This window comes from Halomonas caseinilytica (assembly GCF_001662285.1).
Classification (GTDB): domain Bacteria; phylum Pseudomonadota; class Gammaproteobacteria; order Pseudomonadales; family Halomonadaceae; genus Halomonas; species Halomonas caseinilytica.
In genome coordinates this window covers 281,324-322,969 of record NZ_BDEO01000011.1, presented here as the reverse complement: position 1 = coordinate 322,969, position 41,646 = coordinate 281,324, and the positions used below count along the sequence as shown (strand labels likewise).

The 41,646-nt window shown below is 63.3% G+C and carries 50 protein-coding genes and 1 tRNA gene; 34 read left to right on the top strand and 17 right to left on the bottom strand.

All coding sequences use genetic code 11. The features are described 5' to 3' along the window. Nucleotides 1-157: 157 nt before the first annotated feature. The 28 genes from HSDC_RS13705 (at nucleotide 158) to HSDC_RS13570 (ending at nucleotide 22,909) form a co-directional block, all read left to right on the top strand. Entirely contained in the window at nucleotides 158-436 is a 279-nt protein-coding gene (locus HSDC_RS13705; protein ID WP_064700492.1) for an Rz1-like lysis system protein LysC, read from the top strand. Beyond that, a complete protein-coding gene (locus tag HSDC_RS13700; RefSeq protein ID WP_064700491.1) occupies nucleotides 433-753 on the top strand; it encodes an HNH endonuclease in 321 nt (106 codons plus the stop codon). Before HSDC_RS13705 ends, HSDC_RS13700 begins: the two co-directional genes overlap by 4 nt. Before the next feature lie 136 nt (nucleotides 754-889). Beyond that, nucleotides 890-1,402, top strand: a complete 513-nt coding sequence (locus tag HSDC_RS13695; RefSeq protein WP_064700490.1) for a phage terminase small subunit P27 family — start codon at nucleotides 890-892, stop codon at nucleotides 1,400-1,402. Then, nucleotides 1,365-3,083, top strand: coding sequence for a terminase large subunit (locus tag HSDC_RS13690; RefSeq protein WP_082920049.1), 1,719 nt, complete (start codon nucleotides 1,365-1,367; stop codon nucleotides 3,081-3,083). The genes HSDC_RS13695 and HSDC_RS13690 overlap by 38 nt, the downstream gene beginning before the upstream one ends. A gap of 10 nt (nucleotides 3,084-3,093) precedes the next feature. Further along, a complete protein-coding gene (locus HSDC_RS13685) occupies nucleotides 3,094-4,353 on the top strand; it encodes a phage portal protein (protein ID WP_064700489.1) in 1,260 nt (419 codons plus the stop codon). Continuing rightward, nucleotides 4,340-5,059 carry a head maturation protease, ClpP-related gene (locus HSDC_RS13680; RefSeq protein WP_064700488.1) on the top strand — a complete coding sequence of 240 codons (720 nt, stop codon included), beginning with the start codon at nucleotides 4,340-4,342 and terminating at the stop codon, nucleotides 5,057-5,059. The genes HSDC_RS13685 and HSDC_RS13680 overlap by 14 nt, the downstream gene beginning before the upstream one ends. Nucleotides 5,060-5,128: 69 nt before the next feature. Next, nucleotides 5,129-6,379, top strand: coding sequence for a phage major capsid protein (locus tag HSDC_RS13675; RefSeq protein WP_064700487.1), 1,251 nt, complete (start codon nucleotides 5,129-5,131; stop codon nucleotides 6,377-6,379). A 69-nt stretch (nucleotides 6,380-6,448) separates the two neighbouring features. Next, entirely contained in the window at nucleotides 6,449-6,691 is a 243-nt protein-coding gene (locus HSDC_RS16760; protein ID WP_064700486.1) for a hypothetical protein, read from the top strand. 7 nt (nucleotides 6,692-6,698) lie between these two features. Beyond that, on the top strand, nucleotides 6,699-7,235 hold the full coding sequence (locus HSDC_RS13665) for a head-tail connector protein (protein ID WP_064700485.1): 537 nt from the start codon (nucleotides 6,699-6,701) through the stop codon (nucleotides 7,233-7,235). Continuing rightward, nucleotides 7,232-7,441 carry a hypothetical protein gene (locus HSDC_RS13660; RefSeq protein ID WP_064700484.1) on the top strand — a complete coding sequence of 70 codons (210 nt, stop codon included), beginning with the start codon at nucleotides 7,232-7,234 and terminating at the stop codon, nucleotides 7,439-7,441. Before HSDC_RS13665 ends, HSDC_RS13660 begins: the two co-directional genes overlap by 4 nt. 1 nt (nucleotide 7,442) lies before the next feature. Next, nucleotides 7,443-7,775, top strand: a complete 333-nt coding sequence (locus tag HSDC_RS13655) for a phage head closure protein (RefSeq protein WP_064700483.1) — start codon at nucleotides 7,443-7,445, stop codon at nucleotides 7,773-7,775. Then, the gene (locus tag HSDC_RS13650) at nucleotides 7,768-8,007 is read left to right on the top strand and encodes a hypothetical protein (protein WP_082920047.1); all 240 of its coding nucleotides are present in this window, start codon (nucleotides 7,768-7,770) and stop codon (nucleotides 8,005-8,007) included. Before HSDC_RS13655 ends, HSDC_RS13650 begins: the two co-directional genes overlap by 8 nt. Beyond that, a complete protein-coding gene (locus HSDC_RS13645; RefSeq protein ID WP_064700482.1) occupies nucleotides 8,000-8,467 on the top strand; it encodes an HK97-gp10 family putative phage morphogenesis protein in 468 nt (155 codons plus the stop codon). Before HSDC_RS13650 ends, HSDC_RS13645 begins: the two co-directional genes overlap by 8 nt. Before the next feature lie 12 nt (nucleotides 8,468-8,479). Then, nucleotides 8,480-8,839 (top strand): DUF3168 domain-containing protein, encoded by a 360-nt coding sequence (locus tag HSDC_RS13640; RefSeq protein WP_064700481.1) that lies wholly within the window; start codon nucleotides 8,480-8,482, stop codon nucleotides 8,837-8,839. 31 nt (nucleotides 8,840-8,870) lie between these two features. Further along, nucleotides 8,871-9,356 carry a phage tail tube protein gene (locus tag HSDC_RS13635; RefSeq protein WP_064700480.1) on the top strand — a complete coding sequence of 162 codons (486 nt, stop codon included), beginning with the start codon at nucleotides 8,871-8,873 and terminating at the stop codon, nucleotides 9,354-9,356. 5 nt (nucleotides 9,357-9,361) lie between these two features. After that, a complete protein-coding gene (locus tag HSDC_RS13630; RefSeq protein WP_064700516.1) occupies nucleotides 9,362-9,754 on the top strand; it encodes a phage tail assembly chaperone family protein, TAC in 393 nt (130 codons plus the stop codon). Next, complete coding sequence (locus tag HSDC_RS13625) at nucleotides 9,754-10,017, top strand: phage tail assembly protein T (protein ID WP_064700479.1); 264 nt, start codon at nucleotides 9,754-9,756, stop codon at nucleotides 10,015-10,017. The genes HSDC_RS13630 and HSDC_RS13625 overlap by 1 nt, the downstream gene beginning before the upstream one ends. 60 nt (nucleotides 10,018-10,077) lie before the next feature. Next, entirely contained in the window at nucleotides 10,078-10,689 is a 612-nt protein-coding gene (locus HSDC_RS13620; RefSeq protein WP_064700478.1) for a hypothetical protein, read from the top strand. A gap of 60 nt (nucleotides 10,690-10,749) precedes the next feature. Then, nucleotides 10,750-13,317, top strand: coding sequence for a coiled-coil domain-containing protein (locus tag HSDC_RS13615; protein ID WP_064700477.1), 2,568 nt, complete (start codon nucleotides 10,750-10,752; stop codon nucleotides 13,315-13,317). Continuing rightward, nucleotides 13,314-13,901 (top strand): hypothetical protein, encoded by a 588-nt coding sequence (locus HSDC_RS13610; RefSeq protein ID WP_137055317.1) that lies wholly within the window; start codon nucleotides 13,314-13,316, stop codon nucleotides 13,899-13,901. Before HSDC_RS13615 ends, HSDC_RS13610 begins: the two co-directional genes overlap by 4 nt. Next, nucleotides 13,901-14,497 (top strand): hypothetical protein, encoded by a 597-nt coding sequence (locus HSDC_RS13605; protein WP_064700475.1) that lies wholly within the window; start codon nucleotides 13,901-13,903, stop codon nucleotides 14,495-14,497. Before HSDC_RS13610 ends, HSDC_RS13605 begins: the two co-directional genes overlap by 1 nt. Beyond that, nucleotides 14,494-14,907 (top strand): DUF6950 family protein, encoded by a 414-nt coding sequence (locus tag HSDC_RS13600; protein ID WP_211612796.1) that lies wholly within the window; start codon nucleotides 14,494-14,496, stop codon nucleotides 14,905-14,907. The genes HSDC_RS13605 and HSDC_RS13600 overlap by 4 nt, the downstream gene beginning before the upstream one ends. After that, nucleotides 14,900-20,530 (top strand): phage tail tip protein J-related protein, encoded by a 5,631-nt coding sequence (locus HSDC_RS13595; RefSeq protein ID WP_064700473.1) that lies wholly within the window; start codon nucleotides 14,900-14,902, stop codon nucleotides 20,528-20,530. The genes HSDC_RS13600 and HSDC_RS13595 overlap by 8 nt, the downstream gene beginning before the upstream one ends. A gap of 2 nt (nucleotides 20,531-20,532) precedes the next feature. Beyond that, the gene (locus tag HSDC_RS13590) at nucleotides 20,533-20,916 is read left to right on the top strand and encodes a hypothetical protein (protein WP_064700472.1); all 384 of its coding nucleotides are present in this window, start codon (nucleotides 20,533-20,535) and stop codon (nucleotides 20,914-20,916) included. After that, nucleotides 20,909-21,253: a hypothetical protein gene (locus tag HSDC_RS13585; RefSeq protein WP_064700471.1), complete on the top strand. Its 345-nt coding sequence runs from the start codon at nucleotides 20,909-20,911 to the stop codon at nucleotides 21,251-21,253. The genes HSDC_RS13590 and HSDC_RS13585 overlap by 8 nt, the downstream gene beginning before the upstream one ends. Nucleotides 21,254-21,319: 66 nt before the next feature. Beyond that, nucleotides 21,320-22,075, top strand: a complete 756-nt coding sequence (locus HSDC_RS13580) for a hypothetical protein (protein WP_064700470.1) — start codon at nucleotides 21,320-21,322, stop codon at nucleotides 22,073-22,075. Beyond that, entirely contained in the window at nucleotides 22,075-22,653 is a 579-nt protein-coding gene (locus tag HSDC_RS13575) for a hypothetical protein (RefSeq protein WP_064700469.1), read from the top strand. Before HSDC_RS13580 ends, HSDC_RS13575 begins: the two co-directional genes overlap by 1 nt. A 10-nt stretch (nucleotides 22,654-22,663) precedes the next feature. Then, nucleotides 22,664-22,909 (top strand): hypothetical protein, encoded by a 246-nt coding sequence (locus HSDC_RS13570; protein ID WP_064700468.1) that lies wholly within the window; start codon nucleotides 22,664-22,666, stop codon nucleotides 22,907-22,909. A 251-nt stretch (nucleotides 22,910-23,160) separates the two neighbouring features. On the opposite strand, the gene HSDC_RS13565 is transcribed toward HSDC_RS13570, so the two are convergent. From HSDC_RS13565 to HSDC_RS13545, 6 genes are all read right to left on the bottom strand, one after another. Then, nucleotides 23,161-23,733 (bottom strand): AAA family ATPase, encoded by a 573-nt coding sequence (locus HSDC_RS13565; RefSeq protein WP_064700467.1) that lies wholly within the window; start codon nucleotides 23,731-23,733, stop codon nucleotides 23,161-23,163. A 174-nt stretch (nucleotides 23,734-23,907) separates the two neighbouring features. Next, entirely contained in the window at nucleotides 23,908-24,186 is a 279-nt protein-coding gene (locus tag HSDC_RS16755) for a hypothetical protein (RefSeq protein WP_137055315.1), read from the bottom strand. Between the two features lie 272 nt (nucleotides 24,187-24,458). Further along, nucleotides 24,459-24,821, bottom strand: coding sequence for a hypothetical protein (locus HSDC_RS16750; protein WP_137055313.1), 363 nt, complete (start codon nucleotides 24,819-24,821; stop codon nucleotides 24,459-24,461). Between the two features lie 119 nt (nucleotides 24,822-24,940). After that, on the bottom strand, nucleotides 24,941-25,363 hold the full coding sequence (locus tag HSDC_RS13555; protein ID WP_244534463.1) for a DUF7282 domain-containing protein: 423 nt from the start codon (nucleotides 25,361-25,363) through the stop codon (nucleotides 24,941-24,943). A 108-nt stretch (nucleotides 25,364-25,471) separates the two neighbouring features. Continuing rightward, a complete protein-coding gene (locus HSDC_RS13550) occupies nucleotides 25,472-26,218 on the bottom strand; it encodes an anti-sigma factor (protein WP_064700464.1) in 747 nt (248 codons plus the stop codon). Continuing rightward, on the bottom strand, nucleotides 26,215-26,817 hold the full coding sequence (locus HSDC_RS13545) for a sigma-70 family RNA polymerase sigma factor (RefSeq protein ID WP_064700463.1): 603 nt from the start codon (nucleotides 26,815-26,817) through the stop codon (nucleotides 26,215-26,217). The genes HSDC_RS13550 and HSDC_RS13545 overlap by 4 nt, the downstream gene beginning before the upstream one ends. A gap of 230 nt (nucleotides 26,818-27,047) precedes the next feature. Between HSDC_RS13545 and HSDC_RS16745 the strand changes: the two genes are divergently transcribed. Beyond that, nucleotides 27,048-27,290 carry a hypothetical protein gene (locus HSDC_RS16745; RefSeq protein WP_137055311.1) on the top strand — a complete coding sequence of 81 codons (243 nt, stop codon included), beginning with the start codon at nucleotides 27,048-27,050 and terminating at the stop codon, nucleotides 27,288-27,290. Nucleotides 27,291-27,596: 306 nt separating this feature from the next. Here HSDC_RS16745 and HSDC_RS17100 read toward each other — a convergent pair whose 3' ends face one another. The 7 genes from HSDC_RS17100 to bioB all read right to left on the bottom strand — a co-directional run bounded on the left by HSDC_RS17100 (nucleotide 27,597) and on the right by bioB (nucleotide 32,823). Further along, a complete protein-coding gene (locus HSDC_RS17100) occupies nucleotides 27,597-27,899 on the bottom strand; it encodes a DUF1654 domain-containing protein (RefSeq protein WP_170862779.1) in 303 nt (100 codons plus the stop codon). Nucleotides 27,900-28,185: 286 nt separating this feature from the next. Further along, a tRNA-Leu gene (locus tag HSDC_RS13535) sits at nucleotides 28,186-28,270 on the bottom strand. Between the two features lie 45 nt (nucleotides 28,271-28,315). Further along, nucleotides 28,316-29,029 (bottom strand): dethiobiotin synthase, encoded by a 714-nt coding sequence (gene bioD, locus HSDC_RS13530; RefSeq protein WP_064700461.1) that lies wholly within the window; start codon nucleotides 29,027-29,029, stop codon nucleotides 28,316-28,318. A 1-nt stretch (nucleotide 29,030) separates the two neighbouring features. Further along, a complete protein-coding gene (locus HSDC_RS13525; protein WP_064700460.1) occupies nucleotides 29,031-29,840 on the bottom strand; it encodes a malonyl-ACP O-methyltransferase in 810 nt (269 codons plus the stop codon). Beyond that, the gene (locus tag HSDC_RS13520; protein WP_064700459.1) at nucleotides 29,837-30,565 is read right to left on the bottom strand and encodes an alpha/beta fold hydrolase; all 729 of its coding nucleotides are present in this window, start codon (nucleotides 30,563-30,565) and stop codon (nucleotides 29,837-29,839) included. Before HSDC_RS13520 ends, HSDC_RS13525 begins: the two co-directional genes overlap by 4 nt. Continuing rightward, entirely contained in the window at nucleotides 30,562-31,719 is a 1,158-nt protein-coding gene (bioF, locus tag HSDC_RS13515; RefSeq protein ID WP_064700458.1) for an 8-amino-7-oxononanoate synthase, read from the bottom strand. The genes HSDC_RS13520 and bioF overlap by 4 nt, the downstream gene beginning before the upstream one ends. Nucleotides 31,720-31,725: 6 nt before the next feature. Next, nucleotides 31,726-32,823, bottom strand: a complete 1,098-nt coding sequence (gene bioB, locus HSDC_RS13510) for a biotin synthase BioB (RefSeq protein ID WP_064700457.1) — start codon at nucleotides 32,821-32,823, stop codon at nucleotides 31,726-31,728. Between the two features lie 71 nt (nucleotides 32,824-32,894). Here bioB and HSDC_RS13505 point away from each other — a divergent pair, with 71 nt between their 5' ends. The 5 genes from HSDC_RS13505 to HSDC_RS13485 all read left to right on the top strand — a co-directional run bounded on the left by HSDC_RS13505 (nucleotide 32,895) and on the right by HSDC_RS13485 (nucleotide 37,386). Further along, on the top strand, nucleotides 32,895-33,593 hold the full coding sequence (locus HSDC_RS13505) for a ComF family protein (protein ID WP_064700456.1): 699 nt from the start codon (nucleotides 32,895-32,897) through the stop codon (nucleotides 33,591-33,593). Between the two features lie 63 nt (nucleotides 33,594-33,656). After that, a complete protein-coding gene (locus tag HSDC_RS13500) occupies nucleotides 33,657-34,643 on the top strand; it encodes a serine/threonine protein kinase (protein ID WP_064700455.1) in 987 nt (328 codons plus the stop codon). 188 nt (nucleotides 34,644-34,831) lie between these two features. Next, on the top strand, nucleotides 34,832-35,389 hold the full coding sequence (gene folE, locus HSDC_RS13495; RefSeq protein WP_064700454.1) for a GTP cyclohydrolase I FolE: 558 nt from the start codon (nucleotides 34,832-34,834) through the stop codon (nucleotides 35,387-35,389). A gap of 8 nt (nucleotides 35,390-35,397) precedes the next feature. Then, nucleotides 35,398-35,808: a dihydroneopterin triphosphate 2'-epimerase gene (gene folX / locus HSDC_RS13490; RefSeq protein WP_064700453.1), complete on the top strand. Its 411-nt coding sequence runs from the start codon at nucleotides 35,398-35,400 to the stop codon at nucleotides 35,806-35,808. A 105-nt stretch (nucleotides 35,809-35,913) separates the two neighbouring features. Further along, the gene (locus HSDC_RS13485) at nucleotides 35,914-37,386 is read left to right on the top strand and encodes an NAD-dependent succinate-semialdehyde dehydrogenase (protein ID WP_064700452.1); all 1,473 of its coding nucleotides are present in this window, start codon (nucleotides 35,914-35,916) and stop codon (nucleotides 37,384-37,386) included. Nucleotides 37,387-37,604: 218 nt separating this feature from the next. On the opposite strand, the gene purH is transcribed toward HSDC_RS13485, so the two are convergent. From purH to prmA, 4 genes are all read right to left on the bottom strand, one after another. After that, complete coding sequence (purH, locus tag HSDC_RS13480) at nucleotides 37,605-39,185, bottom strand: bifunctional phosphoribosylaminoimidazolecarboxamide formyltransferase/IMP cyclohydrolase (protein WP_064700451.1); 1,581 nt, start codon at nucleotides 39,183-39,185, stop codon at nucleotides 37,605-37,607. Between the two features lie 63 nt (nucleotides 39,186-39,248). Continuing rightward, nucleotides 39,249-39,581 carry a DNA-binding transcriptional regulator Fis gene (fis, locus tag HSDC_RS13475; RefSeq protein WP_064700450.1) on the bottom strand — a complete coding sequence of 111 codons (333 nt, stop codon included), beginning with the start codon at nucleotides 39,579-39,581 and terminating at the stop codon, nucleotides 39,249-39,251. Next, entirely contained in the window at nucleotides 39,578-40,636 is a 1,059-nt protein-coding gene (gene dusB / locus HSDC_RS13470) for a tRNA dihydrouridine synthase DusB (protein ID WP_073292157.1), read from the bottom strand. The genes fis and dusB overlap by 4 nt, the downstream gene beginning before the upstream one ends. Nucleotides 40,637-40,703: 67 nt before the next feature. After that, nucleotides 40,704-41,618: a 50S ribosomal protein L11 methyltransferase gene (prmA, locus tag HSDC_RS13465; protein WP_064700449.1), complete on the bottom strand. Its 915-nt coding sequence runs from the start codon at nucleotides 41,616-41,618 to the stop codon at nucleotides 40,704-40,706. Nucleotides 41,619-41,646 lie beyond the last annotated feature (28 nt).

Sequence of the window (41,646 nt, the reverse complement as noted above, 5' to 3'; positions counted from 1 at the left end):
TGACAAGCAGAAGACGGCATAGGAGATGGCTTAGCGTCTGGTGGGCAAGGAAATGTGTATGAGAGAGCTGCCCTGCGAGATCGCGATGAACGGCTGCAGCGCGAGGGAGAGCTCGTCGACCTCATGCGGCAGGCAGCCCGAGACCTGGAGCGTACCGATGCCGAGACTGCTGATTGGGCTGATCAGTTCGTGCCTTCTGCTGCTCGTGAGTGGCTGCGCCGGCTCCCAGCCGAAGACGGTGAAGGTTCCGGTGATAGTGGCGCCGGAGGTGCCGCCACACCTGGTGGAACCACTGCCGGCCCCGAGTCGAGCGGAGATGACGCACAACCGGGATCTGCTGCAGCTGCTCGCTGACTATGAGTCGCTCCGCCGCCGCGCCAATGCAGATCGCGCTGCCGTGGTGGAGATACTGAGCAACGACGTCGGGGTGGAATGATGAGCGTCACTGAACGACGTGGCAGCGCCGCGAGCCGTGGTTATGGCCACAAGTGGCGCCAGGCGCGGGATGGCTGGTTGCGCAAGCATCCGCTGTGCGCGATGTGCCAGCGACGCGATCAGGTGACGCCGGCTACGGTCGTCGACCATATCGTTCCCCATCGTGGAGACATGGCGCTGTTCTGGGATCGGGACAACTGGCAGTCACTGTGCAAGCCATGCCATGACATCGACAAGGCGCGGCTCGAGGCTGGCGGCTCGCTCCCGGGCTGCGATTCGTCCGGCGTCCCCCTCGACCCCGGCCACCACTGGCGGTGAGGGAGGGGGCATCCAAAAGTTCGCAGCCGGGCGCCGCCGAGACCGCCCGGCCCACTCTCTTTTTTTAAGCGGGAAAAATGGGAGGGGGGTATCCCTGAGATGGGTACCGGTCCCCACCAGTTGAAGGAGGTTCGCCATGGCAGGCAATCGGAACTCCGGGCGTAAGCCGCTGCCGGCGAACGTCCATATGATTCGCGGCAACCCGAGCAAGAAGTCGGCTCATGAACTGGAAGGCTCGGGCCAGCAGCAGCTGCCGGCTGAGATTCCGCCGTGCCCGGCATTCCTGCACAAGGATGCCAAGGCAGAGTGGAAGCGGATCACGAAGGATCTGCAGACCCTGGGGCTGATCAGCAAGCTGGACCGAGGCGAGCTGGCGGTCTACTGCCAGGCCTGGTCGGACTGGAAGCGAGCCCGAGAGAAGATCGCCGAAATGGAAGACGCGGGGTTCGTTGAGATGACGCCCAGCGGCTACAAGCAGATGTCGGTCTGGATGCAGATCGCGAACCGCGCCGAGGAGCGCATGAGGAAGGCCGGTGGCTCGTTCGGTCTGAACCCGTCGGCCCGGTCCAGCCTGGGCGCCGGTACGGTGCAACAAGGAGAGCTGTTCCCCAATGAGCAAGCGGAGACCGCCCGAAAGTACGGACTGTGACCGCGTCACGGCCTACGCGAGAGCGGTTGTCGATCGCGAGCTGATCGCTGGGCCCCAGGTTCGTAATGCGTGCGCACGTCACCTGCGTGATTTGGAGGACGGCCCCACTCGCGGGCTCTACTGGGACATCGAGGCTGCCGATCATGCGATCGGCTTTTTCGAGGAAGTGCTTCGCCTCAATGGCGGCCAGTACGAAGGGTTGCCCTTCGAGGTGCTGCCCTGGCAGGCCTTCATCATCGGCAGCCTGTTTGGCTGGAAAGGGGAGGATGGATTCCGCCGTTTCCGCGTGGCGTATATCGAGACGGCCAAGGGCTCCGGCAAGTCGCCGCTCGCTGGCGGTGTCGGGCTCTACGGGCTGGTTGCCGATGGCGAGCGGCGAGCTGAGGTCTACGCTGCGGCGACGAAGAAGGACCAGGCGCAGATCCTGTTCCGCGACGCGGTGGCCATGGTCGATCAGTCGCCGTTGCTGGCCCACAACATCGCCAAGAGTGGCGCCCCCGGGAAGGAATACAACCTCGCGTTTCACAAGACGGCGAGCTTCTTCCGCACCGTCTCGGCGGATGATGGTCAGTCCGGCCCTCGGCCCCACATTGCGCTGCTCGATGAGATCCACGAGCACAAGACCGCGATGGTCGTGGAGATGATGCGTGCTGGCACCAAGAGCCGCGAACAAGCACTGATCTTCATGATCACCAATTCCGGTACCGATCGCCTGACGGTCTGCTGGGACTACCACGACTATGCCGACAAGGTCGCCTCTGGCGTGCTCGAGGACGATTCCTTCTTCGGCTTTGTCTGTGGCCTGGACGAGACCGACGATCCGTTCGATGACGAGGAATGCTGGTACAAGGCCAATCCCTCGCTGGCCTACGGCATCCCGGGGCTGAAGTACTTGCGTGAGCAGGTGACCCAGGCGCGTGGCATGCCCTCGAAGGAGGCCACTGTGCGGCGACTCAATTTCTGCCAGTGGGTGCAGGCCGACAACCCGGCCATCAGTCGCGATGCCTGGCTGGCCACGCAGGACGATGGATTCGACATGGATCGGCTGCTCGGCCGCCGTTGCGTGGCAGGGCTCGACCTCTCCAGCACCCAGGACCTGACATCGCTCGTGCTGATGTTCGAGCCCGTTGAGGATGACCCGGTCTGGCGGATGGTGCCCTGGTTCTGGCTGCCCGAGGAAGGGCTGGCCAGAAAGGCCGAGACCGACCGCGTTCCGTACCTGGTGTGGCAGAAGGATGGCCACCTCGACACGTCGCCCGGGCGAGCGATCAACAAGCGCCACGTCCTGCATCGGCTAGTCGACATCACCGAGCGCTATGACCTACTCGGCATTGGGTTCGATCGCTGGCGGATCGAGGATCTGCAGGCGCTCATCGAGGACGAGGGCGTGAGCCTGCCGCCTCTGACCCCGGTGGGCCAGGGCTTCAAGGACATGTCGCCGGCCGTCGACGAGTTCGAGCGCCGGCTGGTCAATGCCGAACTGCGCCACCAGGGCCACCCGGTGCTGACCTGGTGTGCGGCCAACGCGGTGTATGCCGAGGACCCGGCGGGTAACCGCAAGATCGACAAGCGCAAGAGTACCGGTCGCGTCGACGGTGTCGTCGCGGCGGTGATGGCCACTTCCCTGACGTTGGGCGAACTGGCCGAGCCGGAACCAGAACCTGATTTCATCGAGCTGTGACGGGAGCGCCATGCGCAATCTACTCAATCGCCTGACGGGCCTGGGTGCCGGGTCCGGGGCCGAGACCCGTGAAGAGCCGACGGTGACCCCGGACCCCAGCATCAGCAACGAGACCGTCAGCAGCGGTGACGTCGATGGCATGATGGAGCTGTTTCAGACGGCCCCGAGCTACGCCGGCCCGCCCGTGACCGCCGAGACAGCGATGCGTGTCACCGCCGTCTATGCCTGTGTGCGGATGCTCTGCGGGGCCGTGGCCACCATGCCGGTGCACATCTACCGTCGTACCGAGACGGGGCGTGAGCGTGTCGATCACCGGCTGTGGTGGGTGCTGAATCAGGAAGCCTCTTCGATGTTTACGGCGGCGGCACTGTGGGAGTACCTGCTGGCGTCGATGATGCTGCGAGGCGATGGCCTGGCGCGTATTCGCCGCAACCGGGCCGGCCAGGTCACGGCGCTGGAGCCCTTGCCGCGCCAGAAGACCATCATCGAGAAGGTCGACGGCCGGCTACGCTACTACGCCTACCTCGATGAAGAGGGCTATGTCGGCCTCGATCAGGACGACGTGCTGCATCTCCCCAATGTCGGTTTCGATGGCGTGAGCAGTCCCTCGGTGATTGGGCAGGCCGCCAAACAAGGCATCGGCCTGGCGATGGCTGCCGAGGAATACAGCGCCCGTTTCTTCAGCAATGGGGCCCGGCCGGATCATGTCATCACTATGGATGGCACGCCGACCCAGGAGCAGCTCGATCGCATTCGCAACAGCTGGCTCAAGCGGCACAGCGGAGCCGCCAACGCCCACCTGCCGGGCATGTTGGTGGGTGGGGCCAAGGTGCATCAGATCACCATGAATGCCGAAGATGCTCAGCTGATGGAGGCCCGGCAGTTCCAGGTGACTGACATCGCCCGTGCCTTCGGCCTCCCGGGCTGGATGATCAATGCCAACGAGAAGTCCACCAGCTGGGGGAGTGGCCTCGAGCAGATGGGGCTCGGCTTCATCATCTACACCTTGCAGCCGCACCTGACGCGCTGTGCCCAGGAGATCAACCGCAAGCTGTTGCGCAATCGCCAGTTGTTCGCCGAGTTCAACGTCAACGCCCTGCTGCGAGGCGACGCCAAGACGCGCGCCGAGTATTACAAGTCCGCGCTCGGCGGCACTCAGGCGCCCGGATACATGACGCCCAACGAGGTCCGGGCCAAGGAGAACCTGCCGCCGGTCAAAGGTGGCGATCAACTGTATTCCCCCGAGGTGACGTCCAATGCCGATGCCTAAGCTGCTGCAACTGTTCCTGGATAACCAGGCGCGGCCCAAGGATTTCCGTGCTGAAACCAACGACCGGCGAGGCGAGGTCTATCTCTACGACGCCATCGGTGACTGGTTTGGTATCAGCGCCGAAGCCTTCAACCGGGAGGTTCGGGCGATGGAGGGGGAGATCGACGAGATTCACCTCTATATCAATTCCCCGGGTGGCGATGTCTTCGAGGCCCGCGCGATGGCCACCGCGTTGTCGCAACTCAAGGTCAAAACGGTCTCGCACATCGAGGGCCTAGCGGCCAGCGCCGCGACCTTCCTGCCCATGGTGACCGACGAGGTCGAGATGACCGATGGCGGCTTCTTCATGATCCACGAGGCGTGGACGCTGACCATGGGAAACAAGCGTGACCACCAGCAGCAGGTCGACCTGCTGACCAAGGTGGATGACTCCATCCTCGAGGCCTATGCCAAGCGCACCGGTGCCGAGCGCGACCAGCTCGTCGCCTGGATGGAGGCCGAAACCTGGTTCACTGCAGAAGAGGCGAAAGAGCATGGCTTCATCACCAGCATCCTCGAGACCCAGCGGAAGCAAAGCAACGCTGCCCGCTGGAACCTGGGTGCCTACCACAACACCCCAAGGGCCCTCACTGAAGGCCCGTCCCCGGAACAGCTTTACGACCGAGCGCAAGCCGAACGACGGCTCGCGCTGATCGAAAGGCAATAGCGGGCTCCCGCTTGCCAACTTCCAGGCCGCCCTCGAGGCGGCCTTTTTGTCACTGAAGGAGACAGCATCATGCCTCAGAGCATTCAAGACCTGCGGGAGCAGCGCACCAAGGCCGCCAAGAGCGCCCGCGAGCTGCTCGACCAACACCCCGGCGACAAGTGGGGCGAAGAGCAGGACACGCAGTACAACAACCTGATCGGCGAGATCGACAACCTCGACGCCCAGATCGATCGCCAGCAGAAGCTGCTCGATCGTGAAGCCGAGGAAAAGCACCGCGTTGAAGACCGCGCTGGGCGCGACGGGATTTCCACCGATGAAGCAACCGCGCTCAAGCAAAAGGAGAGCGAGATCTTCCGTGCCTGGATGCAGGGCGGGGTCGAGGGTCTCAACGCTGAGCAGCGCGAACACGTCCAGGCCATGCGCCAGAAGATGCTGGAAAACGCCATGAGCACCGGCACTGGCAGCGAGGGCGGTTACCTGGCGCCGGACCAGTTCAGCGGCGAACTGCTCAAGGCGCTGAAGGAATTCGGCGGCATGCGCGAGGCTTCTCGGGTCATCCAGACCGCGAGTGGTGTGGCGATCAACTGGCCGACCACCGATGCGACCAGCGAAGAAGGCGAGATCGTCGGCGAGAACGCCCAGGTCACGACCGGTGAGACCAGTTTCGGAACCCTGCCGCACGGCACCTACAAGTTCTCGTCCAAGTCCATCGCGCTGCCCTTCGAGCTGCTGCAGGACAGCGAGATCGATCTCGAGGCTTATGTGCGCGAGTTGCTGCAGGAACGTCTGGGCCGGATCACCAACCGGATGTTCACCACCGGCTCGGGTACCGGCCAGCCTCACGGTATCGTCACCAGCTCTGCATCCGGCAAGATCGCCCCGACCGGGCGGGTCGACAGTGCCACCTACGATGACCTGGTGGACCTGGAGCACAGTGTCGATCCCGCCTATCGGCGCAGTGGCAACGTGGGGTACATGTTCCACGACATGACCCTGCGTGAGCTGAAGAAGCTCAAGGACGGCGACGGTCGCCCGCTGTGGGTGCCGGGGGTGGCGGTGAGCGAGCCCGATACGCTCAACGGGTATCGTTATACCATCAACCAGCACATGGCTCAGCTCGGTGCCGGCAACAAGCCGATCCTCTTCGGCGACTTCGCCAAGTACATCATCCGCGATGTCATGCAGGTTCAGTTCTTCCGCATGACCGACTCCAAGTACACCGAGAAGGGGCAAGTTGGTTTCCTCGCCTTCATGCGCTCCGGTGGTCGTCTGATGGATGTGGGCGGTGCCGTGAAGCACTTCCAGAACGCGGACAGCTGATCCCGTTCGGCAACCATCCGGGCCGGCGCTGTCGGCCCGGCCATGCATTAACCATCATGGAGAATCCCCATGGCCGGTACCAAGACGACTCAGCAGCCCACCGAGGATGCCAAGACACCGGAGCAAAAGCTGCCCAGTCACCAGACGGTGCTGATCCTGCGCGACGAACGTGTGGGGCAGAACGACTACAAGCCCGGTGATACCCCCAAGCTGACCTATGATCGGGCTCAGCAGCTCATCAAGCGAGGGGCTGCTGACGGTGATCATGGGGCCATTCGCGCTGCCCAGGCGCGTCGCAAGGCCAAAGGTTGAAGCAGCCATGACGACAGTGCGTAGCCGCCGAATCGTCGAGCCAACGGAAGAGCCGATCACCCTGGCAGAGGCCAAGACGCAGGCGCGGATTGATCACGATCACGAGGATGATTTCGTCGCCTCGCTGATCGCCACCGCGCGGGATGTTGCCGAACAACGTCTAGGCCGAGCGCTCATCACACAGACCTGGGAGCAGCGTGGCTTGCCGCGTGACGGTGTGATCGAGCTACGCCGCTGGCCGGCGATTGAGGTCGTGAGCGTTGAGGATGCCGCCGGCGAATTGGCGCCAGAGGCCTGGAAGGCCGAGGTGGGGGAGTTCCCCGAGGTGAGGTTGATCAACTACCAAGGCGGTCCTGTCACCGTCACCTATACCGCCGGTTACGGTGACGCGGCGGACGATGTCCCGGAATCTATCCGGCGCTGGATGTTCGTTGCCGTGGCCACCATGTACGAGCATCGCGAGGCTGAGGTGACGGGCACGATCGTCAGCAGCCTCGGCTACGTCGATAACCTGCTCGAATGCTATCGGGTACCCGCAATATGAGTGATTCCCAGGTCGGTAACGACTCCCGACTGATCGAAGCGCTGAAGGAATCAGCTGCCGCCCAGCGCGAGTCGGCCGCTGCCATGCGCGATCTGGCCGAAAGCAACCGCGCCATGATCGATCTGCTGGCCGAGCAAATGGCCGATGAGGTCGGCGGCGACGAGGAGCCCGAGCGGTATCTCGACGGGACGCCGGTGGAGAGATGATATGCAGGCGGGAAAGCTGCGACATCGGGTGCGCTTCGAGCGGCCTGCGAACACCCAGGACCCTGTCACCGGCGAACCGAAGCCGGGCTGGGAGCCGGTGGTCACGCTGTGGGCATCGATCGAAGCGCTCAGCGCCCGCGAGTTCATCGCTGCCAAGGCCGGCCAGGTCGAGGTGACGGCGCGGATCGGCATCCGCTATCACCCAGCGATCGACGACACCATGCGGGCGGTGCATGGCGACACGGTCTATGACATCCACGGCGTGCTGCCGGACCCACGCAGCCGGCGCCACTACTTGACGCTGCCGGTCAGCGAGGGGGTGAAGGATGGATAAGTTCAGCATGACCAAGCTGGGGCCTGATCACATCCATACGCCACATGATGGTGGTGGTGCGCGCGATGTCTTCGTCGATGGCCGAAAGGTGGATGGCGCGTTCTATGCCGACACCAAGCGCGGCATTGTCGACTACTACCCCAAGCCTCTGAAGATCCACAAGCGAGGCAAGCGGGTTATTACGCGGCGCCTGCGAGGCCATGTCGAGGTCGTGAGAAAGTCCGATGGCTGACGCGATCACGTTCGAGGTCCATGGCCTCAAGGAGCTGGGCGACCGCCTCGACAACATCGCCCAGGAACCCAAGCGCAAGGGCGGGCGCTTCGCACTGCGCAAGGCCGCGAACAAGGTGCGGGACGAAGCCAAGGCCAGGGCCCAACGGATCGATGACCCAACCTCAGCGGCCGAGATCAACGAGAACATCGTGGTCCGTTGGGATGGCAAGCACTTCCGGCGGACCGGCGAGCTCAAGTTCAAGGTCGGCGTGATGGGCGGCGCCGGCGGTAGCGCCAAGAGCGAGCGCTATGCCGGCCTGCCGGGTGGCGACACTCGCCACTGGCGTCATGTCGAGTTCGGTACCGAGCGGACCCGAGCCCAACCGTTCATGCGCCCCGCGCTGGCCGAGAGCATCTCGGCGGCCACCGAGGAATTCGTGCGCGAGTACAACAAGAAGCTCGACCGCCTGTTGAAGTGAGGCCCCAGCCCCATGTTCCCCCCGATTTACGCACTCTGCACAGCAGACAGCGCGGTCAGCGAACTGCTGGGATCTCGCCTCTATCCGGCGGGTGATGCGCCCCAGGGCGTGGCGCTGCCCTACGCCGTGTGGCAGATCATCCCCGGCGGCGCCCCCGAGAACTACCTGGCGGATCGGCCGGATGCCGACAGCTACACGCTGCAGGTGGACGTCTATGCCAGCTCTGTCAGTGCAGCTGGCGACGTGACTGAGGCGTTGCGCGACGTCATCGAGAGGCATGCCTACATCGTTCGATGGGGTGCCCTGGACACCGACCCCGATACGGGGAATCGGCATATCAGTTTCGACGTGGACTGGATAGTTCACCGATAACCCACCGCCCCGAGGGGGATAGGAGAGAAGCATGTCAGTACTTACACAGGGCACGAACATTTACTTCCTGGACCTGACGGCATCGGGTGGCCCTGCCGTCGTTCGGGTCAAGGGCGCGACGGCCCACAACCCTGGCGGCAACCCGGCCGGGCAGATCGACGACACCGATCTGGATGAAACGAAGGCCAAGCAATACAAGCGAGGCCTTCAGGACCCCGGCCAGGCCAGCCTGACGATCAAGGCCGACCCGGCCGAGCCGAGCCATATTCGCCTGCATGAGCTGTTGAGCGGGCCGGAGATCGTGATCGCGGTGGGCTGGGCCGATGGCACGGATGCGCCCGAGGTGAATACCGAAGGGAACGGTTTCAATTTCCCGAACACCCGCACCTGGTACACCTACAGTGCCTATGTGGCGGACTTCCCGTTCGATTTCCAGAGCGAGGCGCTGGTCAACACACAGATCAGCCTGCAGCGCTCTGGCGCGGGCAAATGGATCAAGAAAGGAGCCACAACGTGAGCACCATGAATTTGACGCTTGAAAGCCTGCAGGAGATGGGGGCGTTCACCGGCGCCCCCGTCGAGAAAGAAGTCACCTGGAAGCAAGATGGCCAGAAGCTGAAGGCCACGGTCCATGTGCGCAAGCTCTCCTACCACTCGGCGCGCACCGACATTGCCGCGATGAAAGGGGATGCCGATGGCCTGGCTGGGCGTATCGCCGCCTGCATCTGCCACGCCGATGGTACCCCGGTGTTCACCGTGGGCGACATCACCGGTGATGCCGACCCGGATCGCGGGCCGCTCAACAGCAACCTGACCATGGCCCTGCTCAACGTGATCGGAGAGGTGTCCGGCCTGGGAAAATCCACGACCCGGCGGAGATCACAGGGGAGGAAGAAGTCTGGCACGAGCTCGTGATGTGCGGCATCGGCGGTCGCACGATCGCCGAGGCACAGCAGCGCCTGAGCTATGACGAGTTCTGCCGCTGGGTCGCGTTCCGCCGGCGTCGCGGGTCGTTGCATTGGGGGATGCGCATCGAGCGCAGCATCGCGCAGCTCTCAACGCTCTACGCCAACGCACACCGCAAGAAGGGTGCCGAGCCACTCAGCATCCACGACTTCATGCTTCATGAGGACGAACCCGAGCTGACGCTCGAGCAGGCTATGGAGGCGTGGCAGTGATCTGGTCATCAAGATAATGGCATGTGCTAGAGTCACCTTACCTATGGATGAGGGGGTCTCATGCGAGCTTTGATTGCTGCCATTGGCACCACTCTTCTCGCCGGGTGTGCAACGAACTCGGTGGATGAGTCACTGCTGAATAAACCTGGAGTCGAGCTATCAAGCGACAGCTCAGGCATCGCTTATATCGAAACGGTGGAGATAAACAAGCCAGGCTACCAGCTGGAGAAGGACGATCTTCCTCTTTGCCTGGTTAAGAACGTCAGCAACCCATCAGTCACCTTGAAGGGGCGGTCATCAACCTATGTGAGCCCCTTCACTGGGATCGCTTATTCGGATACAGAGACCTCTGATGTGGCTGGCGGCGAAGTTCTGAAATACGTGACAGAAGATGGGCTCGAGGCGGTTGCTCAAGGGGTTGAGAAGTACGCGCCTAGTTCTATTGGGATGACCCTGGAGAAATACCTGCGGTATAGCCTGGGGGTGAAGGTGTCAGCCAATTCGACGACCTATCACTTCGATAAACTCGAGCAGGCGTTGGAAGATGCAGGCGCGACGAGCCTGATGGGATTCAAGAAGGTTGGAGCTTGGAGCTCTTCAGATCCTGTTGCTGCCTACTCAACCCTGGAGTCGATAGCCGACCGAATAGATCGATGTCTCGCATCTAGGTAGAACGAACCTTTCCCAACTAGCCCCGCCATTGTGCGGGGCTTTTTATCGCCTGGAGAAACGATGGCCACACGCTCTCTTGGTCAGCTGACACTCGACCTGGTTGCCAGGATCAGTGGATTTGAAAAGCCGTTGGAGCAAGCTGCCCGGACCAGTCAGCGCCGTATGCGCCAGATTGAGCGTGATGGCCGTGATGCCGCGAGGGGAGTTGCAACGGTTGCCACGGCTGCGGCCGCCGCTGGAGCCGGAGTGTTGGCATATAGCCATCATGCAGCTCAGTCTGCGCGCGAAACGCAGCGCCAGGCCCAGATTGCCAATACGACTGCCAAGGAGATGCAGGCCCTGGGCTATGCCTCCGAGAGTGTCGGTGTACAGCAGGACAAGTTGGCGGACATCTATAAGGATGTGAACGACCGCGTCGGCGATTTCCTCAACACCGGCGGCGGTGAGATGAAGGACTTCTTCGAGAAGATTGCGCCGCAGGTAGGTGTCACTGCCGAGCAGTTCCGTAACCTTTCCGGCCCGGAAGCGCTCCAGCTCTACTATGACAGCCTCGAGAAGGCCAACCTCAGTCAATCTGAGATGACCTTCTATCTGGAGTCTGTCGCCGATGAAACGTCGGCGCTGATCCCCTTGTTGCGCGATGGGGGCAAGGAGTTCCGAAACCTCGCCGATGAGGCCGACACTCTGGGTATCGTGCTGTCCGACGCACAGATCGAGACCCTGGATGATATGGGGCACGACCTGGATCGCGTCATGGGCATCATGTCTGGCGCTACCCAGGTCGCAGTGGCAGAGCTGGCCCCTGGCTTATCGGCGGTGGCAGACGAGGCCATCGACCTGGCTACAGCGTTTCGAGAGGGCGACTACAGCACCCAGGTCGAGATCCTGTCGACCGCCGCCAGTGTGGCCACCGGGGCTGCTTCAGCATACGCCGCTTATCGGTCGGCGGTTGCTGCGGCCACGATTGCTCAGTGGGCCTTCAATGCCGCTGTCAACGCCAATGCGTTGGTAGCCCTGATTACAGTGTCTGGTGCGGCAGTTGGTGCGATCTATGCCTATCGCGAGGAATTGGGTCTGACGGACCCGGTGGCGCGGGCTGCTGATGAGGCCATGGATCGGCTGTCAGGTTCCATTGAGGACACCAACAAGGCAGCCCTCGATAGTGACTATGAGGCTCTGACGCTTGAGTTGCAGAGCATAGGGCTCGAAGCCGAAAGAGCAGCGGCCCAACTGGATGATCTCGAAGCTCGGCAGAGTTTCTATTCAGACAGCCACCTGGGTGTTGCCGCCAGCGCAGAGGGGGCTGCTGAGGATCAAAGAGCTCTCCTTGGCGCCCTTAAACAACGCGAACGCGAGATCGAAGCGGCGATCGAGAAGAATCGCCGACGCCGTGAGCAGTTGGGAAGTGGCGACTCTGATGATGACAATGTCGATCCGGGTGGCGGTGGTGGAGGTTCCACTACGTCAGATGAAACCGATGCCATCCAGCGGCAGATCGACGCTCTGAAGCTGCAGGCCGCCACCCTGGGGATGACCGAGGAAGAGCAGCAGCTCTACAAGCTCGCCGCCGATGGAGCTACGGATGCACAGCTGGCCCAGGCGCGGGCAGCACAGGAGGCGATTTCCAGCTACGAGGACCAGCAGCAGGCTCTCGACGATTATCGCCAGATGGTCGAGTCGCTGCGCACCCCGGAGGAACAGCTCAACGATCAGTTGCAACGCCGACTCGACCTGCTCGAGCAGGCCGAGGTGTCGCCAGAAGAACGGCAAAAGCTGCTGCCGCGCATTATCGACGAAGGGTTCAGCGACGCACCGGAATTCGAGGGGCTTGATGCAACGATCGGTGGGCCGTCGAGTGAGCTGGACAAGATCGAGGAAGCTGAAGAGCGTCTGCAGGAATGGTATGACACCCAGCTTGAGCAGCTGGCCACGTACCGAGAGGAACGTGCCGAACTTGAAGAGACCTGGAACGCGCAGGAGCGGGCACTCAAGCAAGCGCATGAGGACGAGCTGGCCCGGATTGAGTCGGCTCGTCAGTATGCCCAGCTGGCGGCGGCAGAAAGTGTCTTCGGTGATCTCTCCGAACTAACCGAGATGTTTGTCGGTGAGCAGTCTGGTGCCTATCGAGCGCTGTTCGCCACCCAGAAAGCGTTCAGCGTTGCCAGTGTCTTGCTTTCGAGCGCCGATGCCATAGGTAAGGCCTGGGCCAGCGCGCCGTTCCCTGCGAACTTGCCTGCGGTAGCGATCGCCACGGCGGAAACGGGCGCGCTGAGTGCTATGGTCGAAGGCATCAGCCTAGCCGGCATGGCCCACGACGGTATCGACCGCGTGCCTCAAGAGGGCACCTGGCTGCTCGACAAGGGCGAGCGCGTGCTGACGGCGGAGCAGGCCGATCGGTCCGACAAGGTGGACCGGGCTATTGCCTCCATTGCTGAAGGACAACGCAACGCAGGCCAGGGGGCGTTGCCGGGTGAGGGGGAGCTGCCGCCCATCTACGTTGACGCCCGGCAGTCCAGCGACCCGGTAGCAATGGAACAAGCGGCACGGCGTGGCGCGGAAGAGGGATATCGCAAGGTGTTTGAAGACGTGGCAACTAACGGCGCCATTCGGCGTGCACTGGGGGCATGATGCCAATCGAGTGGCCAGCAGGACTCAAGCCCAAGGAGATGACCTGGGGCCGGGTGTTCAACAGCCGTGCGTTCACCTCGCCGTTCACGCAGAGCCAGCAGGTGGTGACGCACCCTGGCGCCTACTGGAAGTGCACGCTGTCGTTCCGCGCGATGTACGAGGATGAAGAGCGAATCTTCAGCACCTTCCTCGGCGAGCTACAGGGCATGGCCGGCACGTTCTACCTCTACCCCTGGCGCCGGGCGCGCGCCGTCGAGGCGGGTGCCGCCCGCGTGGATGGCAGTGGCCTGGCCAGCGGCTCTCTGCGCACGCGCGGCTGGAACATCAGCCAGCAGGTGCTGACGCGCGGCGATTACATCACGGTCAACGACCAGCTGCTCGAGGTGCTGCACGACGTGTACAGCAACGGCGAGGGCCGGGCGACGATTCGTGTCTCGCCCTGGTTGCGCCGTGGACCCTCCGACGGTGACGTCATCGAGTACCTCAATCCCTACGCCGTGATGCGGCTGACCAGCGACGACGAGGAGCGTACCGTCAAGCCGTTGGTCGCCGGCGGTTCGATCGAAGCCCGGGAGGCGTTCTGATGCAGATCCATCCGTTTTCCGACGCGGTCGTCGACCTGCTCGCGCGGCCCACCGTTCGCCTGGCCTATGCCATTGAGCTCGACTTTGCCAGCGGCATGGTGCGGGCGCATTCCGGTACCGGCGAGATGGTGATCGATGGCTATACCTATTTCGGCGTCGGCCAGTTCGGCAAGATCTCGAACGCCAAGGAACGCCTCGACAGTGGCTCGCCGGCGTCGGTGACGCTGACACTCAATGGCCTGGATGATCAGCTGGTGGCCGATACCCTGCAGGAACGCTGCCGAGGGCGTGCCGCTCGCGTGATGCTGGTGGCCATCGACGAGGATGGCAGCTATGCCGCCGACATCCTGTTCAGCGGCAAGATGGATGCCGCCAAGTTGAGCTACGGCGGCCACGACGAACAGAACGCGATCCAGGTCACCGTGACCGACCGCATGGTGGACTGGCAGCGCGAGGGTACGGAGCGCTGGAGCGACGAGAACCATCGCAGCCGCCACCCCGGCGACCGCTTCTTCTACGCCGTCGCCCAGCTCGCCGACTGGCCGATCTACTGGGGCAACAAGAAAGACGCACCTTCCTTCAGCTATCCGTCATGACGATGAACCGATACCCCGACTGGCCCCACCGCCTGCAGAAGACCCTACAAGCCGCCCGCGAGGCGGCTTTTTCGTGGGGCGAACTCGACTGCTGCCTGCTCGCGGCGGACTGCTGCGTGGCCGTGTGTGGCGTCGATCCCGCCGAGCGGTACCGAGGCCGCTACACCACCGAGCGCGGTGCCAAGCGCGTGCTGGCCAATACCCACGGCTCGCTCGAGGCGGCCTGGGATGCCTGCTTTGAACGCATTCCCGTGCGCCTGGCGCAGCGCGGTGACGTCGTGCTGTTCGATGCGCCCCTGGGGCGCTGCATCGGCGTCGTCTGGGCGGGCGGTATCTGGTGCATGACCGACGATGGCGCGGCCCCGTCCCGCGCCGAGCCCTACCTGGCATGGAGAGTCGAGCATGAGTAAGGCCGTCAAGGCTGTCGCGGCCGTTGTCGTCGGTGTGGCGGTTGGGATTATGTTCACGCCGGCGGCGGGCTTTGCCGTCGGGGGCGCGCTGCTGGGCATGAGTGGTGCGCTCACGCCCAAGATGAACCAGGGCGCGAGTACGCAGACCGAGCTCAAGCAGGTGATCCGCTCCGGCAAGGAACCGGCGCATTACCAGTTCGGGCGCTCGGCCGTGGGTGGGCTGCTGTCCTGGGCCCAGGAACAACCCGGCGAGCAGGACGAGGACGAGTGGCTGCACCTGGTGTTCACGCTCAGCGAAGGGCCGATCGACAGCCTCGAGGATGTCTACCTCAACCAGGAGCCGGTGGCCGACGCCGGCGACCGCGTCGAGTATGCGCTGATCACCGACGCCTCCTCGGCCGATCCGTACCTGCTCGAGCATTCGCCCGACTGGCGGGAGGCCCAGGTCGGCGAGGGGCTGAGCTGGGTGCGCATGTCCCTGCGCTACGATCCGGAGTACTGGTCCACCGGCATCCCCAATCCGTTGTTCGTGATGAAGGGTCGGCGGGACATCTACGATCCGCGCACCGAGCAGAGCGGGTGGAGCGAGAACGCCGCCCTGGTGATTCTCTGGTACGTGCGCGAGCGCCTGGGGGTGCCCGATGACGAGATCCTCTGGGAGTCGTTCATCTCGGCGGCGAACCTCTGCGACGAGACCATCACTACTCCGGACGGTGGTACCGAGCCGCGCTACACCATCGGTGGCGGTTTCAAGGCCGACGAGCGCAAGGACCGCGTGCTGGCCGACATGGAGGCCGCTTGCGCCGGCAAGCTGCTGCGCATCGGCGGCAAGTTCGGGCTGATCGTCGGCGCCTACTACGGCCCCTACGAGTTCACGATCACCGAGGACATGGTGATCGGCTCGGTGACCGGCCAGGCCGAGGTGTCCCGCGCGGATGCGGTCAACACCATGCGCGGCAAGTTCGTCGACCCCGACCAGCGCTGGACCGAGACCGACTACCCGGCAGTGATCGTCGACCAGTGGGTGATCGATGACGGTGGCCCGATCGAGGCCACCCACGACCTGCCCTACGTCAACTCGCCGTATCAGGCCCAGCGCCTGGCCAACATCGAGCTGCGACGCCGGCGTGCCGGTGGTGCCCTCGAGATGACGCTCAACCTGGCCGGCTATGCCTGTCGTCCTGGGCGCGTGGTGCGCGTCAACCTCCCGTCACTCAACATCGACGGCGAGTTCCGCGTCACCGACTGGGACTTCCACGGCGACGAGGGCTGCAAGGTGTCGCTGGCGGCTGAGGCGCCGGAGATCTACGACGACGCTGTCGGCGTGCCGTGGGACCCGCTGGGCTTCATCTCGCTGCCCACTGGTGGCATGCCGGCGCCGAGCGGCGTGACCTATACCCTGGAGACCGTCGGCGAGGTGGTGCAGGGGCGCCTGAGCTGGAACCCGGTACCGAGCGCGATCAGCTACACCGTGGTCATCAAGCAAGGTGACAACGCCGTCCAGTCGATCCAGGTGCCGGCCGGGGTGACGACCACCACCATCGGCGGCCTGCGGTCCGGGCAGTACAGCGCCGAGGTTCGCGCCCGTGGCCATATCGGGCTGTCCGAGCCGGCCACCGTGTTCTTTGCGATCACCGCGCCGCCCATGCCCCAGGACGTGATCGTCGAGGTGGCCAACGAGAGTGTGCGCCTGATCCCGGTCCTCGACTGGAATGGCACCCCGGTGCAGTTCGAGTTCTGGTATTCGCCGAGTAGCCTGTCCACCGGCCAGATCGAGGCCAATGCCCAGTACCTCACCACCGGGGCAAGCCTGGTGCATACCGGGCGGCAGTGGGAGCGGACGTACTACTACTGGGTCCGTACCGTGAACGCCTACGGGGTGAGTGGCTGGTATGCCGTGACGGCCACCACCACCGCCGACTTCGATCAGGAATGGGCCGAGATCAATGATCGCCTGAATCGCCCCGGCGGCCTGGTCGATCAGTTCCAGAGTGCCGACAGCGTTCTCGACGACCGTGTCGACGATGTGCAGCAGCAGGCCCAACAGGCCCTGAACGATGCCCAGCAGGCCCTGGATGACGCGGCGGCCAACGGCGGGCTCATCGACACCGTCCAACAGCAAGCCCAACAGGCGCTTTCGGACACCCAGAAGGCGATCGATGACGCCATCGCCAACGGCGGCCGCATCGACGATGTCCAGCAGCAGGCGCAACAGGCCCTCTCCGATGCCCAGCAGGCCATCGATGACGCCGTCGCCAACGGCGGTCGCATCGACACCGTGCAGCAGCAAGCGCAGCAGGCGGTCGATGACGCCCAACAGGCGATCGACAACGCGGCCGCCAATGGGCTGGTGATCAGTGATGTGCAGAGCACCGTCGATGCCGCGCAACTGACCATCGACCAGCTGCGCCAGGACGTGGATGGCCTCGAGCAGAACGGCGTCACGATGGCCGAGCTGGAGCGCGTCACCCAGCAGATGAACGATCTGACGGCGCTGCAGTATGCGGCCCTGCATGCCCGCACCGCCGGCAATGCGGCCCTCATCGACGTCACGCAACGTGTCCAGATCAGCGACAAGGCGGCGCTCACCCAGATGGTCCGGGCCCAGGAGAGCCGGATCGACGAGAACCGCGCCCAGCTGACCACCATCGACACCACCTATGCCGACAAGGTGGCTGCCCTGTCTTCACGCATCGGCGAGCTGTCGGCGACGATCGATGCCTTGCCTCAGTTCAGCAGCGGGTTCGAGCCGGGGGCCGATTTCGATCAGTGGACCGTTGGCGACGATGACACGCTCACGGCCGATACCAGCGATCCTTTCGCCGGCGTGCAGTCTGCGTTGATCACGTCGACGGCGGGTGATCCGGGGTCAGGTAATACCACCGGCGGTACCTACGCGGCCATTCCCTCCGGCGCCACGGACGCCTTCGAGGGCTACGAGGTCATCGTCTCGATTGCCGCGCGGCAGCCCGATAGCAATGCGTCGGCTGAGTTCGCTGTGGCGTACTCCACGGCCAGCGTCGGCAACAGCGGCTGGCAACGCTTCTCGCCGGGGCCGACCTGGGACACCTATGAGTTTCGCTACACGGTCCCCGAGGGATCGAACAGCACGACCGATTATATCGGCATCTGGGGGGACACCGCCGGCGGTGGTGGCGGCGTGATGATCGATGCCGTCAACGTCCGGCGGGCCAATGCCGAGATCCAGGAAATCACGGCGCTGCTCGAACAGGAACAGGCGGCGCGTGTGGACGGCGACAAGGCGAATGCGCTGAATCACCAGAACCTCAAGACGGCATTCGAGGACAATCGCGCTCAGGTCAGCCGTGACCTGCAATCGCTCACCGATGAGACCCAGAGCCTGGGGCGTGACCTGACCGCGCTGGAGGCGGATTACGAGGACAACAAGGCGGCCGTCGGTCAGGAGCTCACGGTGCTCAGCGATGACACCCAGGCCATCGCCGGGCGCCTGAACACTGCCGAGAGCACTATCGGTGAACACACTGCCTCGATCGAGGACAACCAGCAGACCCTGGCGCTCAACGAGGTCGTACAGACGATCGCCGATCTGGCGCTGAGTGCCCAGGCCGCCGGCGGCTCGGCGGTGCAGGACGTCGAGCGCATCGTGCGTGTCGACGAAGAGCAGGCGATCTCGTTGCGGGTCGAGATGCTGCGGGCCGACTTCGAGGGCAACCGCTCTCAGGTCGATGTGCGGCTGACCTCGCTGGTGACCGATACCCAGGCATTGGCCGAGGACCTGTCGGTGCTGGAGGTCGACTACGAGGCCAACAAGAGTGCGGTGAGCCAGGACCTGGCCGCACTCGCGGACGATACCCAGGCGCTGGCCCAGGACCACTCGGTGCTCGAGACCGATTATCAGGACAACAAGACGGCCGTCGATCAGCAGCTGACGGCGTTGTCCGACGAGACGCAGGCCCTGGCCCAGGACCACACGGCCCTACAGACTGACTATGAGGACAACAAAACCAACGTCAGTCAGCAACTGACAGCGCTCTCCAACGAGACACAGGCACTGGGGCAGGACGTCACCGACCTGGAAGCCGATTACCAGAGCAACAAGAGCGCGGTGAGTCAGGACCTGGCCGCGCTCGCGGACGACACCCAGGCCCTGGCGCAGGATCACACGGCCTTAGAGACCGACTATCAGGACAACAAGGCCAGCGTCGACGACCGACTGACCTCGCTGTCGAACGATACCGAGTCGCTGGGGCAGAGCCTGACCGCGCTGGAGGCGGATTACGAGGACAACAAGGCGGCTGTCGGTCAGGAGCTCACGGTGCTCAGCGATGACACCCAGGCCATCGCCGGGCGCCTGAACACCGCCGAGAGCGACATCGGCAAGAACACTGCATCGATCGAGGACAACCAGCAGACCCTGGCGCTCAACGAGGTCGTGCAGACGATCGCCGATCTGGCGCTGAGTGCCCAGGCCGCCGGCGGCTCGGCGGTACAGGACGTCGAGCGCATCGTGCGTGTCGATGAAGAGCAGGCGATCTCGCTGCGGGTCGAGACGCTGCGGGCCGACTTCGAGGGCAACCGCTCTCAGGTCGATCTGCGGTTGACCTCGCTGGTGACCGATACCCAGGCGCTGGCTCAGGACCTGTCGGTGCTGGAGGTCGACTACGAGGCTAACAAGAGCGCGGTGAGTCAGGACCTGGCGGCGCTCGCGGACGACACCCAGGCGCTGGCCCAGGACCACTCGGCGCTCGAGACCCACTATCAGGACAACAAGACGAGTGTCGATCAGCAGCTGACCGCCCTCAGCAATGAGAGCCAGGCCCTGGCCCAGGACCATGCCGCCCTCGAGACCGACTATGAGGACAACAAAAGCTCAGTCAGCCAGGAACTGACGGCGCTCAGCAATGACACCAGTGGACTCTCACAGCGACTCGACGAGTATGAGGTCGAGGTCGACGACCAGTTCGCCAGCGTCGATCAGCAGATCGGCGCCGTCTATGACCCGCAGACCGGCGCGGTGGCCCAAGCGGTGACGACGGTCAACGTCAATGGCCGCAAGGGCATGCTGGGCATCCAGGTTGATGGCGAGCTCGCCGAGATCGTGGGTATCGCCGATCAGTTCGCGATCCAGAACCCGGTCAACGGTGAGCTGGTGACGGCCTTTGTTGTCGCCGATGGCCGGGTCGTGATGCGTGATGTGCTGATCCGTGATGCCGCGATCACGACACTCAAGATCGCCGGCGAGGCCGTCACGGTGGGAGTCGCGTCCCGCTCGTCCGCGTGGGTGTCGGGGCTATGGGGCGGCAAGGAAGTCATCGCGGGGTCCATCGACCCCCAGGGTGGGCGCGTGATCGTGAATTTTTCCTGCATACAGCGACCGCCCTGGAACTCCCAGTCGGACTCTCGGGGAAGGGCAAAATTCACCGTCTACCGCGATGGCCACGTGATCTGGAGCGAGACCTTTTACTGGGAGGGCACGACGTATGAGACCCGGCAGCCCATGAATATCTTCTTCGTCGATGGCAACCGGAATGGCATGAAGCGGTATTCCGTCGAAATACAAACGTTCAACGATAGCTTGGGTGGTGGTGATCATCCGAACTATCGGGATTTTTCGCTCGGTGTCGATGGGTACAAGAGGTAGTGATGACCGTTGTGGTGTTTGATGCCAGGACTGGCGCGATACGCCGTGTTGTCGAGTGCTCAGCGTCAATGGCTGAGCATCAGGCGGCGACCGATGAGGCGAGCGTTATCGTGTCGAGCGACACACACGTTGATGATGAGCGGCACTACATCGATCTGCAGGACCGGTCTGTCGCGAAACGCCGGACCTTCGAGGTGTCGCATGCGATCCGTGGCTTGTCGGTGACGCTGGGCAGCCTGCCCGGCGGTACGCTCGTCCGCGTGCTCGGGGAGGAGATGGTCGCCGACGGCGATGATGAGATCGAATTCGACGTGCCCGGCACCTACCTCATCGAGCTATCTCACCCGCACTACCTCGACGACGTCCTGGAGGTGACCGTTGAGTAAGCTCCGCATTCGACGTCACGCCGATCGCGATGTTGCCGAGGCGTACTACCTGGCGGCCGTGGACCGCGCCACGCCCAGTGTCCCGCCGCTGATTGCTGCCCGGCGCGAGGCCAAATGGGCCGAGGTCCAGGCCGGTGATGGACCCATCCTGCAGGCGGAAGCCGAGGCCCTTGGCTGCTCGCTGCAGGAGGTGATCGACAGCGTGACGGCTGCACGTCGCCAGTGGTGCGAAGACGAGGCGCAGCGGGAAGCTGCCCGGGTCCGGGCCAAGGCGCTCATTCGCCAGGCCGACACGCCAGCCGAGATGCACCGCATCGCCGCCCCCTGGTGCGATTGACCACGATACATTCACGAACACATGCCGCCCACGAGGCGGCATTTTTTTGCCTGATGGGAGGGCAGCATGGCTGATCCGACGAATTATCAGCAGTTCAATCAACGGACCACCGAGCTGGTTCAGGTCGTCACCGACGCACTGAAGGCGGCATATGGGCTCGAAAATATCTCACAAGGGGAGGCTCTGGGCCTGCTGGCCGGCATTGACAATCTTTCCAGTGCGCCGGTCGGCAATGTGGGAGCGTTGCTGTCGGCACTGGGCTTCAACAACGTCCTGCCCAACGGGCGTAATGTCAACGGACCTTGGCCGACCAGTACACTGGATGATTTCGAGAGCGTTGGCGCGGATGTCTACTACTGCGGCGGTGATGTCAACGATAAGCCATATCCGGCATTCGGTATCTGTTTGCACCTACCGATCTTCTCGAGCGCCTATCAGATTTATTTCAGCGGCTTTTCCAACTCCAGTTCCGTGGAGGTGCTCACGCGCTTCGCGCAGAAGGATGACAACGGGAACTGGATTGGTACGGACTGGCGTGAGTGGCTATCAAAACCAACTCATACGACAGATCGACTTCAAGTGGCGAAGAATGTAGCCGAGCAATCCGGGCCGGACAGCCTCGGTGGTTACATCTTCGCCGTGACCGACACGGCCTGCTGGCATGGCCAGACAACCGCGGGGGCCAATCTGACTCCCTGTGGCATCCAGGCCAATGGGGCGATAGCCCAGGGCGACAATGGCAAAACCCGCACGGGGACGTGGCGCTGTCTCGGTCGCGGCGCGGCAGGCGATGCAACTCTTTGGCAGAAGGTGGCTGACTAATGGACATCAGGAACGCGAAGAACAACGCCGATGGTCTCACCATCAATTGTGAGATCGACCATCCCGAGCTCGGGTGGATTCCGTACACCGCTTCGCCGGAGGTGGAGACCGAGACAGGGAAGACGGTGTGGGCCGCTCTGCAGAACATGGAGGTTGCCCCGTTTGATGAGGAGGCGCATTTGGCTCAGGCCAAGGCGTCGGCACTCGCGGCGCTCAATGCGGACTACGAGGCGGCTGCCAATCCCCTGATCCGCGACTATCCCGCGACCGAGCGCTTGAGCTGGGCCCAGCAACTCTCCGAGGCCGAGGCATACCAGGCATGGGTAGACGCCGGCGAGCAGGGTGACGCGCCGGCGACGCCGACTCTCTCGGCCATCCTCAGCGGGCGCAACGGCTCGGACGGTACCGAGACGCTCGCCGATCTGGCGGTGGCGGTGATCAATCGAGCCGCCGCGTTCATCCAGTGGCAGCAGTACACCGGGCTGCGACAGCGAGGTGAATGGGCCATCCAGGCGGCCGAAACGCCAGACGAGGCCAGGGCCGTGACCTGGCAGACCCTGATCCAAGACATTCAATAGGAGGGCAGGCATGTCCCATTACACCAAGATCGACCCGCTGTTCGACCAGTTCCGCGACGCCCGCGACGCGGCGGAAGCCAAGCTGCGCGAGGCCCTGCCGCCAGGATCTCGCGTCATGATCCAGTCAGGCCCGGAATGGATCGGGCCCTACGAGGTACTCGAGTACCCGCGCCTATCTTTCGGCCAGCTGCATCTTCGCAACGTCGAGACTGGCGCCGAGCGCCGGGTCGGGTACGCGCAGACCAAGCCGGTGTGATTAGGCAACACACCGGAGCAAAGAAAAGAGGGGTATCCGGATTATGAGATTGAGGGGGTTTTACAGCCCCTCCAAGTGCTTAGTCCGGCCAGAAGGTTGATAGATCGATGCCGAAACTCTTCTCTTCCTCTGGCAGGCCCATGCTATAGGTCATGGTAGCCCTGCCCAGGAATGGTGATTCCTTGGTCTGCGGTGATTTCTCGGGTATCCGGATGCTTTGGTTGATAGGGTGCCCCAGGTTCCTCCTATCTTTACCATCCAAGCTTTTCGCGCACGAAAGCTACACGCTTGATAATACTGGCGCGGGGCAACTCAACAAGGGTGTAACCCAGCTCGGTATATGTGGTGACCATTGTTTCCCAGGTGGCCAACGCCTCAGCAAAGCTCTGCTTGCGTTCGGCGTCCCCAGTGAAGATTGCTTCCCACGGTGGTGCCACGAATACTGTCGGCGCATAACGAAACTGCTCGGCAGCACGCCATATATGGTCCGGCACCGAGAGACCAGCGACTCGCCTGTAGCCGATCACATCGGGAACTCCCCTATCAAACAACGTCGGCCCGGCGATCTCAGCTGCTTCATGCCATGAACGCAGCTCCCAGCTCAGCATCAGTTCGGCGAAGGCCTCGCTATTTCCCCAAGGCAAAGCTTCGCCTCCGATGGCCACTTGATCCTTAATGATGGCTCTCCCGGCCTCTGGCATATGCCTGATGCCGGCAGTAGCAAGTGCTTCAAGCAAGGTGCTCTTGCCTGCCCCGGGGCCACCAGTGATGACAAAGCGTTTTTCGAGCGCTGTCGGCGCGTTATTTCTTTGAGTCACGGGCATGCTTCAGTTCCTTCCTGTCATTGACGCTCATACACCAGTTAATCCGAATACCTGAAAAGAGGAGCGATCACTCGCCTGCCCGGAAGGTTTGACGATGGTCAGGGGCATGCTCCCTGGCCGGTTTGGCATGGCCGTGAAAGCGTGGTGGCTGGGTATAGCATACTCAGATAATTATCAGATCGCTCTCCAAGCGACGCGCTTAATATTGTCTTTTGGACCGGTTCTGATGTAGCGGGCTGGCCCAGTTATCGTATCAGTGCTGTGACTGGCAGGTAGCGTGTCTTGATATTTATCAACTATCAATGTTCCGCGCAGACGGTTGCTGCGTATTTCACGAAGTAATGCCACTTCAATATCGATTGGCGAGCTTGCTATTGGGTAATAGTTAGACCCTTCTCGCACCTCACTCCACCCTTCTTTAAGTAGCTGGCTGAATACGTCGTTAGCTTTCATGTGTGCTCCAGTTATTCGTTATGCGAAGGCGGTTTGGAAATTTTTGTTGTGGTTCGTCATATTGTTGTAGTACTGCTGGTTTTTCAGGATCTGGTTGGTTTTCTTCTTTAAGTCGTTATGTTGTTGTTTTTCGCGTTGTGGTTTTGGTGGTTTTTTTCGACTGATAAATAGTTTTTATTTAATAATATCCGCCCCTGCTATGGGCAAGGGCGGTAAGCATTTTTTGAGCTGATTCCGTTGTTATTCTTTTGGCAGCATTGACTCCTCTTTTGTCAGGGAGCTACGGCGTTGTAGTCGGATTGTACACCACCATCTTCGACAATGGGGCCATCATCGAGGATGCCACCAGTATCTACCCTTTCGGCGTTGTAATCAGACTGTACGCCGCCATCGTCGACAAGCGGCTCGTCATCAAGGGTGCCGCCAGTGTCTTTCCTTTCGGGGTTGTAGCCGGATTGCACGCCGCCGTCTTTGACGAGGGCTTCGCCGTCGTTGCCCTCTATCTGGGACATGTCGTGGGGTTGGCCAGCATGTCCGTCGTCTGACATTCCGCCTTCATGGTGGTCTGCCATGACCATGCTGGAGAGTAGGGCCATTGAGCCCATCAGTGCTGCTGCTTTAATGACACGCATCATGGTGAACCTCGCATATATGAGTTGCTCTATCCATGTTGGGGATTGTCCGCAACGGTGACACTCAATCTATATAAAAGAAACTAGCCTCTTGATAGCCACTTTGGAATAGTCGGATGGGATTACTGTGCGGTGATGGTGGTCATCACGAGGTTGCCGTCCATCTTGATTGGCCCGTCTTCCGAGGCGCCGAGCGTGTACTCGAACACGCCGGTCTCCATGCCACCTTCTTCGCTGTGAACCATCAACATCAGCTGGTCGCCGGAACTGACATCCTCGGTCAGCAATGCGGTGACGTCCATGTTCTCGCCTTTCTTGAGCGGGGCATGGCCGACCACAGGGCCTGGTTTCATGCTGTCGTCAGTTCGATGTACTACCAGCCAGCCATTGCTGTTCGCCATGACCTTCTCGGCGGACACTGAGCCATCTGCGGTAGACTGGTCATCGGCCCAGACTTGCGGATGCATGTCTGCTTGAGCCAGGGAAGCGCCGACGAGCAGAGCAGTGGATACGAATGCGCTTGCCATGAACTTGGTCATCATCATTCTCTCCTTGTATTCCGAAGCACGCCCTACCGATCAAAGGGTTTATGGAGGGCGTGTTCGTAGGTACGAGTGGAGAGCACGCAAGGTTTCACGTCAGCGTGAAAAAAGTTATAGGTGCTGTGACTTCCCTCTCTGGTCGGTGGGATAGAGATAGCCGTGGATAGCAGGGCCCGTCGGTTGGCCGGTAGGAGAACCACCCGGAGGTTCAATGCTGATGCCGAAGGTGGCCTGTTTAAGCAGGTCGGGATCGTAGTCGCGTAAGGCATCGGCATCCAGGCTGAGATCGTCGTTCAGCACGCCCACAGAGCGAGGCTCAGGTCCGAGCTCGGCTGATTTGATCCACAGTTGATAGGAGCGATTCGGCAGTGGTTCCGCCGTCACCGGCTGTACGTTGATCCGACGGTTGTCGAGGTCAACGGCGAGCATGAAGGCTGGCTGCTGGTCGTTCTGCGAAAATACGGCCACGAAAGGGGGCTGGTTCGGTGTCGAGTCGAACGGTACGACCAGCACGATGGCTAATGCCAGTGCTGCAGCGGAAGCGAACGCAGTACTCCAGCGCCAGAATCTAAGGCGACGATGCAGCCCGAGCAACTGCGTCGTTCTGCTTTCACTGGCATCCTTTTCCGTCTCTAGTACCGCGATGCGGCGCTCGATCCGCTCTAGTAGATCCGGCCCCGGGGCTACATCCTGGATTTCGTTGCAAAGCGGGGCAAGACGAGCTTCCCAGTCGAGAATTTGTGCGTCCAGGTTAGAATCATGCTTCCGACGTTGGGCCACCTCAGTACGTTCGTCGACCTTGAGGGTGCCCAGCACATATTCGGCGGCCAGCATATCGATGTCGTCGTGTCCAGTCATGACGCCAGGCACCCCTTGAGTTGCTTTAAGGCTCGGTGGAGCCAAGTCTTGACGGTATTCACCGGTTGTTCGAAATACGCAGCTAGATCGGCGCGCGACCATCCATCCAAGTACGCCAGGCGCACCATGTTTTGGTGTCTGGCTTCGAGCTCCTCCAAACAGGCATGCAGATGTTGGACATCCTGTTCGTGTTCAATGCGTTCTTGGGCACTGATCTCATCGGCGGAGGTCTGTGACAATGCGTCCTCAGATTCATGAGTAGCTCTAGGCTGGCGGCGCAATTCGTCGATGGCAGCATGGCGAGCGATGGCTACCATCCAAGTAATGGGGGAAGCCCGACTGACTTTGAATTGTGCCGCATTCTGCCAAATTGTGACGTAAACATCCTGGATAACATCATCTGTTCGACTCCGTTCTTTCAAGATACGCAACACCGTGCCATAGAGTTTCGCCGAGGTGGCCTCATACAACTGGACGAAGGCGTGACGATCACTTTGGGCAACGAGCTGGAGCAGGTTGCGGAGACGGTCGTTGGACGATGGCGTCGCGGGTGAGGTGTTGACGCAATGCGCTGAAGAGGGCCATGAGTTATCGGACATACCACTTTCCTTGTTGATGTCATTGAGCAAGCGCCATGCGAGGACAGACTAGCGTGTCGCCGCCGTGCTGGCCAATGTGGGCCCATGTGAGAAAATGGGTAGGGCTTCCCTGAATGGTGGCATATGGTCTTGAGGCATCGATGTGCTCAAGTGGGTGTCGCTGCCTTACCACGAGGCATGGCTAGCTCGGCTTGCTACCATAGGGCCATCACTTTCTGTTGGAGGATCGAATGCGCGTACTGCCACTATGGCTCAGTGCTGTTTTTATAGCTGGTCTAGCGGGTGGTAGCTACCAACCTGCGCGTATTGGCACGGAGCCGACTGTTATCATCGATGGCAGTGGCTGGCATGACCGTGACCACCGCAGTGGTGACAACAAGCATTGCGAATATGAGAAAAGAAGCCAAGAAACGCTGGAAGGAGGAGCGGAAACGCCTGGAAAAAGAGCGCAAGCACTGGAAGAAACAGCATAAGCATTAGGTCAGCATGGCACTCGCCTCACTATCCCGCCTTTCGGTCCGGCGCCGGGCCTCGCCCAGCGCCAAACCCCATCGACGATACCATGTCGTCGCTCGAGCATGCAGACGAGCGACCCTTCGATAGCCCAGTCGCTCGGGCTGTAGTCGCTTAGTTCGCATCGTCCGCTGTATAGCCACCCCCGGCTGATGACGTGGTACTCGATGAGCGCGTGGCGCGGCGGCGCCGAGCGCTTCAATCCGATCCACCCCTTGCGCTCGAGCCGCTTCCGCCACTGCGTGATCTGGTGCCGCGTGGCCACGTCACACCTCAACCGGCACCCAGCTGACCAGCCAGCCCTCGTCGGTGCGCGTCACATCCACGTTCTCGTTCTCGTTCTCGCTGATCTCATCGATCAGGCGATCCCAGTCATCGGGGCTATCGCCATCCTCGGGCTTCAGGTGTACCTGGCGTTTCTCGCGGCGGCTTGCTGCAGCGATCTCGATCTGGATGCGCTGGCCGAGGAGTTCGTATGAGGTGGGGCGGTGCTTCTTCGCTATGACGGTGGGCCTCTTAATAATGCTGTCTATATATGCAGTATTATCAGGTGAAAGGCTGAGCGGCAACCTGGTTGCGTCGATCAGGCGCGCACCACAATGCTCACCACCTGACAGTGTGAGCGTGAGACAGACGGGGATTCGTGAGACAGCAGGACGGGTAAAGTACTGACAGGGCAGGGGAAGCGAGCCGGGTATGGCACTACCATTGAGCTACAGCCACGTATCTGCCCATAGCGATAGGTCGCTAAAAAATGTTGACCAAAAAACTGACCCCACTATGCCCAAAGCAGGCATATTCAGGCCCATTTGGCGGCTAGACTATAAGGTAACTTATTGAAAAATAAGGGTATTATGGTGCGGATGGGGAGACTTGAACTCCCACGCCCGAAGGCACCAGAACCTAAATCTGGCGTGTCTACCAATTCCACCACATCCGCACGGGTCAGGCAGGCGTCCATATTTTACGGACCGGCTCCGGCAAGTCAATCGATCGCGGGAAGGCGCAAGTGATTGGCGGCGGCTTCGGCGCGCTCGGCAGGTGTCTCGCCGGCCAGGTGCGGCAGGATGCCGAGGTTCGGGGCCGAGAGGCGGTGCGTCAGCGTCTCGAGGTTGTCGCGATACAGGGCCGGGTCGCCGGTCTCGTCGAAGGACAGGCCCGGCTCGATCAGGTTGCCCACCCAGCCGGCCAACGGCAGGCCGTCGGCACGGATCGCCTCGGCGCTGAGGATGGCGTGATTGAGACAGCCGAGCTTGAGTCCTACCACCAGAATCACCGGAAGCTCGAGCCGCCTGGCCAGGCCGGCGAGATCCTCGTGAGCGTTGAGTGGTACTCGCCAGCCACCGGCACCTTCCACCAGGGTCAGGTCGCGCTGCCAGGCCAGCGGGTCGGCGGTGGCCGCGACCAGATCATCCAGCGTGGGGACATCACCGGCACGCCGGGCGGCCAGATGCGGGGCAATGGCCGGTGCATAGGCGTAGGGATTGAGGACGTCGTACTGTACTTCGGGCGTGCTCTGCTCGCCGAGTGTCAGGGCGTCGATGTTGCGCAGTCCGTGAGGCGTGGCATCACAGCCGGAAGCCACCGGCTTGAGCCCGAGGGTGGTGTGGCCGTGGCGTCGGGCCAGGGCCAGCAGGCCACTGGCCACCAGAGTCTTGCCGGCATCGGTGTCGGTGCCGGTGACGAAGTAGGTGCCCATGTCAGTGCTCCAGGATCAGGGTCAACAGGTGATAGGTGACGGGCAGGCCGGGGGCCTCGCGCAGCCCCTCGTAGCGGTGTCTTGCCCGTGTCAGGTCGTGGCGGGTCAGTCGCTTACCGGGGCGTGCCACCTGGGCGCCGACGCCCTTGATGGAAGCCATCACGGCGTTCAGGTCGGGGTAGTGGAAGCGCTCTTCGCGTTGCTCCAGCACGACCCGACGAAAGCCGGCGCGTCGCGCGGCCAGTCGATGCCGGGCGGCGTCGTGGAAGTCGAGCAGGGCGGCGGGACGCCCGGGTTGCGACCAGGCCTCGCTCACTTCGTGAAGGGTGCCGGGAGCCAGTGTATTGAGCAGGGCGCGCCCTCCCGGCCTCAGCACCCGTCGAATCTCGCCGAGTACGCGGTCCAGGTCCCGGCACCACTGGATCGCCAAGTTGGAGATGACCAGATCGAAGCTGGCGTCGGTGTGGGGAAGCATGCTGGCGTCGCCACAGACCCACCGGATTGGCTCGGAGTGCCGGCGACGTGCCTCGTCGAGCATGCCTGGGGCGAGGTCGAGGCCTTCGATCCGCTGGTGGTCGGCGTAATGACGGGCCAGCCGGGCCGTCAGCTCGCCCGGGCCACAGCCCAGATCCAGGAGGCACTCGGCCTTGTCGGGCAGGTGGGGCAGCAGGTGTTCCCCCATGGCGTGCTGGGCGGTGGCGCGGCTCGCATAATGTGGCGCGGCGCGGGAAAAGGCATGGGCGACGCGGGCGCGCCAGTCGGCGGCGTCGGCATGATCGGTTGGTTCGGTCGCCATCGCGACAGTGTTCATGAGGTGGACTCCGGTCGCTTGGCATCGGGCGCGGTGGCGACGCTCGCTAGCCGTGTCGCCAGTCGCTGCGGTTGGCTTAGCATCGGGCAGTGCCCGGCGTTCTCGATACGCTGATCGGCTCGCGCGATGACCTCGGGCGCCAGCAATGGGTCGTCTGCGCCCGCGATGCGCTGCACCGGGCAGGATGCGGCGCTCAGGCAGTGATGGATGTCCAGGTGCGCGAGATGCTCGAGGCCGGCGTCGAGGGTGGCGAAAGGAGCCGGCAGGGCGGTGCCGAGAAGCTCGCGCAGTGCGCGACGCGAGCCGGTCGGATCGGGTTCGCCCGCGAGCTGCCGGCGCAGGAAGTGCTCCCGGGCGATGTCGGGGGAACGCCGCAGGGCGCGCTGGAAGTCGGCCAGCGCCGTGTCGCTCACTCCTTGGGGGTGGACGAAATGTTCCCCGATGCCGAGCAGTACCAGGGCGCGTGGCGCTGGCAGGTGATCGAGCAGGGCGCCGGCCAGTAGCCCGCCGAGCGACCAGCCGACCCAGACGGCATCAGCCGGCAGGTCTTCGGCCATGGCGTCAGCCAGATCGGTCAGCGAGGTGGGATCGGCAAGCGAGGGGCGACCGGCGTACCCGGGCCAGTCTGGCGCCTTGACCTCGAGTCCATGGGGCCAATGGGGCGCGAGAGGGCGCCAGATTCGGGCATCGCAGCCCCAGCCACTGAGCAATATCAACGACGTCATGTGGCTTCCTCGCGTCGACAGGCGTCCAGCGCATCGAGCAGGGCGTCGAGATCCGGCGCCTCGTGGGCGGCGCTCAGGGTGATCCGCAGGCGTGCCTGACCACGCGGCACGGTGGGCGCACGGATGGCACCGACACGCAAGCCGGCCCGGGCCAGGCGCTCGGCCCAACGCATGACGCGGTCGTTGTCACCCAGCACGATGGGCTGGATGGGCGTGCGGGAGTCGGTCAGCGGCAGGCCGAGCCTTGCGGCCTCATGGCGAAAGTCGGCGATGTGCTGGTGGAGGCGACCTCGGCGCTCGGGCTCGCGTTCGAGGATGTCCAGGGCGGCCAGGGTGGCCCCCGCCACGCCAGGCGGCTGGGCTGTGGTGTAGATGTAGGGGCGGGCGAACTGGACCAGATGGTCGATCAAGCCCGCATCGCCGGCCACGAAGGCTCCAGCGCTGCCCAGTGCCTTGCCGAGCGTGCCGACCAGAATGGGGACTTGGTGGTGGTCGTGGGCGCGACCCACGCAACCATCGCCATGTTCGCCGAGCACGCCGAGGCCATGGGCATCGTCGACCATCAGCCAGGCGCCTTGTCGCTGGCAGGTGCTGGCGAGGCCGGCGATGTCGGCCGTGTCGCCATCCATGCTGAAGACGCCATCGCTGGCCACCAGTGCCGGGGCATCCTGGGGAGCACGTTCCAGCAGTCGCTCGAGATCCGCGAGATCGCGATGGTGAAAGCGCCGCGAAGGGGCGTCGGCCAGGCGAGCGCCGTCGAGCAGCGAGGCGTGGTTGAGGCGATCCTGGAACACTCGGGTGTGGCGGTCGCACAGGGCTTGCAGCACGCCGAGATTGGCCATGTAGCCGGTCGAGAACAGCAGGGCGCGGGGGCGCCCCGTCAGCTCGGCCAGACGATGCTCGAGCCGCTCGTGGATCGCCAGATGGCCGGATACCAGATGCGAGGCCTTGGCGCCGGCGCCGAAGCGTTTCGCACCCTCGGCCTGTGCCTCGGCCATTCGGGGGTCTTTGGCCAGACCGAGATAATCGTTACCGGCGAAGTCGATGTAGGTGTCGCCCTCATCCAGGATGGGGCGTTGCCGCCAGCCACCGCTCGTTCGTCGCTGGGTGGCGGCATTCGCCAGGCGCTTCGACCAGAGGTCCGCACGCGACATGACGGCTCAGGCCTGGGCGGCGTCGTAGAAGAGGGCGTCGTCACGCTGGCGCTGAATGGCATGGGCCAGCGCGGTTTCGGCCTGTTCATCGTCGCTGCGGGTGTCGCGCTGCTCCGGGTGCAGGCCGAGCTTGTCGAACAGCGCCCGGTCGCGCTCGACCTGGGGATTGCCGGTCGTCAGCAGGGTGTCGCCGTAGAAGATGGAATTGGCGCCGGCGAGAAATGCCATGGCCTGGGTCGACTCGTCCATCTGTTCGCGCCCGGCGGACAGGCGGACATGGCTTTCCGGCATGAGAATGCGGGCCACCGCGATGGCGCGGATGAACTCGAGCGGGTCCAGATCCTCGACGTTTTCCATCGGCGTGCCCGGCACCTTGACCAGCATGTTGATGGGCACCGACTCCGGATGCGGGTTCAGGCGTGCCAGTTGCTGCAGCAGGGCGGCGCGATCACGCGGTGCCTCGCCCATGCCGAGGATGCCGCCGGAGCAGATTTTCATGCCGGCATCGCGGACGTTGGACAGCGTATCCAGGCGGTCGGCATAGGAACGGGTGGTGATGATCTCGCCATAGTATTCCGGCGAGGTGTCCAGATTGTGGTTGTAGTAGTCGAGGCCTGCCTCGGCCAGCCGGCTGGCCTGATGGGCGTCGACCATGCCCAGGGTCATGCAGGTTTCCAGCCCCAGGGCCTTGACCTGGCCGACCATCTCCACCACTACGTCGAGGTCACGTTCCCGGGGGCTGCGCCAGGCGGCGCCCATGCAGAAGCGGCTGGCACCGGCTTCCTTGGCGGCGCGGGCCTGTTCCACCACCTTCTCGATCTCGAGCAGCTTCTCCTTGCCGAGCCCGGTGTTGTAGTGGCCGGATTGGGGGCAGTACTTGCAGTCCTCGGGGCAGGCGCCGGTCTTGATCGACAGCAGGGTCGAGACCTGCACGGCGTTGGGGTCGAAATGTGCCCGATGTACCTGCTGAGCGCGGAACAGCAGGTCGTTGAAGGGCAGTTCGAACAGCGCCTCGATCTCGTCAAGACGCCAGTCGTGGCGAGGGGCGTGCTGGGCGTCTAGGTTCAAGTCAACCGCATGGACGTCGTGGCGTTGGGCTGGCATGGGAGGGCTCGCTTTTGGTCAACTTTTCGAATTGGTCACGGTTGACCGATAGGGTAAGGCGTCGTCGGATCATGTCAACCATTCATGATTTCAAGGTTGACGATTGGTTGCGGCGGTTGTTGCCGGGTCGTTGCGCGTTCTGTCTTGCCGCCTGCGAGACGACGGCTCCCTGGTGTTCGGCCTGCCATGCCGCTTTGCCATGGAACCTGGCGGCCTGTCCGGTATGCGCCGAGCCACAGCTCGGTGGTCATCGCTGCGGGCACTGTCTGCGCCGAATGCCGGCCTTCGAGGCGGCCCGCGTGCCGCTGCGTTACGAAGGCGAGCTGGCGGTGCTGATGCGACGCTTCAAGTTCCAGGCCTCGCCGCGTGCCGGCAGCCTGCTGCTGGCACTGCTGGAGGAGGCGCTCCGGGAGGCGCCGCGCCCCGAGGCGCTGCTGGCAGTGCCCTTGCACCCGCACCGCGCGCGGCAACGCGGCTTCGACCAGGCGCGCTGGCTCGCCGAGCGGCTGTCGACACGCCTGGACATTCCCTTGGTGGTGGCACAGCGGCGGCGCGATACGCCGAGCCAGCGGGGGCTGGATCGCCAGCGACGAGGCCGCAACCTGCGTGCCGCCTTCCGGGTCGAGGCAGCGCTGCCATCCGAGGTGGCGCTGCTCGACGATGTGATGACCACCGGGGCGACCCTCGATGCCCTGGCCCGTGCCTGTCGTCGGGCCGGGGCCGAACGTATCGAGGCCTGGGCCGTGGCGCGTACGCCCATGACAAACTGACACCGACTCGGCGACCGGCGCTCTGTTAGCATGCCCGTCATACGATTGAATCAGGAGCGCCGAATGGAAACCTCGATCCATCCCTTTGCCCGTCTCGAACCTGCCCGGGTAGTGGCGGCGGTGGAATCCCTGGGGTTCTGGCTGCCCGGCGAGCCTTTCGCCCTGAACAGCTACGAAAACAGGGTTTATCTGGTGCATGACGACGAGCGCCGGCGCTGGGTGGTGAAGTTCTATCGGCCTGGGCGCTGGAGCGATGCCCAGATCCAGGAGGAGCATGACTTCCTGGCCGAACTGGCGGCGGCGAATGTGGCAGTCGCCGCCCCCTGGCGTGATGAGCAGGGCACCAGCCTGCATCATGACGAGGAATTTCGTTTTGCGCTCTATCCGCAGCTCTCGGGGCAGGCGCCCGAACTGGAGGACCCGGCACATCTGTTCGCCCTGGGCGAGGTCATCGGGGCCATGCACGCCGTGGGGGAAACCGGTCGGTTCGTGCATCGTCGTACCTTGAACCTGGGGGACATGGTGGCGGAGGCATGCGATGGCGTGCTCTCCAGCCCCTGGCTCGACCGGCGCCAGCGGCATGCCTACACGCGGGTGACCGATGCCTTGCGTTCGGCACTGGTGGATCGTGGCTGGGCGCCGGAGCGTAGCATCCGCGTGCATGGCGATTGCCATCTTGGCAACATGCTGGGGCGCGACGAGGCGTTCGGCCTGGTGGATTTCGACGACTGCCTGATGGCGCCGGCGGTGCAGGATATCTGGATGCTGCTGACCGGCCAGGAAGAGGGGGAGTGGCAGATGCAGCTCTCCGAGGTGATCGAAGGCTACGAGCAGCATCGTGACTTCGATCGCGATGAACTGGCCCTGATCGAGCCGCTGCGGGCCTTTCGCCTGATACGGCACAGTGCCTGGCTGGTGGCGCGCTGGGAAGATCCTGCCTTCCCGGTGGCCTTTCCCTGGCTGGCCGATGCCGGTTACTGGGATGACCATATCCGCCAGCTCGAGCAGCAACGCCGGGTGCTGGACAGCGTGACACCCAGGCGCGCGTAACGTATGAAAGCAATCATCGATGCACCGAGAAGGGCAAGATCGCGATGCGGGACTGCGCCGGCGCATGGCATGCGCTAGAATCGTTGTCCTTTGATCCCGGAAACATGACGTCGGGATGACAATTCGATGGCAAAGGCGTGATGGCCGCGCCGACGCACCGCAATAATGACTCTGCATGGGGCCTGAGCATGACCGAACAACTCGCCGACCACTACCGCCAGATCATTCAGGAGATCGGGGAGGACCCCGACCGGGAGGGCCTGCGCGATACGCCCAAGCGTGCCGCCAAGGCCATGCAGTTCCTGAATCGCGGTTATTTCCAGTCCCTGGAAGAGATCGTCAACGGTGCCGTCTTCGAGTCGGATACCGATGAGATGGTGCTGATCAAGGACATCGAGCTGTATTCGATCTGCGAGCATCACCTGCTGCCGTTCACCGGCAAGTGCCATATCGCCTACATGCCGCGTGGCAAGGTGCTGGGCCTTTCGAAGTTCGCGCGCATCGTCGACATGTACGCACGTCGCATGCAGATTCAGGAGAACCTGACTCGCCAGATCGCCGAGGCTGTCCAGCAGGTCACCGATGCCCGTGGCGTGGCGGTGGTCATCGAAGCGCACCACCTGTGCATGATGATGCGGGGTGTCGAGAAGCAGAACTCGAGCATGACGTCCTCGGTGATGCTGGGCGCCTTCCGGGAGTCGCAGAGCACGCGACAGGAATTCCTGACCCTGGTCCATGGTAGGTAGGAGACAATATGGCAATGCTCGCTCTGGGGGATCAGCACCTCGATCACGACCTGGCCACGATACGCATCAAGAACCTGCGGTTGCGGACCTATATCGGCATCAAGGATGACGAGATCCGCAATCGCCAGGATGTGGTGGTCAATGCCGTGATTCGCTATCGCGCCGACAAGGCGCTGGCGTTCAATCACATCGAGCAGGCGCTGAATTACCGCACCATCACCAAGCAGGTCATCGCCCATGTCGAGGATAACCGCTTCCAGCTTCTGGAACGCATGACCCGGGAGGTGCTCGATCTGATCATGAGCTTCGAGCAGGTTCTCACCGCCCAGGTGGAGATCGACAAGCCCCATGCCTTGCGTTTTGCCGACTCGGTGTCGATAACCCTGTCGGATTCTCGGGAGACGAAGCGGGGCGGCTGATTTGCGGCGCCACCACGGCGATGATGAATGGTTGGCGCGCTGGGCGTCATGCGCTTAGCATGGGGATCAACCTTCACCCAAGCGCCTTGAAGCCAGGAGTCGACCATGGAAGCCCTGAAGGAGAACCTGAAGGAAACTCAGCTGTATTGCCCCTTCGCCTATATTGACGGGAGTTGGGTCGCCGCCGACAGCGGTGAGCAGATCGAGGTGGTCAATCCGGCCACCGGTGATGCCGTGGGTAGCGTGCCGCGCCTGGGGCGGGCAGAAACCGAACGGGCCATCGCCGCCGCCGAGGCCGCGCTCCCGGCCTGGAAGGCCTTGACCGCGCTGGAACGCGCCGATGCGCTGATGAAGTGGCATGACCTGATGCTCGAACATCAGGACGACCTGGCCACCATCATGACCCACGAGCAGGGCAAGCCGCTCAAGGAAGCCGCCGGCGAGATCGCCTATGCGGCGAGTTTCCTGCGCTGGTTCGCGGAGCAGGCGCGCCGTATCAACGGTGAAACGGTGCCGGCCTCTTCCGCGAACCAGCGCATCGTGATTACCAAGCAGCCGGTGGGTGTGGTGGGCGCCATCACACCGTGGAACTTCCCTGCCGCGATGATCACCCGCAAGGCCGGCGCGGCGCTGGCGGCGGGGTGTACCTTCGTGGTCAAGCCGGCCAGCCAGACGCCCTTCTCGGCCACCGCCCTGGCCATGCTTGCTGAACGAGCCGGTATTCCGCGCGGCGTGTTCAACGTGGTGCCAGGACGCGCCTCGGAAATCGCCGCCGCGCTGACCGAGTCGCCGGTGGTGCGCAAGATCACCTTTACCGGATCCACCGAGGTGGGGCGCGAACTGATGGCCCAGGCATCGCGTCACGTGCAGAAGATTTCCCTGGAGCTCGGCGGCAACGCTCCCTTCATCGTCTTCGAGGACGCGGACCTGGATGCCGCCGTGGAGGGGGCCATGGCGGCCAAGTTCCGCAACGCCGGCCAGACCTGCGTGTGCACCAACCGCTTCCTGGTGCAATCGAGTGTGGTCAACGCCTTCTGCGAGAAGCTGGCGGTGGCGATGAACAGCGAACTCAAGGTCGGCGATGGCACGAAGGCAGGCGTCAACATCGGCCCGCTGATCGACGAGAAGGCCGTGGAGAAGGTTTCCGAACACGTTCATGATGCCGTCGAGCATGGCGCCGAACTGCTGCTGGGGGGCCACCCACACCCACTGGGCGGCAACTTCTTCACGCCGACGCTGATCACCGAGGCCAATGACAGCATGAAGGTGGCAGGCGAGGAGACCTTCGGGCCTCTGGCCGCTGTCTTCCCCTTCGAGGACGAGGAGGACGCCGTGCGCATGGCCAACGACACCGAATATGGCCTGGCTTCCTACTTCTACTCCCGCGACCTGGGGCGTGTCTGGCGCGTGGCCGATGCCCTGGAGTACGGCATGGTGGGCATCAACACCGGGCTGATTTCCAACGCCGCCGCGCCCTTCGGTGGCGTCAAGGCCTCCGGGCTGGGTCGTGAGGGTGGTCATCAGGGCATCGAGGAATTCCTCGAGACCAAGTACCTGTGTATCGATCTCGGGGACTAAGCTGGAAGCTTGAAGAACGGCGCTACGCGCCTGGAAGCTGAAAGTAAAACACCCCGCCGAGCACGCTCGGCGGGGTGTTGCTTTGTACGATCCTGGGAAAACAGCTGGATGATAGGCTAGGCGAAAATCGGCGCGAAAGCGGAGTTTGCTGTTGCAAATGAGCATTTCAAGCCGATTTTCAACGACGCATGACCGAGTTCCAGCGTTTTCCCCTCGGGTCAGTGCCTGAAGTGCCGCATTCCGGTGAACACCATGGCGATACCGGCCTCGTTGGCGGCGTCGATCACTTCCTGGTCGCGCATTGAGCCGCCGGGCTGGATGACGGCGGTGATGCCGGCTGCCGCCGCGGCGTCGATGCCGTCGCGGAAGGGGAAGAAGGCGTCGCTGGCCATGACCGAGCCGGGGACCGACAGGCCTTCGTCGGCGGCCTTGATGCCGGCGATCTTGGCCGAGTAGACGCGGCTCATCTGGCCGGCGCCGACGCCGATGGTCTGGCCGCCCTTGGCATAGACGATGGCATTGGACTTGATGAACTTGCCGACCTTCCAGGCGAAGGTCAGGTCACGCATTTCCTGCTCCGTCGGCACTCGATCCGACACCACGCGGAGATCGCCGCGCTCGACCATGCCCAGGTCGCGATCCTGCACCAGCAAGCCACCGGTGACACGCTTGAGGTCGTGTCCCTTTTCGCGCTCGCCCGGCCAGTGCTCGGCGACATCGAGTAGGCGCACGTTCTTCTTCTCGGCGACGATCTCGATGGCCGCCGGCTCCACGCCGGGAGCGATGATCACCTCGACGAACTGGCGGTCGATGATCGCCCGGGCGGTCTCGGCGTCGAGGGGGACGTTAAAGGCGATGATGCCACCGAAGGCGCTGGTCGGGTCGGTGGCGAAGGCCTTGTCGTACGCCGACAGTGCACTCTCGCCAACGGCGACGCCACAGGGGTTGGCATGCTTGACGATCACGCAGGCGGTCTCGTCGAAGCCCTTGACGCACTCGAAGGCGGCATCGGTATCGGCGACATTGTTGTAGGACAGCGGCTTGCCCTGCAGGGTGCGTGCCGTGGCCACGCTGGGCTCCCGGCTGGCCGGGTCCACGTAGAAGGCAGCGGCCTGGTGCGGGTTCTCGCCGTAGCGCATGGACTGCTTCTTGTGGAACTGCAGGTTGTAGGTGCGCGGGAAGCCTTCCTCGCCGCCCTCGGTGCGAGCGCCCAGGTAATTGGCGATGGCCGCGTCGTAGCCGGCGGTGTGCTCGAAGGCCTTCACGGCCAGGTCGAAGCGGGTGGCCTGGCTGATGCCGCCTTGATCCAGTTCTTCGAGGATACGGCCGTAATCGTCGGCAGCCACCACGATGGAGGTGTAGGCATGGTTCTTGGCACAGGCCCGGACCATCGTCGGCCCGCCGATGTCGATGTTCTCGATGGCGTCCTCGAGGGTGCAGTCGGGACGTGCCACGGTGGCGGCGAACGGGTAGAGATTGACCACCACCATGTCGATCGCGGGGATATCGTGCTCGGCCATGACGGCATCGTCCTGGCCGCGCCGGCCGAGGATGCCGCCGTGGATCCGCGGATGCAGCGTCTTGACGCGACCGTCCATGATCTCGGGGAAGCCGGTGTGCTCGGAGACCTCGGTGACAGGCACGCCGTTATCGCGCAGCAGGCGGTAGGTGCCGCCGGTGGAGAGCAGCTCGACGTTCCGGTCGCGCAGGCCTCGTGCGAAATCGACGATGCCGGTCTTGTCGGAGACGCTGATCAGGGCGCGACGTACCGGCATGATGGAGGAGATGGATTGGGCCATGAAAATCACTCTGTTGCAGGCGTGGGGGCGAAGCGAGTACGAGGGCGCCGGGCGCCCTCGTGTTCAGATCAATTCATAGTGCTTGAGCTTCTTGCGCAGGGTGCCCCGATTGAGCCCCAGCATCTCGGCGGCGCGGGTCTGGTTGCCCTGAGCGTGATCCAGCACCGAGGCGAGCAGGGGAGCCTCCACCTCGGCCATCACCATGGCATGCAGGTCGGTCACCTCGCAGCCGTCCAGGTGGGCGAAGTAGCGGCGCATGGCGGCATCCACGGCGTCACGCAGGAGCATATCGTCGCCGGGCGCGGGAGCGCTGTCATCGGCGTTGTCGCGAGAGGCCCGGGGTTCGTCGATCTCGGGCAGCGCGGAAGACTGGGTAAAGGCTTGGCTGCTGGTCATGCGGCACAGGTTCCATCCGATGTCATGCCCCGCTCGAGCTCAGGTGTCGACTCGGCGGGACCATGACGAAACAGTTCGTCGATGAAGCGGCGCTGGTCGTTGGCGTTGACCAGGCCGTTGAAGGTGGCACGAAGGCGCTTGCGCGCGGTGTCGTCGAAGCGAGCATCGCCGGCGAGATACCAGCCGATGTGCTTGCGCGCAATGCGCACGCCCATGTGCTCACCGTAAAAGTCATGCAGGGCCGACAAGTGGTCGCGCAATACGGCGGCACGTTCGACATCGTCGGGAGGTGCCATTCGTCGACCGTGGCGCAGGTAATGGTCGATCTCGCGGAAGATCCAGGGATTGCCCTGGGCGCCGCGGCCGATCATCACCGCATCCGCTCCAGTATAGTCGAGGACTTGGCGGGCTTTCTCGGGCGAATCGATGTCGCCGTTGGCAAAGACCGGAATGTTCACGTTCGCCTTGATGTCGGCGATGGTGTCGTACTCGGCCTCGCCGGTGTAGCGCTGCTGACGATGGCGACCATGGACGGCGAGCGCCTGGATGCCCGTCGATTCGGCCAGACGGGCCACGCGTACGCCATTGTTGCTTTCGGCACACCAGCCAGTGCGAATCTTCAATGTCACGGGGATGTCCACGGCGTCGACCACGGCCTCGAGAATCTCGGCAACCAGGGCCTCGTCGCGCAGCAGTGCCGAGCCGGCCGCCTTGTTGCAGACCTTCTTGGCGGGACAACCCATGTTGATGTCGATGATCTCGGCGCCCATCTCGGCATTGAGCCGGGCAGCCTCGGCAAGCATGGCGGCGTCACCGCCGGCGATCTGCACGGCGCGAGGACCGGGTTCGCCGCGATGGTCCATGCGCAGCCGCGACTTTCGGGTGTGCCACAGGCTGGGGTCCGAGGTCACCATCTCGCCCACCACCAGGCCTGCTCCAAGACGACGGCCGAGCGCCCTGAAGGGGCGGTCGGTCACGCCGGCCATGGGAGCCAGGATGACCCGGTTGGGCAAGGTATGGCGACCAATGCGCGGCAAAGGGCTGGAATCGGACATGCTCTCGATCAGCTACTGAGAAAGGGGGACACATCATACGCCCCCCGCTATTCAGGGTGAAGGCCACTCAAGTCGAACGTCGTCCAGTGAGCCGTACCCAGCCCTCGCGTATCTCTGGCTCATCCATCGACAGGCCTCGCGCCGCATAGGCGGCCAGCACCTCATCGGCCTGGGTTTCCAGGATGCCGGACAGGGCCAGCCGGCCACCGGGCGCGACGCGTTCGGCAATCTCGTCGGCAAGTTCCACCAGGGGGCCGGCCAGGATATTGGCCACCACCAGCGGGAATCTTGCCTCGGTCTCGAGCGATTCCGGGTATTCGAGGCGCAGTGCCGTCTCGTCGATGCCGTTGCGTTCGGCATTGTCGCGGCTGGCGGTGAGCGCCTGGGGATCGATGTCGGTTCCCGTGGCGTGGCGGGCGCCGAGCCGCAGGGCGGCAATGGCCAGGATACCGGAGCCGCAGCCCACGTCGAGCACCTCTCGGTCGTCCAGTTCGCCGTCCACCGCCAGGCCGTCCAGCCAGGCGAGGCACAACGCGGTGGTGGGGTGGGTCCCGGTGCCGAAGGCCAGGCCGGGGTCCAGCAGCAGATTGACTGCCTGGGGGTCCGGAGCCTTGTGCCAGCTCGGCACGATCCAAAGACGTTGCCCCATGCGCAGGGGCTCGAAGTCGCTCATCCATTCCCGCTCCCAGTCGCGGTCGGCGAGCAGTTCGTGCTCGATCTCGGGGAAGGGCTCGCCGGGCATGGCCTCGGCCCAGGCCGCGGCCAGGCGTTCGAGCATGGCTGAAAGCCCTTCGAGATCGTCATGGAGGCCGGTGAGCACCGTCTCGTTCCAGAGCGGCGTGGTGCCGCGCTCGGGCTCGAAGAGCGGCTCGTCCTGGGCATCCTGCAGGGTGATGGCAGTGGCGCCTTCATCCAGCAACAGCTCCTCGAGCACTTCGGCGTGTTCCGGCGCGATACGGGCCTTGAGTTGCAACCAGGGCATGAAGACTCCCGGGATCTTGGGGCGATGG

What these genes read in the sequence shown, in the direction of transcription:
- HSDC_RS13620 (WP_064700478.1), top strand. Translation starts at nt 10,078, where the DNA reads ATGCGAGCTTTGATTGCTGCCATTGGCACCACTCTTCTCGCCGGGTGT.
- HSDC_RS13580 (WP_064700470.1), top strand. Translation starts at nt 21,320, where the DNA reads ATGGCTGATCCGACGAATTATCAGCAGTTCAATCAACGGACCACCGAG.
- HSDC_RS13640 (WP_064700481.1), top strand. Translation starts at nt 8,480, where the DNA reads ATGTTCCCCCCGATTTACGCACTCTGCACAGCAGACAGCGCGGTCAGC.
- HSDC_RS13600 (WP_211612796.1), top strand. Translation starts at nt 14,494, where the DNA reads ATGACGATGAACCGATACCCCGACTGGCCCCACCGCCTGCAGAAGACC.
- HSDC_RS13570 (WP_064700468.1), top strand. Translation starts at nt 22,664, where the DNA reads ATGTCCCATTACACCAAGATCGACCCGCTGTTCGACCAGTTCCGCGAC.
- HSDC_RS13605 (WP_064700475.1), top strand. Translation starts at nt 13,901, where the DNA reads ATGCAGATCCATCCGTTTTCCGACGCGGTCGTCGACCTGCTCGCGCGG.
- HSDC_RS13565 (WP_064700467.1), bottom strand. Translation starts at nt 23,733, where the DNA reads ATGCCCGTGACTCAAAGAAATAACGCGCCGACAGCGCTCGAAAAACGC.
- HSDC_RS13635 (WP_064700480.1), top strand. Translation starts at nt 8,871, where the DNA reads ATGTCAGTACTTACACAGGGCACGAACATTTACTTCCTGGACCTGACG.
- HSDC_RS13685 (WP_064700489.1), top strand. Translation starts at nt 3,094, where the DNA reads ATGCGCAATCTACTCAATCGCCTGACGGGCCTGGGTGCCGGGTCCGGG.
- HSDC_RS13500 (WP_064700455.1), top strand. Translation starts at nt 33,657, where the DNA reads ATGGAAACCTCGATCCATCCCTTTGCCCGTCTCGAACCTGCCCGGGTA.
- folE (WP_064700454.1), top strand. Translation starts at nt 34,832, where the DNA reads ATGACCGAACAACTCGCCGACCACTACCGCCAGATCATTCAGGAGATC.
- HSDC_RS16750 (WP_137055313.1), bottom strand. Translation starts at nt 24,821, where the DNA reads ATGATGCGTGTCATTAAAGCAGCAGCACTGATGGGCTCAATGGCCCTA.
- HSDC_RS13695 (WP_064700490.1), top strand. Translation starts at nt 890, where the DNA reads ATGGCAGGCAATCGGAACTCCGGGCGTAAGCCGCTGCCGGCGAACGTC.
- folX (WP_064700453.1), top strand. Translation starts at nt 35,398, where the DNA reads ATGGCAATGCTCGCTCTGGGGGATCAGCACCTCGATCACGACCTGGCC.
- HSDC_RS13630 (WP_064700516.1), top strand. Translation starts at nt 9,362, where the DNA reads ATGAATTTGACGCTTGAAAGCCTGCAGGAGATGGGGGCGTTCACCGGC.
- HSDC_RS13575 (WP_064700469.1), top strand. Translation starts at nt 22,075, where the DNA reads ATGGACATCAGGAACGCGAAGAACAACGCCGATGGTCTCACCATCAAT.
- HSDC_RS13520 (WP_064700459.1), bottom strand. Translation starts at nt 30,565, where the DNA reads ATGACGTCGTTGATATTGCTCAGTGGCTGGGGCTGCGATGCCCGAATC.
- dusB (WP_073292157.1), bottom strand. Translation starts at nt 40,636, where the DNA reads ATGTCCGATTCCAGCCCTTTGCCGCGCATTGGTCGCCATACCTTGCCC.
- HSDC_RS16745 (WP_137055311.1), top strand. Translation starts at nt 27,048, where the DNA reads ATGCGCGTACTGCCACTATGGCTCAGTGCTGTTTTTATAGCTGGTCTA.
- HSDC_RS13690 (WP_082920049.1), top strand. Translation starts at nt 1,365, where the DNA reads ATGAGCAAGCGGAGACCGCCCGAAAGTACGGACTGTGACCGCGTCACG.
- HSDC_RS13595 (WP_064700473.1), top strand. Translation starts at nt 14,900, where the DNA reads ATGAGTAAGGCCGTCAAGGCTGTCGCGGCCGTTGTCGTCGGTGTGGCG.
- HSDC_RS13545 (WP_064700463.1), bottom strand. Translation starts at nt 26,817, where the DNA reads ATGTCCGATAACTCATGGCCCTCTTCAGCGCATTGCGTCAACACCTCA.
- HSDC_RS16760 (WP_064700486.1), top strand. Translation starts at nt 6,449, where the DNA reads ATGGCCGGTACCAAGACGACTCAGCAGCCCACCGAGGATGCCAAGACA.
- HSDC_RS13680 (WP_064700488.1), top strand. Translation starts at nt 4,340, where the DNA reads ATGCCGATGCCTAAGCTGCTGCAACTGTTCCTGGATAACCAGGCGCGG.
- HSDC_RS13505 (WP_064700456.1), top strand. Translation starts at nt 32,895, where the DNA reads ATGTCAACCATTCATGATTTCAAGGTTGACGATTGGTTGCGGCGGTTG.
- HSDC_RS16755 (WP_137055315.1), bottom strand. Translation starts at nt 24,186, where the DNA reads ATGAAAGCTAACGACGTATTCAGCCAGCTACTTAAAGAAGGGTGGAGT.
- bioD (WP_064700461.1), bottom strand. Translation starts at nt 29,029, where the DNA reads ATGGGCACCTACTTCGTCACCGGCACCGACACCGATGCCGGCAAGACT.
- bioF (WP_064700458.1), bottom strand. Translation starts at nt 31,719, where the DNA reads ATGTCGCGTGCGGACCTCTGGTCGAAGCGCCTGGCGAATGCCGCCACC.
- HSDC_RS13590 (WP_064700472.1), top strand. Translation starts at nt 20,533, where the DNA reads ATGACCGTTGTGGTGTTTGATGCCAGGACTGGCGCGATACGCCGTGTT.
- HSDC_RS13705 (WP_064700492.1), top strand. Translation starts at nt 158, where the DNA reads ATGCCGAGACTGCTGATTGGGCTGATCAGTTCGTGCCTTCTGCTGCTC.
- HSDC_RS13675 (WP_064700487.1), top strand. Translation starts at nt 5,129, where the DNA reads ATGCCTCAGAGCATTCAAGACCTGCGGGAGCAGCGCACCAAGGCCGCC.
- HSDC_RS13485 (WP_064700452.1), top strand. Translation starts at nt 35,914, where the DNA reads ATGGAAGCCCTGAAGGAGAACCTGAAGGAAACTCAGCTGTATTGCCCC.
- fis (WP_064700450.1), bottom strand. Translation starts at nt 39,581, where the DNA reads ATGACCAGCAGCCAAGCCTTTACCCAGTCTTCCGCGCTGCCCGAGATC.
- HSDC_RS13550 (WP_064700464.1), bottom strand. Translation starts at nt 26,218, where the DNA reads ATGACTGGACACGACGACATCGATATGCTGGCCGCCGAATATGTGCTG.
- HSDC_RS13700 (WP_064700491.1), top strand. Translation starts at nt 433, where the DNA reads ATGATGAGCGTCACTGAACGACGTGGCAGCGCCGCGAGCCGTGGTTAT.
- HSDC_RS13650 (WP_082920047.1), top strand. Translation starts at nt 7,768, where the DNA reads ATGGATAAGTTCAGCATGACCAAGCTGGGGCCTGATCACATCCATACG.
- HSDC_RS13625 (WP_064700479.1), top strand. Translation starts at nt 9,754, where the DNA reads ATGTGCGGCATCGGCGGTCGCACGATCGCCGAGGCACAGCAGCGCCTG.
- HSDC_RS13660 (WP_064700484.1), top strand. Translation starts at nt 7,232, where the DNA reads ATGAGTGATTCCCAGGTCGGTAACGACTCCCGACTGATCGAAGCGCTG.
- HSDC_RS13525 (WP_064700460.1), bottom strand. Translation starts at nt 29,840, where the DNA reads ATGAACACTGTCGCGATGGCGACCGAACCAACCGATCATGCCGACGCC.
- HSDC_RS13615 (WP_064700477.1), top strand. Translation starts at nt 10,750, where the DNA reads ATGGCCACACGCTCTCTTGGTCAGCTGACACTCGACCTGGTTGCCAGG.
- prmA (WP_064700449.1), bottom strand. Translation starts at nt 41,618, where the DNA reads ATGCCCTGGTTGCAACTCAAGGCCCGTATCGCGCCGGAACACGCCGAA.
- HSDC_RS13655 (WP_064700483.1), top strand. Translation starts at nt 7,443, where the DNA reads ATGCAGGCGGGAAAGCTGCGACATCGGGTGCGCTTCGAGCGGCCTGCG.
- HSDC_RS13645 (WP_064700482.1), top strand. Translation starts at nt 8,000, where the DNA reads ATGGCTGACGCGATCACGTTCGAGGTCCATGGCCTCAAGGAGCTGGGC.
- HSDC_RS13610 (WP_137055317.1), top strand. Translation starts at nt 13,314, where the DNA reads ATGATGCCAATCGAGTGGCCAGCAGGACTCAAGCCCAAGGAGATGACC.
- purH (WP_064700451.1), bottom strand. Translation starts at nt 39,185, where the DNA reads ATGGCCCAATCCATCTCCTCCATCATGCCGGTACGTCGCGCCCTGATC.
- HSDC_RS13665 (WP_064700485.1), top strand. Translation starts at nt 6,699, where the DNA reads ATGACGACAGTGCGTAGCCGCCGAATCGTCGAGCCAACGGAAGAGCCG.
- bioB (WP_064700457.1), bottom strand. Translation starts at nt 32,823, where the DNA reads ATGCCAGCCCAACGCCACGACGTCCATGCGGTTGACTTGAACCTAGAC.
- HSDC_RS13555 (WP_244534463.1), bottom strand. Translation starts at nt 25,363, where the DNA reads ATGATGATGACCAAGTTCATGGCAAGCGCATTCGTATCCACTGCTCTG.